We start from the raw sequence: 47391 nt of genomic DNA on the forward strand, positions 1-47391 counted from the left end.
CGGCTGGCTGCGCATATTCCACGGGGTAGCCAGCCATTACCTGCCGAATTATCTGGGGTGGCGCTGGATACTCGACGCCGGACGCATCCGCTCCCCGGAAACATTGTTGAAGGCAACCATGGGAGAGTTCCCACACCTTACGGTGACATAGCCTTTTTTTATTCGCTCGCCCCCGTTCGGGAGGAATAGCACTTGCATGGCGGTAACGCCCCCGGTATCTTGTCGGATAGCCATGGCTTTGTGCCCTGGCATTCTTGGGGAGTCGCGCGTGACCAGTTTCCGCACCAATACCGACCGCCTGCTGGAAGTGCGCCTGCAGGATGAAAAAGTGCTGGCGATTGCCGGCACCATGGTCGCCTATACGGGCAGCATCAAATTTGAAAAATCCTTGCTCGGTGGCGAGGGCATCTTCGGCGCGCTCAAGCGCAAGGTGACGAACGAAGGCATGCAGGTGATGCAGGCCGCCGGCACGGGCACCGTGTTTTTTGCGCAGAATGCGGCCGAGATCACCGTCATGGCGCTGGCCGGCGAAAAGCTGACCATCGAAAGCAGCAGCCTGCTGGCTTACGACACGAGCCTGAAGACGGGCACCAGCTTTGCCGGCCTGCGCGGCGCCAGTTCGGGCCAGGGCCTGTTTTCCACTACCGTCGAAGGCCACGGCAACCTGGCCGTCATTTCGCGCGGCAACCTGATCATGCTGGAAGTGACGCCCGCGCACCCGCTGCGCGTGGACCCGGACGCCTTCGTCGGCTTCAAGGGAGATATCCGCCAGGAATTCGTTTTTGATGTCAACTGGCGCACCATGATCGGCCAGAGCTCGGGCGAATCGTACCAGCACAAATTCACAGGCCAGGGCGTGGTGTTCATCCAGCCCGCCGAACGTTAAGTTAGCGAGGACCCGCGATGCCTGTCTATCAGCAAATCAATGAAAAGATGCTTGAGGTTAAACTCGGCAATGAAGAAGTGTTCGCGCGCAAGGGCGCCATGGTGTCTTACCAGGGCGACGTGGCGTTCAGCCGCTCTTTCCTGGCCGGCCAGGGCGTGCAAAGCCTGGCCATGCGCGCCGTCACGAACGAAGGCTACGCCATGATGTCGGCGCGTGGCACGGGCAGCGTGTTTTATGCGCAGGGCGGCCTGTTCGTCAGTATCGTGCCCGTGCGCGGCGAAACGTTTTATGTGGAAAGCGATTCTCTGCTGGCCTTCGATGCGCGCCTGACGGCCGGCACCATGTTCCTCGGCAACCAGGGCGGCGTGCAGGGCGTGGTGCGCGGCATGGCCTCGGGCCAGGGCTTGTTTACCACCACCTTGCAAGGCACGGGCGAAGTGGCGATTTTGTCGGATGGCAACGCCATCGGTTTGCCCGTCACGCCGGACGTGCCCGTGTTTGTCGACCCGCAAGCGTATATCGGCCACACGGGCCAGCTGAGCTCGACCATCGTCACGGACCTGAACTGGAAAACCTTTGTCGGTCAGGCGTCGGGCGAGTCGTACCAGGTGAAGTTCACGGGCCAGGGCACGGTCTACATACAAGCGAGCGAAAGGTAAGCCATGACGATTTACAACCCTGATACCTTGCCGAAGAACGATAACTTGAACCGTTTTTCGTATGTCATCGACGTCAAGGAACAGATCTTCATTCGCAAGGGCAAGATGATTGCCTTTTATGGCGAGCTGCGCTTCGAAGCCATGGGCAGCAGCGTGCTCGACTTGATCGTGCGCAACGCCTTCAATGCACCGAAATACATCCACCACTTTGTCGTGGCGCAAGGCCAGGGCCAGTTGATTTTGGGCGACAACGGCAACGACCTGGCGTGCTACGACCTGGACAACGCCAACATGACCATCCGCGCGAAAAACCTGCTGGGCTTTACCAAGGATGTGATTTGCCAGGAATCGACCCTGCCCGGCTATCTGACGATGATAGGCACGGGTAAAGTCATCGCCTCGTCGAACGGTCCCGTGCACTTCCTGGAGTTGCCTTGCCGCGTGGATGAGCAGGCCGTGCTGGGCTGGGCCGATTGTCCCAGTCCTTCCTACCACTACGATTATGCCCACGTGCAGGGCTGGGCCTCGGCCGCCGGCGCGCTCACGGGTTTCAGTTTATCTGGCGAGGAAAAGCAGATCGACTTCACGGGCGCCGGCACGGTGCTGGTGCAGTCGTCCGAGCTCGATGTGACGGGCAGTTCCGCCCTGATGCAGCTGCTGGCGCAATTGCCGCTGCTGGGCAAGGAAGACCTGGGTACCTTGAGTCTTTCCGTACAGCAGCAGATGAAGGACAGTCGTTAAGACTAGGAAGTCCAGGAGTACCTGACAGAACCGTAGCGAGCGGAAGGGAGAGGTAGCCGAGAAGCGCAACCGTCCTAAAGTACGGTGAGCATCGCACGCTGCCTATACCGACGCGCAGTAGGTTCGGTCAGGTACTCAAGGTCGCGCCCAGCTGGGCGGCCGCTTCTCTAAAAAGGCGCTCACGCCTTCGTCTGCATCCTCTTCCATCATGTTGTGCGCCATCACGTCGCCCGCATATGCATACGCGTCGTCCAGCGGCAGCTGGCGCTGCCGGTAGAACATGGCCTTGCCGTAGCGGATGGCTGTCGGGCTTTTCGCCATGATTTGCTGGGCCAGGCGCGCCACGGCCTCGTCGAGTGCCGCATCGGCCACCGTTTCATTGATCAGGCCCCAGTCGGCGGCCGTGTCGGCGTCGATGAAGCGCCCCGTTACCAGCATGTCGAAGGCCCGCTTGGGCGACACATTGCGCGACAGGGCCACCGATGGCGTGGCGCAGAACAGGCCCACGTTGATGCCGGACACGGCAAAGCGCGCGGACGCGCCCGCCACGGCCAAGTCGCAGCTGGCCACCAGCTGGCAGCCGGCCGCCGTGGCGATGCCGTGCACGCGGGCAATCACGGGCACGGGCAAGGCCTGGATGGCTTGCATCACGCGCGAGCATTGCGCGAACAGGGTTTGATAATACGCAAGCTCACGCGTGGCTTGCATCTGGCGCAAATCGTGGCCCGCGCAAAAGGCCTTGCCTTCGGCGGCCAGCACCACACAGCGTACCTGCGGTTGCTGCGCGATGCTATCGAAGGCCTCTTGTAGCGCGGCCAGCATGGCGACGGACAGGGCATTGAATTGCAGCGGACGGTTCAGGCGCAGGGTGACGAGGCCACCCTCATCTTCGCGCAGCACCAGTGGTGCGTCGGTATCGTGTAAAACGGTCATGCAGTCTCCAGTGGCCTGATGGCCTTGTTGTTCTAGGAAATCTTATTTGGCGGCGTTCACGCTGCCGATGCCGGCGACCGACTTGTGGACGATCTTCGGCTTGCCGTAATACGTCAGTTCGCCCATGCCGCGCACGACGGCGTTCAGTTCTCCCGAGGAATACACCTTGACGGAACCGATGCCGTCGAAATTGACATCGACGTTTTTCGCCAGCAAGGCTTTCGTATCGACTTCGCCCACGCCTTGCGCCTTCAGGCGCAGCCAGTCGACCTGGCCATCGGCAGCCAGGCGGCCCGCGCCCTTGTAGCTGATGTCGACTCGTGGACCATTGAGCTTGGTCAAGATCTTCTCGCCCGCGCCTTCTGCGATCAGCTTGCGCAAGGTGGGCATGGTGATGATGACCCGCGGGTCGCCCTCCGTTTTCTTGATATTTTTATCCTTCATGGAAATTTTCAACTCGCCATCGACCACTTCCGTGATCACGCCGCTGAGGAATTTCTGGTCGCCGCGCAGCAGCAGGGTCTGCTCCTTGCCCGATTCCACCTCGATGCTGATGGGGCCACGGATATCGATGGCGTTGAAGGTGGCGACCGTGCGGCTTTGCTCGTCGGCATGCGCGAGGGTGGAGAGGCAGGCGAGGGACAGGACTGACAACAGGAACAGAGGGCGCATGGCGGTTTCCTTGGATAGTTGATCAGTGTATTCTATGTTGCAACATCTCTAACGGGGAGAAATTTGCGATGAATTGCACAAATCGCGGCGCCGATGACACGCCCCCGCCATCGGCCAGGCGCGCGCCCGCCAAGGCGCCATTGGTCTATGCTATGGCGTACCGCGTCCTGGAGACCAGATGAAAAATTACCACAAAGAAGATTATCCCGTCGCCGATATCCGGCGCTTCCTCGAACCGGGGCCGGTGGTGCTGGTCAGCTCAACGTGGAAGGGCGAAAGCGACGTCATGACCATGGGCTGGCACATGCTGATGCAATTGTCACCATCGTTGCTGGGCTGCTTCATTTCCGACGCGAATCACAGCTATGAAATGATCAAGCGCAGCATGGAGTGCGTGATCAACCTGCCCACGGCCGACATGGTCGACCAGGTGGTGGCCATTGGCAACTGCAGCGGCGAAGATACGGACAAGTTCGCCGCCTTCGGCCTGACGGCCCAGCCGGCCGAGCAGGTGGGCGCGCCCCTGATCGCCGAGTGCTACGCCAACTTCGAATGCAAGCTGGCCCAGGTAGCGGGCAATCCGAAGGGTGGCTTCTTCATTTTCGAATGCGTGAAAGCCCACGTGGCCACCTCGCCCAAGCTGCCCGAAACCCTGCACTACCGGGGCAATGGCGAGTTCATGGTATCGGGCCGCACCATCAGCCGCAAGAGCCTGATGAAGCCCGAGATGCTGTAGGACACCTGATCAAACCTCGCGCGTCGATATAGGCGGCCTGCGATGCTCACCGTACTTGAGTACGGTTGCGCTTCTTAGCCACCTCTCTCTTCCGCTCGCTACGGTTTTGTCAGGTGTCGTTAGACCGCTTAAATTACCCCCTTAAATCACCCCTTGCGCCAGCATCGCATCGGCCACTTTGACAAAACCGGCGATATTGGCGCCATCCACATAGCTGACGGTGCCATCGGCGCGCGTGCCGTATTGCTTGCATGCGGCGTGGATGCCTTGCATGATCTGCAGCAAACGCGCGTCGACTTCTTCGCGCGGCCAGGAAATTCTGGCCGCGTTCTGGCTCATTTCCAGGCCCGACGTGGCCACGCCGCCAGCATTGCTCGCCTTGCCTGGCGCATACAGCACGCCGGCCGCCTCGAACGCCTTGGCTGCCTCGATGGTGGTGGGCATGTTGGCGCCTTCGGCCACGCATTGCACGCCATTGGCGATCAAGGTGCGCGCATCGTCGATGTTCAATTCATTTTGCGTGGCGCAGGGCAGGGCGATGTCGACCGGCACGTGCCATGGCGACACACCCGCCTCGAAGCGCACGCCCGTGCGTTCGGCGTAGTCGCTGACGCGGCCATACAGATGGTTCTTGATCTCCATCAGGATGGCCAGCTTTTCCGGCGTGAAACCGTCTTCATCGATGATGGTGCCGCTGGAATCGGAGACGGTGATGACTTTCGCGCCCATGGCCATGGCTTTTTCCACTGCGTACTGCGCCACGTTGCCCGAACCGGAAACGGACACGCGCATGCCTTCAAACGAGCGGCCCCGCGTTTTCAGCATTTCCTCTGCAAAATACACGGTGCCATAGCCCGTCGCTTCCGGACGCATCAGCGAGCCGCCAAAGCTGGCGCCCTTGCCCGTGAACACGCAGTCGGCGCGGTTGCTGAGCTTTTTCATCATGCCGGCCATATAACCCACTTCACGCCCGCCCACGCCGATGTCGCCGGCCGGCACGTCCGTGTCCGAGCCCACGTGGCGGAACAGTTCACTGACGAAGGCCTGGCAAAAGCGCATCACTTCGCCCGGGCTCTTGCCCTTCGGATCGAAATCGGCGCCGCCCTTGCCGCCGCCCATCGGCAAGGTCGTCAGGGCATTCTTGAACGTCTGCTCGAAGGCGAGGAATTTCAGCACGGACAGCGTGACGGAAGGATGGAAGCGGATGCCGCCCTTGTACGGCCCGATGGCCATGCTGTGCTGGATGCGGTAGCCGCGATTGACTTGCACCTGGCCATGGTCATCGACCCACGACACGCGGAACATCACCACGCGCTCCGGCTCGATCAAGCGTTCCAGCAAGCCTTGTTCCGCGTATTTCGGTTGCTGTTCCAGGAATGGCCACAAGCTTTCCATGACTTCGGTGACGGCTTGCAGAAACTCGGGTTGACCTGGATTGCGTGCGGCGACATGCTGGACATACTCGTGAGCAGATGCGTATTTCATCAGAATTCCATGGAGGTGATCGGTTATTTGGGCAACTATCATCGCAGATTTTGCACGAAAATAGTGCATAAATTTGGTTCTGAGGGGTTTCTGCTACATGATGGGGATTTTTTAGGGCTGTGCGCACGATGCGATGGGTAAACGACAACGCCAGCCCGAAGGCTGGCGTTGTCGTTGCGGGTTTGGCTGGTCAAGCCAGGATAAGCCTCACCCCGCCATGCTGCGCAGTATCAAACCCGTGATATAGGCGCCATAGGTGCCCAGCGCATAGCCGAGCACGGCCAGCAGCACGCCCACGGGCGCCAGGGACGGGTGGAAGGCGCTGGCGATGACGGGGGCCGAGGCGGCGCCGCCGATGTTCGCTTGCGATCCCACTGCCATGAAGAATAGCGGCGCACGTATCAGCTTGGCGACGAGCAGCATCAGGCCGCCGTGCACGGCAATCCAGATCAGGCCCAGCAGGAACAAAAATGGCTTGTCGAACAGGGCTTTCAAGTCCATGTGCATGCCGATGGTGGCCACCAGCACGTACAGCATGGCCGAGCCGATGGTCGAGGCGCCCGCGCCTTCCAGGCTGCGCGCGCGGGTAAAGCTGAGCAGCAAGCCGAAGGTGGTGGCGAGCACGACGATCCAGAAGAAGTTCGACGTCAGGCTGTAATCCTGCAGGCGCCACTCGGCCGGCAGGGTGGCGATCCAGTTGATGATGGGGCCGGCCAGGAAGTGCGACAGGCCCGTCACGCCCAGACCCACGCCGAGGATGATCATGATGTCGGTCAGGCTGGCAACGCGCGCGTGCTGGGCGCGGTAGCTTTCGATGCTGTCCTTGAGCGCATTGATGGCCGTCAAATCGGCACCCGTCCAGCGGTCGAAGGCGCCCGCGCGGCCTGCCAGGAACAGCAGTACGGCCGTCCAGACGTTGGCCACCAGCACGTCGACGGCGACGAACTGTCCGAACAGCGTGGCATCCACTTCAAATACTTCCTTCATGGCCGCCTGGTTGGCGCCGCCGCCTATCCACGAACCGGCGACAGTCGTCATGCCGCGCCAGGTGTCGCCTGCCACCGTTTCCGGGTGGATCAAACGCAAGGCTTCGAACGAGACGAGGGCGCCCAGCATGACGCCAAGCGTGCCAGTGAGAAACATGATGATGGCCTTGGGGCCGAGGCGGACGATGCCGCCGAAATCGATAGCCACGCACAGCAGCACCAGCGCGCTGGGCAGCAGGTAGTCGCGCGCCACGGCGTACAGGCCGGACGTGTTGCCATTGATGATGCCGAAGGTGTTGAGCAGCGCCGGGATCAGGTAGCACATCAGCAGTGAGGGGATATACGTGTAAAACTTTTTCCAGAAGCCGTTCGTGCGGGAGGCGGTCCAGAAGACGGCCCCCAGGGTCATGGCAAGCAGGCCGAGGACGACGGCATCATTGGTGATCAGGGCAGGTGTGGCAGGTGGCATCGGGGATTCCGGTGAACGTGTCAGGAACGCCCGGGATGCCGATAAGGCTCCCGGGCGCGGGGTGGCCGTATCGTATAGCAATGTTGAGGCTTAAACAAATTGTTTAAGCGCTGCCTTGCAGATTTTTACTTGTCAAATCAAACACTTAGAAACTGCTCGCCACCCCGCGTACCAGACTGGCGGTTACAAGTTTACAAATAGCGCGCCAGCAAGGCCTTGTCGAGGGCGCCGTCGAGTTCGATGCGCACGAAGTGGCCGCTGCCGGGCGCCACCTGGATTTCCTTGCCGTCATCGCTGAGCATGCGTGCTATGGTGAAATCGCGGTTGCCGCCCGGATGCAGGGCCTCGATGCGGTCGCCCACGGCGAAGCGGTTTTTCACTTCCACCCTGGCCCAGCCGTCCGTCACGCCCAGCACGTCGCCCACGTACTGGCTGCGGTCCGCTTCCGAGGCGCCGCGCATGTAGTTCTGATGCGTTTGCGTGTGGTGGCGCTGGTAAAAACCGTCCGTGTAGCCACGGTTGGCCAGGCCTTGCAACTGGCCCAGGAGGCCGATGTCGAAAGGACGGCCCGCCACGGCGTCATCGATGGCCTGACGGTAGACTTGCGCCGTGCGAGCCGCGTAGTACAGCGATTTGGTACGGCCCTCGACCTTCAGCGAGTCGACGCCGATCTTGACCAGGCGCTCGATATGCTCGACGGCGCGCAAGTCCTTCGAGTTCATGATGTAGGTGCCGTGCTCGTCTTCGAGGATCGGCATCAGCTGGCCCGGGCGCTGGGCTTCTTCGATAAAGTAGGGCTGGTCGGCCAGCGGGTGGCGCGGCTGCTGGTGCAGGGCGGAAAACGCATTGTTGTCGGCCTCGGCCAGCGCCTGGTGAAATTCCAGCGGCACCACCTGCATGCCGCCCAGGTCGCCGCTGGCGTCTTCGGACGCATTTTTCACCTTGTAATCCCAGCGGCAGGAATTGGTGCAGGTGCCCTGGTTCGGGTCGCGGTGATTGAAATAGCCGGACAGCAAACAGCGGCCCGAATAGGCGATGCACAGGGCGCCGTGGACGAACACTTCCAGTTCCATCTCCGGGCAGCGCTGGCGGATTTCCTCTATCTCGTCGAGCGACAGTTCGCGCGACAAAATCACGCGTGTCAGACCCATGCGGTGCCAGAATTTTACATCCGCCCAGTTCACGGCATTCGCCTGCACGGACAGGTGCACGGGGACGTCCGGCCACTTGTCGCGCACCATCATGATCAAGCCCGGGTCGGCCATGATCAGGGCGTCGGGACGCATGGCGATCACCGGTTCCATGTCGCGCAAATAGGTTTTCAGCTTGGCATTGTGGGCGAAGATATTGCTGGCGACAAAGAATTGCTTGCCGCGCGCATGGGCGCCATCAATTCCCTCCTGCAAGGCTTGCAAAGTTGAAAAATCGTTATTGCGCACGCGCAAACTGTAGCGCGGCTGGCCCGCGTAGACGGCGTCGGCGCCATAGTCGAAGGCGGCATGCATCTTGGCCAGGGAGCCGGCAGGCAGGAGGAGTTCGGGAGCGTGGCGCATGGGCGAGGGGCAAAGCCGGCCATTCTATGCGGGCTGGCGCGGCGATGCCTTGCCTTGGGTCAAGGGATTGACATCCGGCGCCATCTGGCTCTCCGTCATCGTCGTGTACGCGGCCTTGGTACCGCTCGTGCCGGGCTTGTCGCTGGCCTCGACCACGCCTGCATCATCGCGGGGATAGGAACCCAGCGTTTCATGCGCTGCGGCGGGCGCAAAATCGTCGACCTGTATCAAGCCGTCGACCAGGCGCGCGTATTCCAGCAAGGTATTGTGCTCCTGGCAGTTGACGCTGCCTGCCGCCTTGGCCGTTGCCAGCCACTGTTGCATGGCGGACAGGCTTTGCGGCAAGTGCCGCAGGGCCGCGCCCTCGGGCGTATCTTTCAGGCGCTTTTCGATGGACAGCACTTCCGGCAGCAAGGCCAGTGCCCGCTCGGCGCAGGCCACGGGATCTGCCGCGTCGCTGGCCACATGGCCGTCGGCCAGCAGGCGTTCGCGGTCGGCGCCCGGCGTTTGCAGGGCCAGCGCCACTTCACTGCCGAGTTCGTCGGACGGCGGACGATGGGGCAGGCCGAACGGGAACAGCAAGGTGCGCAGCAGCACCGCGAGCACGCGCGCGGGGAAGTTATCGAGCACGCCCGTCAAGCCTTGCTGCGCCTTGACCAGCGCATCTTGCAGCGACCAGTGCACATAGGGCAGGTCGGCCTCGGGCCGGCCATCGTCCTCGTAACGCTTCAGCACCGACGAAGCCAGATACAGCTGCGCCAGCACGTCGCCCAGGCGCGCGGACAGCCGTTCGCGGCGCTTGAGTTCGCCACCGAGCACGAACATCGACATATCCGTCATGACGGCAAACGCCGTCGACAGCCGCGTCAACGCGCGGTAGTAGGGGGCCAGTGCGGGTGCGCCGGCGTCGGGCACGGCCGCCAGGCGCGCACCGCCCAGTCCGTACCATAGCCCTCTGGCCAGGTTGCCCAGCACAAAGCCCACGTGGCCAAAGAAGGCCGCATCGAAATCGCGCAGTGCTTTGCGGCCATCGCTTTCGCTGACGGCAGCCATTTCCCGGAGTACATATGGATGCGCGCGGATGGCGCCCTGGCCGAAGATGATCAGGCTGCGCGTAAGGATGTTGGCGCCTTCAACGGTAATCGCGATGGGGATCTGCTGGTAGGCGCTGGCGAGGAAATTGTTGGGGCCAATGCAGATGCCCTTGCCGCCCAGGATATCCATGCCGTCATTGACGAGCGCGCGTCCCCGTTCCGTGACGTGGTATTTGACGATGGCGGAAATGACGGCCGGCTTTTCGCCCAGGTCGACGGCGTGCGCAGCCAGGGTGCGGGCCGCGTCCATCAGGTACAGGTTGGCGCCCATGCGGGCCAGCGCTTCCTGCACTCCTTCAAATTTGCCGATAGCCATGTTGAACTGGCGCCGCACGGCCGCATACGCGCCGGTGCCGCGCACGGCCATCTTGCCCATGCCCACGCTGGACGAGGGCAGAGAGATTGCCCGTCCCGCCGCCAGGCATTCCATCAGCATGCGCCAGCCTTTACCCACCTGCGCCTGGCCGCCGATGACCCAGTCGATGGGGATGAAGACATCGTTACCGGACGTGGGGCCGTTCTGGAATGCGGCATTGAGTGGATGGTGGCGGCGGCCAATCACCACGCCGTCGTGGCTGGCGGGGATCAGGGCGCAAGTGATGCCCGGCGAATCGTTGTCGGAGAGCAAATGATCGGGGTCGCTGGTCTGGAATGCCAGCCCCAGCAAGGTCGCCACGGGCGCCAGCGTGATGTAGCGCTTGTTCCAGGTGAGACGGAAACCCACAGTGGCGCGCCCCTCATGCATGCCCATGCACACCACGCCCAGGTCGGGAATGGCAGCCGCATCGGAACCCGCATACGGGCTGGTCAGTGCAAAGCAGGGAATCTCCGTGCCGGAAGCCAAGCGCGGCAGGTAATAATTTTTTTGTTCTTCGGTGCCGTAGTGCAGCAGCAGTTCGGCCGGTCCCAGCGAATTGGGCACCATCACGGTCACCGCCAGCGCCGAGCAGCGGCTCGACAGCTTCATCACCACTTGCGAATGCATGTAGGCGGAGAACTGTTTGCCGCCATATTGTTTCGGGATGATCATGCCGAGGAAACCCTGGCTTTTCATGTAGGCCCAGGCTTGCGGTGGCAAGTCGAGTTGCTGCTGCGTTTCCCAGTCGTTGACCAGTTCGCACAGCCGCTCGACGTCGTGGTCAAGAAAGTGGCGCTCTTCAGCGGTGAGCGAGGCGCGTCCATAGGCCAGCAGCCTGGACCAGTTGGGCTGTCCGGAAAACAGCTGGGCATCCCACCAGGTGGTGCCCGCCTCAAGGGCGTCGCGTTCCGTATCGGACATGCTTGGCAAGATGCGCTTGAACAGGGCCAGCAAGTGTGGGGTAATCAGGGCGCGGCGCACGGGGCCGGGCGCGAACAGTGCAAGCAGGCCCAGCAGGGCCACCATCAGTATGATCGTCAGCATGCGATATCTCCCTGTGTAATAAATACAGGGTAGGCCGATATGGCCGATGTTACTGTGCGGTACTGCGCATACGCACAACGCCAACCGCAGGGGTTGGCGTTGTGGAGTGTGGCGTGAGGCGTATTAGCGTTGTGGAACGACAATCACCGTGTCGCCCGTCTTGCCTTTGGCGCCGTCGTCGCCCTTGGCACCGTCGTTGCCTTGAACACCATCGTTGCCTTGTGCGCCAGTGGCTCCCTTGGCGCCATCATATCCGGCGGCACCGCTGTCGCCGGTCTGGCCAGTGGCGCCGGTGGCACCAGTCGCGCCGGCAGGGGCTTCGGCGCCTTTGGCACCCGTAGCGCCTGCAGGACCAGGCGCGCCTGCAGGGCCGGGAACGACTTGCACGATAGGGGGCGCTTCGCGCTGGCAAGCGGTCAAGGCGAGGGTAGAGGCGAGCGCGAGCAATATCAGGGTGGTTTTCATGATGCATCCTTTGGCAGTGTGCCGTTATGTACGGAACGGCTCGACGGCGTCGGGCGCGAGTTTCGCATGGCGGTGTGGTGGGGAGAGCTAGCCAGGTGGCCGTCCCGCCGTGTCGCACAGGGCGCTGGCGGCGGGATGGGTATATGGTCTGCTTGCAGCATGCGCTCTTGGACAGCCGCAGTCCGTACGTTTGCCCACACAATGGGGCGGCGGGGTGGAGGTTTTGTGCAAAGACAAACAAAAAAGCCAACCCGAAGGTTGGCTGTGAAGTTTTACATCGGGTTGGCGGCTCCCGGATATACCGTCGGGCGCTGCATGGTACGCCTATTTGACGGTGAAACTCTGGCTGTAACCGCCATTCGTACTCGTATAGCCCAATACATCACTGAAAGCTAGAGAGCTAATCTGCCATGCACCCGCTTTGGCACCTGCGGGGATCGTCGCCGTCGTCCTGAAGGTGGCATGCTTCGCGTCGCCGGATGCCAGCACCCATTGGCTCCAGATGCGTGTGCCGCCGATATCGGCGTCGTTGTACCAGGAGGGGGTGGGCAGGTCGTTGAGATTGACCCCGGTCGCATCTGTCACGATGACAGTAGCCGTCACCAGTTGGCTTGCCTGTGAGGCTTCAACGGTGGTGGGGGTGACGGTGATAGCCGAAACGGCGGGACCCGACGTGTCGCTGAGTCCATTACCTTGCACGGTGAAGCTCTTGTCGTAGCCGCCATTCGTACTCGTATAGCCTAATGTGTCGCGGAACGCTGTCCAGCCAACAGTCCAGGAGCCTGCTTTGGCTCCCGCGGGGATCGTCACCGTTGAACTGAAGGTGGCATGCTTCGCATCTCCTGATGCCAGTACCCATTTGCTGTCGATGCGGGTGCCGCCGATATCGGCGATGTTGTACCAATAGGGATTGGGCAGGGCGTTGAGATTGACCCCGGTGGCATCTGTCACGATGACGGTGACCGTCACCGGTTGACTTGCCTGCGAGACGTCAACGTTCGTGGGATTGACGGTAATGTCCGACACAGAGGGCCCCGAGGTGTCGCTGAGTTCATTGCTCTGTACGGTGAAACTCCGGCTGTAACCGCCATTTGTACTCGTATATCCTAATGTGTCGCGGAACGCTGTCCAGCCAACCAACCAGGAGCCGGCTTTGGCGCCTGCGGGGATCGTCACCGTCGAGCTGAAGGTGGCATGCTTTGCATCTCCTGATGCCAGTACCCATTTGCTGTCGATGCGGGTGCCGCCGATATCGGCGATGTTGTACCAATAGGGATTGGGCAGGGCGTTGAGATTGACACCGGTGGCATCTGTCACGATGACGGTGGCCGTCACCAGTTGACTTGCCAGGGAGACGTCAACGGTGGTGGGATTGACCGTGATGGCCGAAACAGTGGGGCCAGAGGTGTCGACGGCGCTGGCGGTGACAGTGACCGTTGCGTCTGCACTGCTTGCTTTGCCATCGTTGACGATGAGCTTGACGACATACAAACCAGCGGCATCGGCGGTAAAGGTGGTCCTGGCCGAGCTGGCAGAGGACAAGGTGGCCGTACTGTTCGCCGGTTTTTCCGTCAGCTTCCAGGCAAACGTCAAAACATCGCCATTGGCATCCGAGCTGGCGCTGCCATTGAGTTCGACCACGCTGCCGGACAAGACATTTTGCGCGTAGCCTGCGTTCGCAACCGGCGCCGCATTGGCATTACCGGCCGTAATGCTGACCGCCGCGGCGTTGCTGCTGACCTTGCCGTCGTTGACGATGACGCTGGCAACATAGGTGCCAGCCACATCCGCCGTAAAAGTGGGTCTGGCGGAGGTCGGCGACGACAAGCTTGCGATGCTGCCTGCCGGTTTGGATTGCAGCGTCCATGCATAGCTGAGCGTACGGCCTGCATCCGCCGAGCTGGCGCTGCCATCGAGCGTGACGACAGTACCCGTGACGACGCTTTGTGCAGGCCCAGCCTGGGCGACAGGGGGGACGGCCGCAATATCGGCGATGACTTGCTTGATGGCGTCTGTATTGCTGATCTTGGCCAGCGCGGTCACGACCTGGGTGAGCTGGGCGGCATTGATTTTCACTCTGAGCGCATCCAGAAGCCGGTCCTGCGCATCGCCGCCGGCCGGGTTGTTTTGTGTCGCGGCTTTCAAGGGTGTGGAAAGGAAATCAGCGAGCGGGCTCGTGTCGACGACACCGTTCAGTACCGTACCCACATCAGCCTGCGCTGCTCTCACTGCCGTGGGCGTGATCTTGCTGTTGGCAATAGCGGCGTCAAAAGCGGCAAAGAAGACTGCGGGTTCGTTCCCCAATACCCGCGCCGTCAGCATCTCGGTCAGTGGCGTGATGTTGGCAGTGGCGGCGCTACCGCTTCCCAGCACCAGCGTATGTAATTTTGAGCTATCTACCGGATCGGTAATCTGGAGCAGGCACGGTAGTTTGCCACCGGCGGCGGCAAGGCTGTAGCTGCCGTCAGCCTGCGTCGTGGCGTTGCCTGTGCCCGTCTGGCATTTGGCAGTAATCATGGCGCCGGCAATGGCCTTTCCCGTTGCGGCAGTGCCGTTGACTGTTAAATCTGCCGGGGCCACAGGAGCCGGTGACGAGCCGCTACCACCGCCACCGCATGCAACGAGCATGCACGAACCAAGCACAATTGCCAAAGTCTTCATCGAATCTATCCATTTTTAATTTTTCAAGTGATGCCAGGTGGCGTCACGCTCAAACGGCCAAGCTCTTGTCGGAGTCAGTCTGTTAAGGGAAATTATATATCTTTAAGCAATATTTCATGCCTTGAAATTTAAGGCGATGTACCTGAAGGGACGTAGGATGTATTTTTTTCAAGCGGCGCGCAGCGCTGCGCGGCTTGCAGCGTGACTGGCGATAGGCTGGGCACGAGCAGCTCAGCAAACAAAAAAGCCAACCCGAAGGTTGGCTTTTTGATATTTACTACTGAATTCTTGGTGGCCCGGGGCGGAATCGAACCACCGACACAAGGATTTTCAATCCTCTGCTCTACCGACTGAGCTACCAGGCCAAGGCGGCGAATTATAGCAGAAAGACTTTCCACCTGACCAGAGCTAGCTGTGTTCAAATGCAACAGATGGCCAAAACATGGTGTTTTGGCATCCTTGTATGACCTGAAGGGATGTGGCGATGCTGCGATGTATTGGAGTGCAAGGCCTGGCGGCTGTGGGCTTGTTCAGTTTGTTTTGCGGGATGGCGCGGGCCGACGGGCTGGCCGATCTGAATGCTGCGCTGGCGCGCTTGCAGGGCCAGATGCCCATCAAGGCGCAGGTCGAGTCGAAAACCTGGCGCCGCGAGGGCGAGGGCAAGGCGGCGGAAGAGGATAGCGGCCAGGCCACGGTGGCCGTCGAGGGCGGGCCGGCGGGCTTGCAAGTGCTCTACGGCAAGGACTTGCTGGCGAAAGTCGAAGCCGAACAGCGCGCCAGGGGGAAGGATCCGAAGGTCAAGACGCCGATCGGCTTTGCGCTGGGGGAAATGAAGGCGACGGAGCTGCGCTCCATGGTGTCGGCGGCGGACGCCCTGTCGCGCGAAATCGAGGAGGCCGTGTTCAGCGGCGAAAAAATGGATAGCTACAAGGGCAAGCCGGCGCGCCTGCTCAGCTTTACCTTGTCGCTCGACAAGGTGCCTGAAAAAGACCGCAAGTATGTGAAGAAGTTCGAAGGCGGCATCGAGGTGTGGATCGCCGCGGATGGCACGCCGCTGGCCAGCCATTTCCACTTTGACGTGAGCGGGCGCGCGTTTGTCGTCGTCAGTTTTACGCAAAAGACGGAGGAGACGCGCCAGTATGGCGTCAGCGGCGACCATTTATTGTTGTTGCGCAAGGAGAGCAAGAATGCCACCTCGGGTGCGGGCGAGAAGGTGGAGAGCAAGATCGTCAAGACCTTGCAGCTACAGTCCTGATTTGTTGCTGAACCACGCAAGCCGCTGATCCAGCGGCGTAGTTATCCTTGCCTACATGGCCGAGCTGCCACCCAGGCCGCTCTTTTGCAGCACGCAGCGCCCCGCCTCGCAGGTGGCGCCGGGGTTCGTGACGATGGAGCAGGTCGACATCATGCCGTCCGCTTGCTGCTGCTTGCGGCTCGCCTCGGCTTGTGCCTGGGCCAGGGCCTTGAGTTTCTTGCCGTCATAGTCCTTGCTGGACCAGGCCAGGTAGCGCTCGGGGCCGCCGCAGGCCTTGGCACCGATGGCGATGGTTTGGCATTGCTGGGTGGAATCGCAGGCAGCGGCGCCCACTTCCGCCTGGATTTGCGCCAGCAAGCCGGCATTGCCGGGTGCGGGCGGCGCATCTTGTGCGGGGGCGCTGCCGCAGGCACTGGTGGCCAGCAGAACGAGGGCGGCGCATGCGGCGCGCAGCAGTGGCGACAGGGTGGAATAGTTTGACGTTTGCATGCCTTTATCATGGGCCACGCCAGCGGAAATGGCAAGCCCGATTCACCCTTGGCCAGCGCCTTGGGACTGCTCATTTTCCATATTCGCTGGTGCCAAGGCAAACTGCCGTGCATGAAAAATGCCCGCGTAAAAGCGGGCATTGGAGGTTTATTTCAGCGTACGCTGGAACAGCTGATAAATCCTGCGGTACTCGTCATACCACGCTTCCGGCTGCACGAAGCCGTGGCGCTCCATGGGATAGCTGGCCATTTCCCAGTTATCCTTTTTGAGCTCAATCAAGCGCTGCGACAGGCGCACGGAATCCTGGTAAAACACGTTGTCGTCGATCATGCCATGGGCAATCAAGAGGTTGCCCGTCAGTTTGTCGGCGTATTCGATTGGCGACGAGATTTTGTACGCTTGCGGATCGATGTCCGGCGTGTTCAGGATATTCGCCGTGTACTCGTGGTTGTAGGTGGTCCAGTCCGTCACGGGACGCAGCGCTGCGCCGGACTTGAAGACGTCCGGCGCGCGCATCAGGGCCATCAGGCTCATGAAGCCGCCATAGCTGCCGCCATAGATGCCCACGTTCTTGATATCGCCCTGGTGCTGCTGCGCCAGCCAGTTGGCGCCGTCGATGAAATCTTCCAGTTCCGGGTGGCCCATCTGGCGGTAGATAGCCGTGCGCCACGCGCTGCCATAGCCGAGCGAGGCGCGGTAGTCGACGTCGAGCACGATATAGCCTTGTTCCACCAGCAGGTTGTGGAACATCTGTTCGCGGAAGTACACGGGGTAGCGCTGCGTGACGTTTTGCAGGTAGCCGGCGCCGTGCGCGAACATGACGATCGGATAGCGCTTGCCCGCTTCCAGCTGCGCGGGGCGATACAGCTTGGCCCAGATCGGTGCCGCGCCATGCGTGGACGGCACTTGCACCAGTGCCGGCATGACCCAGTTGCGCGCCTTGAACGCCTCGCTGCGCGTATCCGTCAGGATATTCGCCTTGCCGCCTGCGACAGAAACCGTGGCCAGCTGGGCCGGCATATAGCTGGTCGAATAGCGCAGCAGCAGCTTGCCGTTGTCGGGCGACAGGCCGAAGTTTTCCACGCCTTTCAGATTCGTCACTTCGCGCGCGCCGCCATCGCTGGCCGTGCTGGCGCACACTTCATAGGTGCCGGGTGCCTGCCGGTTGCACATAAAATAGGCGGTCTTGCCGTCGCGGCTCCACTCGACGGCGCTCACTTCCCATTTGCCTTGCGTCAAGGCGCGAGCCGGAGCCGCGCCTGTTTTTGTGTACAGGTGGGCGTAGCCGCTTTCCTCGGACAAATACCACAGGGTGGCGTTGTCGGGCAGCCAGCCAAATTCCTCGGCGCGGCGGTTGACCCAGGCCGCGTCGCTGACGCGGTGCACGGGCACGAGGGCGCCATTGGCCAGGTCGACATTGGCGATCCAGCCGTCCTTGTTGTCGATGGCGCGGATGCGCACGGCCACCTTGGAACCGTCATCGGTCCAGGCGATGCCGTCGCGCTGGGCGTCGATGCGCACGGGGCGGTTGCCTTTTAGTGGCGGCAGCTTCTGTTCGGCGCGCAAGGTCGCCAGCGGGTCGGTGGCGATGCCGGGCAGGCTGTCGAAAGCGATCTCGCGCACCTGGCCCGTGCGCAGGTCGGCCAGTTTCAGGCTTTGCGCGATCGGCATGTTGCGGCCCACGCGCGTACGCTCGTCGTCCGCTTCCGGGTAGCCCGTTTCCGTCACGTAGCGGGCCAGTTTGCCCAGCTTGCCTTTTTCCGCGGCCTTGTCTTGCGTGACGAACAGCAGCCAGCGGCCATCGGGCGACAGGGCGCTGCCGGAAATCGTGACTTTCTCGCCCAGGTAGATCGGTTCTGGCGCGCGCGTGGCGTCCAGGCGGCGCTCTTCGTGGCGGCGCTCTCGGTTCGCGTCGCGGTCTTCCTTCTGGCGCGCCAGGTTGACGATCAGGCGCAGTTGCAGGTCGCGCAGGGCGTCCGCTTCCGGCTTGGCGTCCGGGTCCTTGGCCGCGCGCAACAGGGCCACGGGGGCGCTCAGGCGGTCAACGCGGCTCCAGCTGAACCAGTCGCTGCCGCTGCGGTACTGCACCGCGCTGCCGTCGGCCGAGTATTGCGGGTCGCTGATGGCCGAGACGCCGCGCGTGATCTGGATCAAGGTGCCGTTTTTCAGGTCGCGCTCGAACAAGTCGCCATTGCGCAGCAGGATGGCGCGCGTGCCGGCCCGGTTAACGACCATCTGCTGGCCATCGAGGTTCGCCAGTTGCGCATCGTCGACCTTCTTGCCGCTATTGAGCCTGGCGTTCGCGCCAGGTAATTGATAGGTGTCGCGCAGGGGCGAGCCGAGGCGTTTTTGCTTGTAATACAGTTGGCCATTCCAGCCCCACCATGCCGCATCGACAGGCGTGCCGATCCAGTCGGGATCGGCCATGGCCTGGTCCAGCGTGATCGGCGTGGGTGCGGCGATGGTGGAGGGGGCCGCATGGGCGGTGGGCAGCAGAGATAGCAGCAGGAGCGGCAACAGGGGAAGAACCAGACGCATCGGAGATCGCTTTATTTGACAAGATTATAAAAGGGGATGCTGAAGGTACAGGCTATGAGGCCGGTATTCTAGCGGAGGAGTTTCGTGGGGGAAATGCCGTAAAGCTAACGCCGTTCGGTCAGCCAGGTGATGAAGTCAGCGAGCGGCATGGGCCGCGCATACAGATAGCCTTGCAAGCCGTCGCAATCGTGGGCGACCAGGAAGGCGGCCTGCTCCTGCGTTTCCACGCCTTCGGCCACCACGCGCAAGCCCAGGTGGCGCGCCATGGCCAGGATGGCTTGCACGATGGCCGTGTCGCGCGCGTCGCGCGGTGTGTCGTCGATGAAGCGCTTGTCGATTTTGAGTTCGTACAGCGGCATCGAGGTCAGGTAGGCGAGGCTGGAATAGCCGGTGCCGAAATCGTCGATGGAAAAGCGGATGCCCAGGGCCGCCAGTTCGCGCATGCGCGCCAGCGAGGCGTCGCGCTGGTCGATCAGCAAGCCTTCCGTCAATTCCAGGATCAGGGCGTCGGCCGGCGTGCCGTGTTCGGCCAGCACCACCTGCACGCGGGTGGCGAAATCGGGTTGGCGGAACTGGGCCGGACTGACGTTCACCGACAGCGCCACGGGCGATCCTGCCTGCGCCAGCAGGCTGGCGGCGCGGCACGCTTCGCGCAGGGCCCAGTGTCCCAGCCTGACGATCAGCCCCGACTCTTCGGCGATGGGGATGAACACGCCTGGCGCAATGTGCGTGCCGTCAGGCTGTGGCCAGCGCATCAGCATTTCGGCGCCCGTCACCCGTCCATCGCGGTCAACCTGGGGCTGCACGTGCATGCACAATTGGCCCATGTCGAGGGCGTGCGCCAGCGCCCGTTCCAGGGTCAGGCGGCGCTCCACGCCCGCCTGCATTGCCGCTTCAAAGAAGGCGATGCCGTTGCGCCCTTCCGCCTTGGCGCGGTACATGGCGATGTCGGCTTCGCGCAGCAGGTCGTGCGCCTGCCGGCCCGCTTTTGGCAGCAGGGTCACGCCGATGCTGGCGCTGCAATGATAGGACTGCGCGTCGATATCGAAGTCGCGCGCGATGGCGGCGCGGATTTTCTCGGCCACCTGGGCTGCCGCATGAGCGGCGCCGTGCAGGTCATCGGCCAGGTGCGCCAGCAGCACGACGAATTCGTCGCCGCCGATGCGCGCCACCGTGTCGGCCTTGCGCATCTGCTGCGCCAGCCGTTCGCCCGCCAGGCGCAGCAGCGCGTCGCCGGTGGAGTGGCCGCGCGCGTCGTTGATGTGCTTGAAGTGGTCGAGGTCGATGAACATCAGCGCACTGATTTTACGGTCGCGCGGCGCGGCGGCCAGCAAGTGGGCGATGCGGTCCATCAGCAGGCGCCGGTTGGGCAAGCCCGTCAGCACGTCGTAGAAGGCCAGGCGGTGGATGTCCGCTTCGGATCGCTTGCGCTCGTCGATTTCCCGCTCGACGGCTACCCAGTGGGTTTGCTTGCCGTCCGCATCCGTGAACGGCACCAGTTCCGCTTCGACCCAGTACGCCTTGCCGGCCTTGTTGTAATTGAGCAGTTCCGCGCGTGCCGGCTGGGCGCGGTCCATCGCGGCGGCGATGCGCGCCAGTTCGTCCGCATCGGTGGCGGGGCCGTGCTGGAACAGCAGGCTGCGACCCAGCACCTCGGCGCGCGCATAGCCGCTGCTGCGTTCGAAGGCGTCGTTGACGAAGATGATGCGCGTGGCGGATACCGCTCCCACGCCGGGCAGGGCATCGGTCACTTCGGCGATCATCACCATGTCGTTCAGGCGGGCCAGCGCCGTGGCCGTCAGACGCAGATCGGCGTTCAGCTGCGACAGGGCCTGGCTGCTGCGTTCCAGGTGGCGCAGCAGGAAGGCGCAGGAGAGCGTCAGCACGGCGGCGATGAACAGGAAGTTCAGGGCCACGATCAGCGCGCGCAGTACGGGGGAGTCGGGCACGCCCTGCAGGTGCAGGGTGACGTCGGGATGCAGGCCGAGGAAAAAGATGGTCAGCGAGGTCAGGGCCAGCGTTGACAAGGCTGGCCGCATGCCCAGCAGCAGGGCCGCCAGCACGGGCATGAGCATCATGTAGATCTGACTGACGGGGCCGATTTTCAGCAACAGGCCCACGCCCACCAGGTAGGCGACGATGAGAAATTGCCACACGCGCCAGCGGTAGGGCATGCTGCGCAGAAGCCAGATAATGCCGATCCAGCCGATGGCCAGCACGTCCAGGATCGCTATCGACCAGATAGCTTCGCGCGCCGCCAGCAGCGCGCTGGGAATGGCCGTCACGAAGCCAAGCAGCAGCACCACCTGCAGCAGGTGCTTGAAGACCAGGCCGCGCCAGTGCGCGAGATCGTTCGACACCGCCACGCTGCCGTCCTTTCTCCAGAATGCCGTGGAAGCTTACTGAGCAGTAGCTTGATTAAATACTACGCGGTATATTTCTTCATGTCATCTTGATCATTAAGCATGATTGCCGGCGTTCAGCGTTCAGCGTTTCAGGCTGGCAGTGGAAGGGGGCAGGCGATAGGGCAAGAGGGAACTCCAGGCGGTGGGAACAAAAAAAAGCCAGCCTGTCGGCTGGCGCTGTGGGGTGAAGCGCCCACTGACGCTTCGAACCGGCGCTTATTTTTTGGGCGCGCTCAGGCATTCTTTCATGAATGCCTTGCGCGCGTCGCCCTTCATATCCTTGGCGTCTGCATTGCACGTTTTCATCTTGTTTTGCTGCGTCATGGCCGGCGCCGGCTTGGCGCTCAGGCATTCCTTCATGAAAGATTTGCGCTCATCGCCTTTCTTGCCCGCGGCATCGGCATTGCAGGTGGTCATTTTCGACTGTTGCGCCGTCTTGGCGGCAGGGGCCGCTTCCGGTGCGGCGGCAAAGGCGGTGCTGGCAAACGCGGCAGCGATGCAGAGGGCGATTAATTGTTTCATGGCAAATCCTTGTAGACGCAGGCGATGGAAGGGGACATGCAATCGGCAGTTCACAGCCGATATGCAGAACGTAACTAACTATATGACATTTATCAACAAAATTTCTAATCGAGTGTGTCTTTTTGTTACTGCCAGGCGCCAGGCGTCCACCGGCTGGTCCGGGCAGTCATTCTGCAGCAGCAGCGGCCCTGTTTTTTGCTATGCTAGCGTTTTTCCACCGGCCGATGCCGCTGCCTTGGCCGGCGCACCCTCAATACGGAGTAGTTATGGTCTCGTTGCAAGAGCAGTTTTTAAAGGCCGGCCTGGTCGACAAGAAGAAGGTCAAACTGGCCAACCAGGACAAGAGCAAGCAAAAAAAGGACGAGCGCAAGAGCGGCACGCAAAGTGTCGATGAGGTGCGCCTGGCCGCGCTCGAGACGCAGCGCAAGAACGCCGAACGTGCGCGCGAACTGAATGCGCAGCGCGACGCGGCCGCCAACCAGAAGGCCATCGTCGCGCAGATCGCGCAAATGGTGCAAAAGAACCGCCAGAGCAAGGGCAACAACGGCGACGTGCCGTATAACTTCACGTTCAGCAACAAGATCGAGCGTATTTATGTGACGGCCGCCGTGCAAGCCCACCTGGTGGCGGGCCGCCTGGTGATCGTCTGCCTGGGCGGCGCCGTGGAACTGGTGCCGCGCATCATCGCCGACAAGATCGCCGAACGCGATCCGGCCATCGTCGTGCGCGTGAAACAGGCCAGCACGGAAGTGGATGAGGACGATCCGTATGCGGCGTTCCAGATTCCTGATGATTTGATGTGGTAAGGAGGCGATTTCCCGGCGCCAGGTGCGTTGGATGATGGTAGCGAGCGGGCCGGAAACGGCCCGTTCAGGACGACGTTTATAACAGCGCCAGATCCGTTTTTCCGTAAGATTGTGGCGCCGCCCGAATGTGGCATACTGGATCGAGCGGGCCGTGAGGCCGCCCAGTTGCGGCCGGCTTCTGTTTCTGCTGCCTCCCGTGACACCCTACGTCCGACGTTAGCCAGAGTGATCAACATGCGTATGCGAAAAAAATCTGACCTTCCGACCAAGCTCTGTCAGCAATGCCAGTTGCCGTTTGCATGGCGTAAAAAATGGGAAAAGGTCTGGGCCGAGGTGAAATACTGTTCAGATCGCTGTCGCCAGGATAGCAAGCGTCAGACATGAATACCGACCCCGTCGCAAGGTCGGCACAAACGCATATTTACTGGTTTCGCAATGACTTGCGGCTCGAGGATAATCCGGCTTTGCGCCAGGCCTGCCAACGCGCCGGCCATCTGCTGTTTGTGTATTGCCATCGCAGCGCGTCGGTCGCGACGCGCTGGAATGTGCCGCGCACCAGTCCGCATCGCCAGCATTTTCTCCGGTCGGGTCTGGCGGACTTGGCGACGCAGCTGGCGTCGTACGGCAGTCAGTTGCTGGAGGTCGAGGGCGACCCCGCCCAGGTGTTGCTGGCACTGGCGCATTCCATCGGCGCGACGACTATCCATTGCGAGGAGATTGCCGCGCCAGAAGAGCAGGGCGACCTTGCCGCACTGCGTGCTGCTGGCCTGACAGTAGAAGCGCTGTGGCAATCGAGCTTGCTCGATCCGGCAGCGCTGCCGTTTCCGTGCGCTGCCTTGCCCGATGTATTCACCAACTTCCGCATCCTCGTCGAGCGAGAGCAGGTGGCGCCGTCGGCCCCGCTCGCGCGGCCGACGATGATTCCGCCCTTGCCGCCGGCCTTCGCAGCCCTGGCTGAAACCTGGACAGTGGTGCCTGACGTGCCCCAGGACGCGCATCTTGCCACCGCACGGTCGTCGTTCCCGTACGCGCTACCGGCTTTTTACGGTGGCCCGAGTGCCGCCGCTGAACATCTGCGCCAGTATTTTTCTGGCGCGCTGGCGCACACCTACAAGCTCTCACGCAATGGCTTGACCGGCGTGGACTATTCCACCAAGTTTTCGCCATGGCTCGCCTGCGGCGCGCTATCCGCGCGCATGGTCTGTGCCGCGCTCAGGCAGTTTGAAGCAGTGCACGGCGCCAACGACAGCACTTACTGGATCTGGTTTGAATTGATGTGGCGCGACTATTTCCGCTTTCTGCACCTGCAGCACGGGGTCGCGCTGTACCGGGCGCAAGGTTTGAGCAGCCTGGGCCAGCCCAGTCACGATGCGCATCGATTCGAAGCATGGTGCCAAGCTCGCACCAGTGAACCGCTTGTCAATGCGGGCATGGCCGAGCTCAGTGCCACCGGTTACCTCTCCAACCGGCTGCGTCAAATTGTTGCCAGTTACCTGGTGCACGATCTGGGCTGCGATTGGCGCGCCGGCGCTGCCTGGTTTGAAGCGCAACTGATCGACTACGACGTCTACAGCAATCAGGGTAACTGGCTGTACGTTGCCGGCCGGGGGACCGACCCGCGCAATGGGCGACGGTTCAACCTGCAAAAGCAAATGCGCGACCATGATCCAGACGGGGCCTATCGGCGCCTCTGGGCGACGCAAGGCACGGCGCAGGTCGAACTGAAGTGAGGGATGTCAAAGGGGTGCAGCGCTTGCGCCGGAAATGAGCCGGCGCCAAGGACTGCGCACCCCAGAAACGACAACGCCCACTAACATGAGTGGGCGTTGCGTGAACGAATTCTTGGTGGCCCGGGGCGGAATCGAACCACCGACACAAGGATTTTCAATCCTCTGCTCTACCGACTGAGCTACCAGGCCAAGGTGGAGAATTATAGCAGACCAAAACGGGAATGCAAGAGCCGGCTGTGACTTTTCTTGGATTTCTTAGGTGCACGTGCTTTTTTAGATCGGGAAGTACCGTGTAGCCAAGGGGAGCACTGCAGGCGAACGCTCTTGCGTGCGTAGTACTATTGTTTGATAATCAATGCTTTATCAAACCAGTCAATCCGCATCGCGATATACACACCGGCGTCAGCCGGTTTTTTTATGCGCGGCGCAGGCGTTGACTTCAGTGGCGGAAGAGGGACGCGGCAATGGCTATGCAACGGATGGCGCTGGAAAATGGGCGCGCGCGGCGTGCGTTGGCGGGTTTGCTGGGGGCGTTGGCGGTGCTGGTGTGCACCGCAGCGCCGGCACAGGCGCACGATGGGAATAGCGTAGCGCTGGCACGCTTGTGGAGCGCTGCGCGCGCCACCCATCCGGCGCTGGCCGACGACCGCGTCGACTGGGACCGCGCGCTGGTGGCGGCCTTGCCTCAGTTGCGGGACGAAGACGATGCAGCCAGTTTGCGGCTGGCCATCGCGACTCTGATGGCGCCGCTGCACGATGATGCCTTGCGCATCGGGGCAGAGGCGCCGGCGTACGTGCGCTGGCCGGCCGATGGCGATGTGCTGGAGTGGCTGCCCGGCGACACGGCGCTGCTGCACCTGCATCCGGGCATGCGCGATGGTAGCCCGCTGCTGCTGCTGCTGCCGGCCAGGGCCCGGCAAGTCATACTTGATTTGCGTGCGCGCAGGGAGCTTCCGCGTCCACCGTTGCCCACCATGCTGCATGCCGTGCTGGCGCAGTTGATCACCGAACCATTGCTGCTGCCGGCCGAGCGCTATCGTTTTTCTACCGGCCCGCGCCCGAATACTCCCGGGCAGTGGGAAGGCATGACGGCGGGTTTCATGCAATTGGAGGCGCAACGGCTGCAGCCGGCGCCCGGTGCGCGGGCCCTGCCCATGGTCTTCATCGTCAATGACACGCAATCGGTGCCGCATGCCGTGCTGGCGCTGCAGCGCACTGGCCGCGCGCGCATCGTGGCCGAGGAGGGCGCCTGGCGCAGCCGCGCCGGTCCGGTGCAAGCCTTGTCGATAGGCGATGACTTGCGCGTCGAATTCGCGTCCGGCCAATTGGCCTGGCCGGACGGCAGCGCCGCCGTGCTGGCTGCTGATCGTACCTTGCGCATGGATCGCGCCACCGGGCCGGCCAGTGCGCCAGTCAAGGCGGCGCTGGCGCTGCTGGCGCAGCCATCGATGCCGGTGATATCGGTGATATCGCCGCCGGCATCCGCTGCGCTGTATCCGGTGCGCCACGACGACGAAGCTTATCGCGACATGCGCTTGCCCGAGCGCGAGTGGCGCATGCTCGCTGCCATCAAGCTGTGGGCCACGCTGGATAATTACTTTCCGGCCAAGCCCTTGATGAGCCGTTCGTGGGATGACGCCTTGCAGCGCTGCCTGCACCAGATGGCCCAGGTGCACGATGCGCGCGAGTATGGCCTGATCCTGCAGCAGATGGCAACCAGCCTGGATGACAGCCATGTCGGCGTGGGCAGTCGGGCGCTGGGCGGGAATAGCCGCACGCACGGCATAGGCGTGGTGCTGGCTGCCATCGATGAGGGCATCGTGGTGGCTAACGTGACAGACCCTGCTTTGCTGCGTTCGGGCCTGCTGAACGTGGGTGACACTATCGTGCAAATCGATGGCGAGTATGTAGGCACGCGTCTGGGGCGCTTGCGCGCCACGACGGCAGCTTCGAACGAAGCGGGACGCTGGCGCAAGGCCATGGCCGAGATGTTGACTTTTCTGCCCGGCGCCAGCGTGACCTTGCAGGTCGATAGCGGCGATGGCAAGCGGCGCGAGGTGGTGTTGCAGCCGACGCCGCTGGACGATGCGCTGGCGCCGCGCCACGCGCGCCCGATGATCGCGCTGGACAAGGGCATTGCCTACGTCGACCTGGACCGCTTGCAGGCGGGCGAGGTGGACGCCATGTTTGACAAGATACAAGGCAGCCGCGCCCTCATACTCGATATGCGCGGGTATCCGCATGGCACCGGCCGCGCCATCGCGGAACGGCTCAATGTCAATGACGCCAGTATCTTCGCCAGGAGTTACCAGCAACTGGTGACGGCGCACGAGACCAGCGACGGCGTGCAACTGGCGTATCCCGATCGCCTGTACCCAGCCCTGGCGCCCGTATACCGGGGCCAGGTCGTCATGCTGATCAACGAACATACGCTAAGCCAGGCCGAGCATCTGGCGCTGGCGGTCGAGGCGGCCACGCCCGTCACCTTTATCGGCACGCCCAGCGCGGGCGCCAATGGCGACTTGCGCGAAGTGGTGCTTCCTGGAAAAGTCCATGTCTGGTATTCGGGGCTGGAAGTGCGGCATGCCGACGGACGCCAGCTGCAAAGAGTGGGCGTGCAGCCGCACATCACGGTCGCGCCCAGCGTGGCCGGCTTGCGCGCGGGGCGCGATGAAGTGCTGGAGCGGGCGCAGGCATTTCTGCGCCAAGATCAAGAATAGTTGAAGTCTTTGGCTTTTCTCCGTTTCCGCTGGCGGGCGCGCATGCTGAAATGGGCACGGCAAACGCTATAATGGGTGCATGAACAGTCCCTCCTCCCCCACCATGCGGCGCTTCATGCATAGCCACAGCGACGTTTGTATCGTCGGTGACGGCGCCATCGCGAAAACTACGGCGCTGGCGTTTGCCCAGGCAGGACAAAGCGTCACACTGCTATCCCCGGTGAGCCCTCCGGCACCCACCGTCAAGCCGGTCGAAGCCAGCTGGGATGTGCGCGTGTATGCGCTCAATCACACGGCGCACCAGCTGCTGTCGTCGCTGAAGGTATGGGGCGCTTTGGCGGCCGACAGGGTGGCGCCCATCGATGCCATGCTGGTCAACGGCGACGGTGCGCAGGCGGGCGGACTCGGTTTCGACGCCTACGGCGCGCATGTCGGCACCCTGGCGTGGATCGTCGAAGACCGCAACCTGGGCCAGGCGCTGGATGCGGCTCTGAAATTCGCACCAAACGTCAATGTGGTGCAGGGGCGTGCCAGCCGACTGGAATGGACCAGTGATACGGCCATCGTGCACCTCGATGGCGGCGACACCATCACCTGCGCGCTGGTGGTTGGCGCGGACGGCGCCCAGTCCTGGGTGCGGGGCCAGTGCGACATCGGCCTCGATTACCGCTCGTACGGCCAGCGGGGCGTGGTCAGCAACTTCGCCTGCGAAAAGCCGCACCATGGCGCGGCCCACCAGTGGTTTACGGGCAGCGAAGGCATCGTCGCGCTGCTGCCGCTGCCGGGCGAGCGCGTTTCACTGGTCTGGTCGGCGCCCGATGCGCTGGCCGACACCTTGATGTCCGAATCGGCCGACGCCCTGGCCGCGCGCCTGGCCGCGTATTGCCACGACAAACTGGGTACACTCACGCCGCTGCAGCCGGAACTGGTGCGCGCGTTTCCCCTGACCCTGATGCGCCCGCACGCCATGGTGGCGCCGCGCGTGGCCCTGGTGGGCGACGCCGCTCACGTGGTCCATCCGATGGCCGGCCACGGCATGAACCTGGGCTTTGCCGACGTGGCGCAACTGGTCAAGACGATCAGCGAACGCGAAGCGCACCGCGGCATCGGCGATGAACGCGTGCTGGCCCGCTATGCCCGCGCGCGCAAGGAAGACGTGCTGCTGATGCAGCTGGCCACCGATGGCCTGGCGCGATTATTTGGCGCTGATCTGGAGCCGCTGCGCGTGGTTCGCAATTTGGGATTAAACTTGCTCGATAAATTACCGGCCCTGAAGCGAAAAATGATTTCGCATGCATTGGGGCATCAGTGAAAATCAGTAAGTCTTAAGATATCGCTGGATAATGGCAGCAGTGAAAATTCAAGGTCGCCGCAGCTGGTCTGCGGCGCTCGTTTTATTAAGAAGATAGTTGCGCCGGGCCAGAGGCCAGTTTCGCCAGGCGTTTCAAGTGGAGAAGTGATAGTGATAAAAATGAGCAGAATCGCATTAGTGCTGGCCTCGGGCCTGATGATGTCGTGCGCCGGCGCGGAAACGCCAACGGAAGCTAGCATCAAAAAGCTGATCGAGCCGCGCCTGGGCGAAGGCGCCAAGGTCGATTCGGTCAAGGAAACCCCTTACGGTGGTCTGTACGAAGTGCGCACGGGTGGCGACATCCTGTACACGGACAAAGCCGCGCAATACCTGTTCGTGGGTCACGTCTTTGACGCCAAGACGTCGCAAGACCTGACCAAGGTGCGCCTGGATGAAGTCAATCGCATCAAGTTCTCCGACCTGCCGCTCGATTCGGCCATGAAAACCGTCAAGGGCAATGGCAAGCGCGTGATCGCCGTGTTCGAAGATCCGAACTGCGGCTATTGCAAGCGCTTCCGCCAGAACGCACTGAAGGAAATCGACAACGTCACCGTCTACACCTTCATGTACAACATCCTGTCGCCGGACTCCATCGTCAAGTCGCGCAATGTCTGGTGCGCACCGGACCGCAACAAGGCCTGGGATGACTGGATGTTGAACGGCAAGGCGCCAGCCACGGTGGCCGCCACTTGCGCCAACCCGCATGAAAAAATCCTGGCCCTGGGCCAGCAATTGCGCGTCTCGGGCACGCCGGCTATCTTCTTTGCCGACGGTAGCCGCATTCCGGGCGCAGTCGATGCGAAAACGCTGGAACAGAAATTCTCGACCATTAAGTAATCCGGGCTGTCGCCAGGAAGGCTGGACGGCGCGCCCTCGCAAGGCGCGCTTTTTTTTCACTTTTTTCCGCTGTCGTATCATCAAGTGTTGTTTGTAGACGCCATAACAATCCAAAAAAGGGGAAGCAGCAGATGATTACCTTGAATATCAACGGACGCGACACGCAGGTCGATGCCGATCCTTCCACGCCCATCCTGTGGGCGCTGCGCGATAACCTGAACATGACGGGCACCAAATTCGGTTGCGGCGCGGCCCTGTGCGGCGCCTGCACGGTGCATCTCGACGGCCAGCCGATCCGCTCCTGCATCACGCCGATTTCCTCGGTGGGCGCACAAAAGATCACTACCATCGAGGCGATGGAAAACGACCAGGTGGGCAAGGCCGTGCAGGCGGCATGGGTGCGCCACGACGTGCCGCAATGCGGCTACTGTCAAAGCGGCCAGGTGATGAGCGCCACAGCGCTGCTGCGCACCAACAAGGCACCCAGCGATGCTGATATTGACGGTGCCATGAGCGGCAATATCTGCCGCTGCGGCACCTATCAACGGATCCGCGCAGCCATCAAGGACGCGGCCAAGACCCTGGCCTGAGGAGAGCGACATGCGTATCGAATGGTTGAATCAGGAAGCATTGCAGCATGGCGCAGTGACCCTGGGCGCGGCGCTGGCATCAGTCCCGGTGGCGCTTGCAGATGGCGTCTCGCGGCGCGGTTTCATGAAAGCCGGCGCGGTGGCGGGCGGCGGCTTGATGCTGGGCTTTTTCCTGCCCGGCGCAGGCAAGCTGGCGCAGGCGGCCGATGCCGCCCCCGCCAAGCCCGTGTACGCGCCGAACGCCTTTTTGCACATCGCCCCCGATAACACGGTGACGGTGCAGGTGAACCGGCTGGAATTCGGCCAGGGCGTGCAAACGAGCTTGCCCATGCTGATCGCCGAGGAACTCGACGCCGACTGGCGCCTGGTGCATGGCGCATTGGCGCCGGCTGGCGAGCAGTACAAGGATGCCGCCTACGGCATGCAGATGACGGGAGGCTCCGGCAGCATCGCCCATTCGTTCACGCAGTATCGCGAAATCGGCGCCAAGGCGCGCGCCATGCTGGTGGGCGCCGCCGCCGCGCAGTGGAAAGTCAGTCCCGACCAGGTACGGGCCGCCAAGGGCGTGCTGTATGGCCCCGGCGGACAGAAGGCGACGTATGGCGAACTTGCCGACGCGGCCATGCGCCAGCCCGTGCCCGCCACCGTCAAGCTGAAGGACCCGCGCGACTTTGCCATTATCGGCAAACCCGTGAAACGCCTGGACGCCGCCGCCAAGTCCACGGGAAAACAGCAATTCGGCATCGACTTCAAGCCGCTTGGCGCGAAAGTGGCCATGGTGGCGCGCCCACCCGTGTTTGGCGCCAGAGTGGCAAAATTCGACGCCAGCAAGGCGAAAGCCATCAAGGGCGTGCTCGAGGTGCTGGAAGTGAAGACCGACCGTGGCGGCAGCGGCGTGGCCGTCATTGCCGACGGCTACTGGCCGGCCAAGCAGGGACGTGACGCGCTGGTGATCGAGTGGGATAGCAGCGCCGTGGAAAAGGTCAGCAGCGACAAGCAACTGGCGGCCTTCAAGGCGCTGGCCAAAACGCCGGGCACCGTCGCCAAACCTGCCGACATGGGCAAGTTGATCTCTGCGCCGAAAAAGATCGAGGCCGTCTATGAATTCCCTTACCTGGCGCACGCGCCGATGGAGCCACTCAATTGTGTCGTCGACCTGCAGGCCGACCAATGCACGATGTGGGTGGGCTCGCAATTCCAGACGGGCGACCAGGCGGCGATTGCGGCTACCTCTGGCCTGAAACCCGGGCAGGTGACCCTGCATACGATGATGGCCGGCGGTGGCTTCGGCCGGCGCGCCGTGCCGTCGTCCGACTACGTGGTTGAAGCCGTCAATGTCGCCAAGGCATACCGGGCTGCCGGCAAGAGTGGGCCGCTGAAACTGATGTGGAGCCGCGAGGATGACATCAGGGGTGGCTACTACCGGCCGTCGCATGTGCACCGCGCGCAGATCGGCCTCGATGCAAAAGGGAAGATCCTCGCCTGGGACCACACCATTGTGGGTCAGTCCATCATGGCCGGCACGCCGTTCGAAGCCTTCATGGTGAAAAATGGCGTCGATGGCACCATGGTCGAAGGCATGGGCGAACCGTACACCTTGCCGATGCAGCTGTCCGTGCATACGGCCAAGGCGAACGTGCCCGTGCTGTGGTGGCGCTCCGTCGGCTCGACGCATACGGCCTTTGTCATGGAAACCCTGATCGACGAAGCGGCGCATGTGGCAAAGATGGACCCCGTCGCCTACCGCAAGCAGCTGATCGACGCCAAGCATACACGCCACATCGCCGCGCTGGACCTGGCCGTGGCCAAGTCCGGCTATGGCAGGAAGAAGCTGCCGAAGGGGCAGGCCTGGGGCGTGGCCATGCATGAATCGTTCAATTCCGTGGTCGCCTACGTGGTGACGGCGTCGGTGGTGGAAGGCGCGCCCAAGCTGCACCAGGTATGGGCCGGTGTGCATTGCAACCTGGCCGTCAATCCGCTGACGATCGAGGCGCAAGTGCAGGGTGCTGCGCTGATGGCGCTGGGCATGACCATTCCTGGCGCGGCCATCACGCTCAAGGATGGCGTGGTGGAGCAGCAGAACTTCGGCGACTATCCCGTGCCGCGCATGCCCGACATGCCGGTGATCGAGGTGCACCTGGTGCCCTCGGGTGACGCGCCGACGGGCATGGGCGAGCCGGGCGTGCCGCCGCTGGCGCCCGCGTTTGCCAATGCGCTGTTCGTCCTGACGGGCAAGCGCCTGCGCAAGCTGCCGTTTGATCTGGCGGCCGCATGACGGTAGCAGTTTTTTGAGTACGGTCGGCATCTTGCTGGCAGCCGGAAGGGGGCGCAGGTTCGACCCTTCCGGCGTGCAGAACAAATTATTGCAGCCTTTGACGCAAGGCCCGCATGCGGGTTTGCCGGTGGTGGTGGCGGCCGCAAAAGCCATGCTGGCGGCCTTGCCGCGCGTGCTGGCCGTGGTGCGCGCCGACGACACGCAGGTAGCGCGCGCACTCGGTGCGCTGGGCTGCGAGGTGCGCGTCTGCCATGATGCCGACACGGGCATGGCCGCTTCGCTCACCTGCGCCATCGATTACGTGCGCGGCGCGCCGGGCTGGCTGATCGCCCTGGGCGACATGCCTAGCGTGGAACCGGCTACAATCGCCGCCTTGTCGCAAGCCATCGACGATGGCGCGCGTATCGCCGTGCCCGTGTTCCAGGGCCGGCGCGGCAATCCTGTCGCGTTCAGCGCCTTTCACTTGCCGCTGCTGCTGGCGCTCGATGGCGACCAGGGCGCGCGCAGCATCGTCAAGAGCCATGCCGTGTGCGACGTGACAGTGGACGACAGCGGCATCTTGCGCGATATTGATACACCTGACGATTTGTAAGGCGGGGCAGTGGCGCTCCCGGGAAGACAGGCCAGACACGAGGAAAACATGAAAAAAGCTCCAATTAAAAAAAGCATCGCCAAGGCGCCCGCCGCCGGCATCATCTACAGCATCGCCGCCTTTGATCTGGCTGGCCACATGTTCAAGGTCACCTTGACGGTCAAGTCGCCGGCCGCCATCGGCCAGGTACTGTCCTTGCCGGCCTGGATTCCGGGCAGCTACATGATCCGTGAATTTTCGCGCAATATCGTCAGCATCCGCGCCGAGTCCGAGGGCAAAGCCGTGGCGCTGACGAAGCTGGACAAGCATTCGTGGCAAGCCGCCCCGTGCAAGGGGACCTTGACGGTCGAATACGACGTGTATGCCTGGGATTTGTCCGTGCGCGCCGCGCACCTGGACCAGAATCACGGCTTCTTCAACGGCACCAGCGTGTTTCTGCGCGTACTGGGTCAGGAATCCGATGCGCACGAGGTGCACATCGTGCAGCCGAAGGATGCCGCTTGCAAGACCTGGCGCGTGGCCACCACCCTGCCGGAACTCAAAGCGAAGCGCTATGGCTTCGGCAGCTACCAGGCCGCCAATTACGATGAGTTGATCGATCACCCGGTGGAGATGGGCGACTTCGCGCTGGCCACCTTCAAGGCGCATGGCGTAGCGCACGACATCGTCGTCACGGGCAAGGTGCCCAACCTGGACCTGGCCCGTTTGTGCCGTGACCTGAAAGCCATCTGCGAAACGCAGATCGCCTTCTTCGAGCCGAAGACAAAAAAAGCACCGATGGACCGCTATGTGTTCATGACCATGGCCGTTGGCGACGGTTACGGCGGTCTCGAACACCGTGCCTCGACGGCGCTGATCTGCGCGCGCGCCGACTTGCCGACGACGGCGTCAAGCAGCACGGAGATCGGCGACGGCTATCTGAAATTCCTCGGGCTGTGCAGCCATGAATACTTCCATACCTGGAACGTCAAGCGCATCAAGCCGGCCGCTTTTGCGCCGTACAACCTGCACGCGGAAAGCTACTCGCCGCTGCTGTGGCTATTCGAAGGCTTCACCAGCTATTACGACGACCTGATGCTGGTGCGCGCCGGCCTGATCGACGAGGCAGCCTATTTCAAGTTGCTGGGCAAGACCGTCAACAGCGTACTGCGCGGCAGCGGTCGCAGCAAGCAAAGCGTGGCCGATTCCAGCTTCGACGCCTGGGGCAAGTACTATCGCCAGGATGAAAACGCGCCGAACGCCATCGTCAGCTACTACACCAAGGGTTCGCTGATCGCGCTGGCCTTCGACCTGACGCTGCGCGCGAAGACGAATGGCGAACAATCGCTGGATGACGTGATGCAGGCGCTGTGGCAGCGCTATGGCCGCGATTTCTACAAGGGCAAAGCGCGCGGTGTGACGCCGGCCGAAGTCGAAGCCCTGTTCGATGAGATTTCCGGCACGCGCATGAAGCCGTTCTTCGAGCGCTACATCCGTGGCACGGACGACGTGCCGCTGGCACGCCTGCTGGCGCCGTTCGGCGTGAAATACAGCGACGCGCGCAAGATGGAAAAGCCCAGCCTCGACGTCACGCTGGGCCGCGACGGCAACGACGCCAAACTGGCGCAGGTGCACCAGGGCGGTGCCGCCCATGTGGCCGGCCTGTCGGCGGGCGACGTGCTAGTGGCTGTCGACGGCTTGCGCGTGACGGGTACCAACCTGGACACCTTGCTGGGCCGTTACGCCGTTGGCGCGAAGGTGGCGATTCACGCCTTCCGCCGCGACGAACTGATGACGTTTACGGCCGTGCTGCAAGGCGACCGCGTTCCCGGTGTCAGCCTGGCATTGCTGCCGGCGCCAAAGAAAGCCACGGGGCCGAAGCGTCCTAGTGCCGCATGATGCTGTTTGTCGTGCAGTAAGACAGAAAACCGGCCTTTACTGGCCGGTTTTTTCGTTCAGAATACATTTCCTCAAATGCAACTAAGCGGCCGATGCGGCCCGGTAGCAGCATATTTACTGCAAATGAACTAATTTTTCTTTAACTAAACTAAAATTGCCGAATTGTCTTTTTTAGATCGTGCCAACGTGCAAACCCTCGATCCTCGAACAATTATGCTGATGACGACCCTGATGTGCGGGGCAATGAGCATCGTCATGTTCTCGGTCTATCGCAGTTTCCGGCGCGAGGTACATGGACTGGGGCATTGGGCGGGCGGTTTGTTGCTGCTCGTGTGTGCGTCGCTGCTGTTCAGCAGCCGCGAAGTGCTGCCACCGGCATTGTCCGTGATCGCGGCCAATGCGGCGCTGGTGGCCGGTATCGGCCTGTCGATGCTGGGCACGGAGAAGTTCTATGGCCTGGCGACGAGTCGCCGCTCCTATCTGCTGATACTTGCCCTGGCCATCGCTGGCAATAGCTGGTGGCTGCTGGTGCACCCCGACTTCTCGGCGCGCGTGGCGGTCTTCTCGCTGCTGGTCTTCTTGTTTTACGCGCGCCAGGTGCTGCTGGTATGGCGCCATGGCGAGCGCCATTTCTCGAGTTTTTTCCTTGGGGCGCTGATGCTGCTGCAAGCTGTCGTGGTGCTGGCGCGCGGCGTGTCGGCGTTGCTGCATGGCGGCGCCAGCGTGAACCTGGCGGTGGCAGGCACACCGGCCGGCATCTATCTGGCGGTCGCCAATTTCATGGCGCTGCTGCTGACGGTGGGCTTCATGACGGTGGCGACGCGACGCCTGCAGCAGATACTGGAGCGCCGTTCGACCCACGATCCGCTGACGCAGGTGCTGAACCGGCGCGGCTTTGGCGATGCCTATGCGCGAGAAATTGGCAATCAGCGCCGCCGCCGTTTACCGCTGACACTGCTCAGTATCGACCTCGATTACTTCAAATCGATCAATGACCGCTATGGCCACGCGGTGGGTGACCAGGTGCTGGCGCATGTGGCCAGCGTCATCGGTGGCGCCTTGCGCGAATCGGATTGCGTGGCGCGTTTCGGCGGCGAGGAGTTCGTCGTGCTGATGCCGGACATGCCGGCGCAAAGTGCGCTGGGCGTGGCCGAACGCATCCGCGCCTTGCTGCGCGAGTCCAGCCATGCGGGACTGCCATCGTGTACGGTCAGCATAGGCGTCGCTTGCCAGGTATCGATAGCGGAAGGGCTGGAAAAGTTGCTGTCGCGCGCCGATGCGGCCCTGTACCTGGCCAAGGAGCGGGGACGCGACCGCATCGAACTCGATGCTTGCGCGTTTACTGAGGACCTGACAATGTCCGCAGCTGGAATCGATACTGCTCGTTGAACAGGAAGGTTTCGGAAAAATCGAAGGTTCTGGCGTGACGGTGCATCAGGTGTGCCGCTGGCGGAAAGAGGGATGGCACGCGTCGCACGGCGGCCAGCGCCGCAGCCGATGCTTCGCTGTCGCGTGAACGGTGCACGCGCACGCTTTTCAGCTCGCCCTCGGGGCCCACGCTCAGGTCGAGCACGACGATGGCCGGCAACATGGGCGGCAGGCGCCCGCTGAATGTATATGCGCTGTTGGCCGCCATGATCTGCTGCGCCACCAGCGACTTGTAGGCGTCGATGTTGGCGGCAAACTGTAGCGTAGCCGGCGTGCCAGGGGGCGTAGGTGCGGGCGTGCGCGCCGCTGGCGGGGACGCAGTCTGGCAAGCCGACAGCAGGACAGTGGCGGCAACGGAGGTGATCGCGTGTCTCATGGCTGCCAGGCTACCATGGTTTAACTGAACAGGCGCTCCAGCTCCACGCCGGGGTCGGGTGCGCGCATGAACGCTTCGCCCACGAGGAAGCTGTGGATGTGTGCATCGCGCATGCGTTTCACGTCGGCCGTGCTGTGGATGCCCGATTCCGTGATGATCAATTTGTCTTGCGGGATGCGTGGCAAGAGGTTGATGGTGGTGTCGAGCGAGGTTTCGAAGGTGCGCAGGTTGCGGTTGTTGATGCCGATCAGCGCGCTCTTGAGCTTGAGTGCCGCGTCGAGTTCTTCGCCGTCGTGGCTTTCGATCAGCACGCCCATGCCCAGTTCGTGGGCGCACGCTTCCATTTCGGCCATCAGACCGTGGTCGAGCGCCGCGACGATCAGGAGGATGCAGTCGGCGCCCATGGCGCGCGCTTCATAGATTTGGTACATGTCGACCATGAAGTCCTTGCGCAGCACGGGGATGGTGCAGGCGGCGCGCGCCTGCTGCAGGTAATCCACGCAGCCCTGGAAGAACTGTTCATCCGTCAGCACGGACAGGCAAGCCGCGCCATGCGCCGCATAGCTGGCGGCGATGTCCGCCGGGCGGAAGTCGGCGCGGATCACGCCCTTCGATGGCGAGGCCTTTTTTACTTCGGCGATGATGCCGGGCTTGCCGGCGGCGATATGCTGGCGCAGGCTCGCTTCAAAGCCGCGCAGGCCGGCGCGCAAGGCGCTGTCGCTTTCCACGTCGCTGCGCAGGCTGGCCAGGCTGCGGTGGGCTTTGGCCTTCGCCACTTCGTCGGCCTTCACGGCCAGGATTTTATCGAGTATGTCGGACATGATGGTCGCTATTCTAAAAAGGAGGGCGGGAGCTTACGCCTGCGCCGGGGTGCCCAGCTGCTGCGTCACCTGCACGAATTGTTCCAGTTTTGCCAGCGCGGCACCCGAGCTGACGGCCCTGCGCGCACGCGCCAGACCGTCTTCGATCGAGCTGGCCACGCCAGCCGCATACAGCGCCGTGCCCGCGTTCAGGGCGACGATGTCCGCTGCCGCACCGGGCTCGCCGCGCAGCGCTTCCATCATCTTGGCCTTTGATTCGATGGAATCGGCCACCTTCAGGTTGCGGCTGGCGATCATCGACATGCCGAAATCTTCGGGGTGTATTTCATATTCGCGGATCTCTCCGTTGATCAATTCGCCCACCATGGTGGCTGCGCCCAGCGACACTTCATCCATATTGTCGCGGCCATACACGACGATGGCATGCTGCGCGCCCAGGCGCTGCAGCACGCGCACCTGGATGCCGACCAAGTCGGCGTGGAACACGCCCATCAGAATGTTCGGCGCGCCGGCCGGATTCGTCAGAGGCCCCAGAATATTGAAAATCGTGCGCACGCCCAGTTCGCGGCGCACGGGCGCCGCATGCTTCATGGCTGCATGGTGGTTCGGTGCGTACATGAAACCGATGCCCGTTTGCGCAATCGACTGGGCGATCTGCTCGGGTTGCAGGTTGATGTTGACGCCCAGGGAATCGAGCACGTCGGCGCTGCCCGACGATGACGAGACGCTGCGTCCGCCGTGCTTGGCCACGCGCGCGCCGGCTGCCGCCGCCACGAACATCGAGGCGGTGGAGATATTAAACGTGTGTGCGCCGTCGCCGCCCGTGCCGACGATATCGAGCAGGTTGGTGGTGTCGGCCATGGGCACCTTGGTGGAAAACTCGCGCATCACTTGCGCGGCGGCGGCGATTTCGCCGATGGTTTCCTTTTTCACGCGCAAGCCCATGGTCAGCGCCGCGATCATGGTGGGCGACATTTCGCCGGACATAATCTGGCGGAACAGGTACAGCATTTCGTCGTGAAAGATTTCGCGGTGTTCGATGCAGCGCAGCAGGGCTTCTTGTGGGGTGATCGGCATGATGCTTCCTTCTTCAATGATGGCGCAGGAGGACACTGATGGCACGCCGTGGCGTGCGCATGGAATCAGCGCTCGAGGAAATTCTTCAGCAGGGCGTGGCCATGCTCCGAGAGAATCGATTCGGGGTGAAACTGCACTCCCTCGATATCGTATTCCCGGTGGCGCACGCCCATGATTTCGCCGTCGTCCGTCCATGCCGTCACTTCCAGGCAGGAAGGCAGCGAGGCGCGTTCGATCGCCAAAGAGTGGTAGCGGATCACTGTGAAGGGGCTGGGGATGTCCTTGAAGACACCCACACCCGTATGCGCGATGACGGAAGTCTTGCCATGCATGACTTGCTTGGCGCGGATGACTTTGCCGCCAAACGCCTCGCCGATGGCCTGATGGCCCAGACAGACGCCCAGTATCGGTTTCTTGCCGGCGAAGTGCTTGAGCACTTCCACCGAAATGCCCGCCTGCGCAGGTGCTTTCGGGCCGGGCGAGATGCAGATGCGGTCCGGGTTCAGCGCTTCGATCTGTTCGATCGTGATTTCATCGTTGCGGTAGACCCGCACGTCTTCACCCAACTCGCCGAAATACTGCACGATGTTGTAGGTGAAGGAGTCATAGTTGTCGATCATCAGCAGCATCTTAAAACTCCCCATCCAGTCCATCTTGCACTTGTTCGGCGGCGCGCAATACGGCACGCGCCTTGTTTTCGGTTTCCTGCCATTCCATTTCGGGGATGGAGTCGGCCACGATGCCGGCCGCAGCCTGCACGTACAGCATGCCGTCCTTGATCACGCCCGTGCGGATGGCAATCGCCACGTCCATTTCGCCGCCAAACGACAGGTAGCCGCAGGCGCCGCCATAGATGCCTCGCTTGGTGATTTCCAGCTCGTCGATCACTTCCATGGCGCGCACTTTCGGCGCGCCCGTCAGGGTGCCGGCCGGGAAGGTGGCGCGCAGCACGTCCAGATTCGACAAGCCGTCTTTCAAAGTGCCTTCCACGTTCGAGACAATGTGCTGCACGTGCGAGTATTTTTCGATGACCATGCGGTCGGTGACTTGCACGCTGCCTGTTTCGGCGATGCGGCCGATGTCGTTGCGGGCCAGGTCGATCAGCATCACGTGCTCGGCGATCTCTTTCGGATCGGCCAGCAGTTCGGCCGACAGCTCGGCGTCGCGCTCTGGCGTGGCGCCGCGCGGACGGGTGCCTGCGATGGGACGCAAGGTGACTTTCTTGCCGCCATCTGTCGTCGTCTCGTTGCGCACCAAAATCTCGGGCGAGGCGCCGATGATCTGCATGTCGCCAAAGTTATAGAAGTACATGTACGGCGACGGGTTCAGCGAACGCAGGGCGCGGTACAGGGTCAGCGGCGAATCGACATACGGCTTGCGGATGCGCTGGCCGATTTGTACCTGCATCAAGTCGCCGGCCATCACGTATTCATGCGCCTTGGCGACCGCTTTCAGATAGTCTTCCTTGGAAAAGTCGCGGATGGTTTCCGTGCGCACGGAGGCGCTGGTGACGGGTGCATCGACCCCGCGGCGCAGCATCATGCGCAAGTCCTTCAGGCGCTGGCGCGCTTTCGAGAACGACTCGGGCTGCGTGGTATCGGCATACACGATCAGGTACAGCTTGCCGGACAGATTGTCGATGACGGCCAGTTCCTCCGTCACCATCAACTGTATGTCGGGCAGGTTCAAGTCGTCTTTCGGCGCGCCCCCCGCCAGTTTTTTCTCGATGTGGCGCACGGTGTCGTAGCCGAAGTAGCCGGCCAGGCCGCCACAGAAACGCGGCATGCCGGGGCGCAGGGCCACCTTGAAGCGAGACTGGTACTGTTCGATGAAGTCGAGCGGATTGCCTTCGTGCTCTTCGATCACGGCACCGTTCTTGACGATCTCGGTGCGGTTGCCATGGCTGCGCAAGACGGTGGTGGCGGGCAAGCCGATGAAGGAATAGCGGCCGAAGCGTTCGCCGCCGACGACGGATTCGAGCAAGAAGGTGTTCTTGCCGCCTTGCTGGGTTTGCGCCAGTTTCAGGTACAGCGTGAGCGGGGTTTCCAGGTCAGCGAAGGCTTCCGCGATCAGGGGAATGCGGTTGTAGCCTTGCTGGGCCAGCGATTTGAATTCGAGTTCGGTCATGTGTCTCTCCATGCCGCCAGGGTACGCGTGTGCGTCGTGCTTATAAAACACAAACCCTGCGGTGGGTTATCAAAAAACCTGCCGGCGCGCGCGCAGCCGACAGCAATCTTACACGGCTCGGCCCTTAGGCCTGCCAGGATTGCCAGCGTCGCCAAAGCCAGGCCTCAATCGAGCCGGTTTGGGTGACATTGTGTTTTTTGATGAGAAACGTGTTCACGATGTGGTGTGGGTCAGTATGCTGGTCTGTTGTGCATGCTTATAAAATGCGCCGCTTCGAGCAGCGTATTTACTATACCATCGGAATCGGTGTCGTGTATAGAGTGTCCGTGGTTGTAACCATACGGTACGGTCAGGACGGGGCAAGCCGCAGCCCGCGCCGCTTGCGCGTCATTCGAAGAGTCGCCGATGGCCACTACTTTGGCAGGCGCCAGGTCGAAGTCCGCACACACTTGCAGCAGCGGCATGGGGTGTGGTTTTTTCTTCGGCAGCGAATCGCCCCCGTAGACGATCTCGAAATACTGCGCCAGGTTTTTCTGCTTCAGCAGGGGCAGGGCGAAGGCGATCGGTTTGTTGGTGACGCAGGCCAGGCGCAGGCCTGCCGCCTTCATTGCCGCCAGCCCTGCTTCCACATCCGGGTAAAGGGTGCTGAACTGGCCATTGATGGCCAGGTAGTGGCGCTGGTAAGCCTCCATCGCCTGCTCGAAACGCTGTTCCACGCCGGCCGCATCGAAGTCGAGCGCCAGCACGGTGCGGATCAGGTTTTCCGAGCCCTTGCCCACCATCAGTTTGATGGCGTCGGCGCTGATGGGCGCCAGATCCAGTTCCGCGCGCATGCCATTGATGGCGACATGAAAATCGGGCACGGTGTCGAGCATCGTGCCATCGAGGTCGATGATGGCGGCGCGCACGCCGGCCAGTACGTGGTCTTTCACCGTGCCCGCTTGCATCAGGCGCCCGTCACTTTTGCCAATTCGGCACGCATGGCGTCGATGACGGCCTTGTAGTCAGGCTTGCCGAAGATGGCCGAGCCGGCGACGAAGGTGTCGGCGCCGGCAGCGGCGGCGGCGGCGATGTTGTCGATCTTGATGCCGCCATCGACTTCCAGCATGATGTCACGGCCCGATTCGTCGATCATGCGGCGCGCTTCGGCGATTTTTTTCAGTGCTTGCGGAATGAAGGACTGGCCGCCGAAGCCCGGGTTGACCGACATGATCAGGATGATGTCGATCTTGTCCATCACGTGTTCCAGGTAGTGCAGCGGCGTGCCGGGGTTGAAAACCAGGCCCGCTTTGCAGCCGTTGTCGCGGATCAGCTGCAAGGAACGGTCAAGGTGATCCGACGCTTCCGGATGGAAGGTGATGATGTTCGCGCCAGCCTTGGCGAAATCCGGGATAATGCGATCGACAGGCTTGACCATCAGGTGCACATCGATGGGGACTTGCACGTGCGGGCGGATCGCTTCGCACACCAGCGGGCCGATGGTCAGGTTCGGCACATAATGGTTATCCATCACGTCGAAGTGGATGATGTCGGCGCCGGCAGTCACGACGTTGCGCACTTCTTCGCCCAGACGGGCAAAGTCGGCGGACAGGATGCTGGGAGCGATACGGAATGTTGTCATGGTGGCTAAGGGCTCAGAGTAGAAAATGCGAAGATGCGCTATTTTACGCTTGGTGCCGTTACCATGCCTCATTGAAGTACGGTGAAACACAGAATACGCATCGCGCGATGGCCAATGCGGCGCGCGCGACACACAATATACGACTGGCAATGTCTGAATAGGAATGACGATGGCGACTTATGAATTTACGGTAACGGTCAAGACGCAATATCTGCCCGAGCAATCGGCACCGGACCAGGGGCGGCACGTGTTCAGCTACACGATCCGCGTCGTCAATACGGGCACGGCTGGCGCGCAACTGATTTCGCGCCACTGGGTCATCACGGATGCGAACAACAAGGTGGAAGAGGTGCGCGGCCTGGGCGCCGTCGGCCACCAGCCGTTGCTGCAGCCGGGCGAACAGTTCGAATACACGAGCGGCACCATGCTGGGCACACCGGAAGGATCGATGCACGGTGAATACTTTTGCGTGGCCGAGGATGGCCATCAATTCGAAGCGCCGATTCCCGAGTTCGTGCTGTCGGTGCCGCGCACCCTGCATTAACGAGAGACGGGGGAGGGGCTCGCGCCCCTTATTTCAGTTTTTCGGTGCGGTCCTGTTCTTCGCTGAGCTGCTTGCGCGCCGGTGGCGCGGGTTTTTTACCCGAATACATGGTCCACCAGACTATAAATGCCAGCAAGAAGAACGCCACCAGCGCCTCTATCATCAAGATCCACATACGCACTCCTATGTTATTTACCCGCAGCCTAGTATTTACCCGCCGTCTGTTGACACGCGGTAGTCTACCCGTTTCAATCGGCGCCGTCGCGCTTGCTTTGTCCGCCTGCACCACGCCGCCCACGCCGTCCGCTGCCTCCAGCGGCAGGGCGCCCGCCATTGCTCCGACCGTCGTCAGGCCAGTGCCTGCCAAGCCGGCCGATGCCAAGGATGCCAAGGACGCTATCGATGCAGCGGCGGCCCCCACCTTTGTGCCCGCCAAATTTGCCGCCTTGCCAGGCTGGGCCCGCGACGACATGCGCGCCGCCTGGCCCGCCTTCATGGCTTCGTGCGGCGTGCTGGTCAAGCGGCCGGACTGGAAAGAGTCGTGCACCATCGCGCGCCAGGTGAATGCCGATAGCGACAAGGCCATCCGCCTGTTCTTCGAGACCTTCTTTGTGCCCAATCAAGTCGTCACCGCCGATGGCGCCAGTACCGGCTTGGTGACCGGCTACTACGAGCCGCTGCTGCATGGCGCGCGCAAGCGCGGCGGTCCCTACCAGACACCGTTGTACAAGGTGCCTGACGATCTCGTTTCGGTGGACTTGTCCGGCGTGTATCCGGAATTGAAAAACATGCGCTTGCGGGGCAAGCTGGTGGGCAAGAAGGTGATCCCGTACGCGACCCGCGCCGACATTGAGCGCGCCACGGCCATCACGGGCAAGGAATTGCTGTGGGTCGATGACGAAGTCGAAGCGTTCTTCCTGCAAGTGCAGGGTTCCGGGCGCGTGCAGCTGACCGATACGCAGGAAACCGTGCGCGTGGCGTACGCGGACCAGAATGGTCACCCGTACAAATCGATCGGCCGCTACCTGGTCGACAAGGGCGAGCTGACGCTGAGCCAGGCGTCCGCGCAGGGCATCAAGGCGTGGATCGCCGGCCACCCCACGCGCAAGGATGAATTATTCAACGCCAATCCGAGCTATGTCTTCTTCAAGGAAGAGCGCCTGCCCGATCCCAAAGTGGGACCGAAGGGCGCATTGGGCGTGCCGTTGACGCCGCAGCGCTCGGTGGCCATCGATTCGCGCTTCCTGCCGCTGGGTGCGCCCGTGTTCCTGTCCACCACGCAAGCCAATAGCGAGATTCCCCTGCAGCGCCTGGTGATGGCGCAGGATACGGGCGGCGCCATTCGCGGTCCCATCCGGGTCGATTACTTCTTTGGTTTCGGTGCGGAAGCGGCCGAGAATGCGGGCCGCATGAAACAGAGCGGCGCCGTGTGGGTATTGCTGCCGAAACAGGCACCGGCGCGCTAGGGAGCGCGAGCGGCGCCGGGCAGTCCGTGGTTTGGCTTAGCGCAAGACCATCACTGGCAGATGGGTATGTGCCAGCACTTTTTGCGTTTCGCTGCCCACGAACAGCTTGTTCAAGCCTTTGCGGCCATGCGAGGCCATCAGGATGATGTCGCAATGGTAGGTTTGCGCCGCATTGACGATTTCCTCGTGCGGGCTGGGCGAGACGACGACCACGCCTTCGAAGGGCACGCCGACAGCGCGCGCCGCTTCACCGATCTTGTCGACGGCGCGTTGTGATGCTTCCTGCATTTGTTGCTCGTACAAGCCGGCGTCGAGCACGATGCCGCCATCGGCCATCGGCGAGAACGGGAACGGTTGCACCACACTGATGGTAACCAGCTTGGCCTTGTTCAATTGAGCGAAGGCGAGGGCCGTCTCGGCTGCTTTGTCGGACAGCGGCGAGCCATCGGTGGGAAATAAGATGGTGTTAAACATGACGTGCTCCTAGAGTGATGTAAGACAGCTTATGGATTTACATCAATGAAAACCTTGATGTAAATCAAACCTCACAGGCTTTGGCATGAATAATGTCGCCAAGGCAATCTTTCAGCAGTGTATGCCCGTTCATCGCTTCAGGTGCGCACGCTACGCAGCGGCGTGCCCCATACCATGGCGACGGTCAGCAGGATGCTGCCTGCCGCGATGCAGGCCAGGCCATTGCGCACGCCAAAGTGTTCCGCTACCCAGCCGGCGGCCAGCGCGCCCAGCGGCGCCGTCGCCACCGTCAGGAAACGCATGGTCGAGGTCATGCGGCCCAGCATGGGGTCGGGAGTGACCTTCTGGCGCAAGCCCAGGTAGGGAATAAAGAACAGCATCACGCCGCAATCAAAAAAGAACATCAGCACGGCATATGCCACGGCGCTGGCGGCTGTGCTGCCGAACAAGGCGGCGGGGATGGTGGGTGTCAGGGCAAAGCACACGGAGGTGGACGCCAGTCCGATCAGGATGGTGCGGCCGGCGCCATAGCGGCGCGTCAGCGGCTTGACGATGAAGGCGCTGAGCAGTACGCCGGCGCCACCGAGCATCTGCGTCATGCCCAGCACGCCGGGACTCATGCCCAGGTCGCGCGTGGCGAACAGCACCGTCAAGGCCATGCTGGCGTAAAACAGGAAGTGCCAGATGCCGGCGCCCCAGGCCAGCGCGCGCAGCAGTGGTTCACGCCAGACAAACAGCAAGCCGTCGGCGATGTCGCGCAGGGCGTGCTTGTCGGACGGCGCAGGACGCGGATCGCGTACGCTCATGGCGCGCAGATTGAAGACGGAAATCAAGTAGCCGCAAGCCGTGCACAGGATAGCGACGGGCGCCGACAGGACTTGCACCAGCACGCCGGCCAGGCCGGGGCCGATCAGGCGCGAAGCCGATTCGGTGGCAGCAAATTTTGATTGCGCATCGATCAAGCCGTCGCGGCCCACCAGGAAAGTCAGAAACACTTGTTCGGCGCCGCCACCGACGACGAAGCCCGTGCCGATGATGAACCCCACTATATATAACCACGGCATCGACAGCACGCCGCACCAGTAGGCGACGGCTACACTGGCCAGCGCCAGGCCCGACATGCTTTCGCTGAACAGCATGATCGGGTGCTTGCTGCGGCGGTCCAGCAGCACGCCGACGGGCAAGCCGAAGAGCGCAAACGGCAGCGCCTGCAAGGCGACCAGTACGCCCATCTGTTCCGGCGTGGCATGCAGCAACAGTACCGCGCACAGTGGCAGGGCCAGCGAGGTGATCTGGGCGCCGAAGCAATTGAGGCCGTTGCTGAACCACAGGCGGCGAAAATTGACGCTGGCGGCGCTGCCGTCACCGCGCAGGTGGCGGGCGCAATACTGGAAGAAGGAAGAGAAAATACGCAGCTCGATAAAGGTGATCGGGCTCACAATAATAGCAGCGCACCTGCCGCACCGCTGCCGTTAGCCGCTACAATCGTCACACCGTTCATCGAGAGGAGACACTATGCAATACGAAGACTTGATCATCGACATCCAGGACAAAGTGGCGGTCATCCGCCTGAACCGCCCGAAGGCGCTCAACGCATTGAATGACAATATGATGAATGAGCTGGGCGACGCCCTGCTCAAATTCGACGCGGACGAGAGTATCGGCTGTATCGTGCTCACAGGTAGCGAAAAAGCGTTTGCCGCCGGTGCCGATATCGCCGCCATGGCCGATTACACCTACCCGGACACCTTCACCCAGGGTTATATCAGCCGCAACTGGGAGCATATCTTGCGCGTGCGCAAACCCGTAGTGGGCGCCGTAGCGGGTTACGCACTCGGTGGAGGCTGCGAACTGGCCATGATGTGCGATTTCCTGATCGCCGCCGACAGCGCCAAATTCGGCCAGCCGGAAATCAAGGTAGGTGTCACACCAGGCGCGGGCGGCACGCAGCGTCTGCCGCGCGCCATCGGCAAGGCCAAGGCCATGGATCTGCTGTTGACGGCACGCACCATCGATGCATTGGAAGCGGAACGCATCGGCCTGGTGTCGCGCGTGGTACCGGCCGATAAATTGCTGGAAGAAACGCTGGCCGCCGCCAAGACCATCGCCGCCATGCCCACCTCGGTAGCCATGATGATCAAGGATTGCGTCAACCGCGCCTTTGAAACCACCCTGACCGATGGTGTTGCCTACGAGCGTCGTTTGTTCCAGGCCGCCTTTGGTACGCCCGCGCAAAAAGAAGGCATGCACGCTTTCCTGGAAAAGCGCTTGCCAAACTTCGACGGTCTTTGATATGATTCGCCTCCCCGATGAGACGCACTAGTTTTGGCGAAACACAGGGAGTCGGATGCAGTAGCAAACGGCAAAAAAAGAAGGTTGACGAAATGCTGCAAACGCTTCATACTCTTCCTTCTTCGCAGCTGACAAACACAACGCTTTGTCGATAGCGCGAAAGCAGTACCGAATACAGTTCTTTAACAATTAACAGTCGATAAGTGTGGGCATTTGATGTAAGTGCAGCAGCGATCTTCGGATCACTGTAAAACTTAAAATATCAAATGTTCACAAGAAATAATGAAATAGGCGCTACGCAAGTAGTGGCCTGTCAGTTTTTTGAGTGAGCGACCCGTCAGAAATGACGGTGCCTGTAAAAGGGCAAAGTAACAGAGATTAAACTGAAGAGTTTGATCCTGGCTCAGATTGAACGCTGGCGGCATGCCTTACACA

General features: G+C 62.0%; 41 protein-coding genes, 2 tRNA genes and 1 pseudogene. 20 read left to right on the forward strand and 24 right to left on the reverse strand.

Annotated elements, in window-relative coordinates; translation table 11 throughout:
* The 4 genes and pseudogenes from ACQ4WN_RS24340 to ACQ4WN_RS24355 form a co-directional block, all read left to right on the forward strand.
* Positions 1–151, forward strand: a pseudogene (locus ACQ4WN_RS24340) (IS1595 family transposase); the annotation flags it as partial.
* A gap of 81 nt (positions 152–232) precedes the next feature.
* Positions 233–886 (forward strand): AIM24 family protein, encoded by a 654-nt coding sequence (locus ACQ4WN_RS24345; protein WP_436553836.1) that lies wholly within the window; start codon positions 233–235, stop codon positions 884–886.
* 47 nt (positions 887–933) lie between these two features.
* A complete protein-coding gene (locus ACQ4WN_RS24350; protein ID WP_436553837.1) occupies positions 934–1545 on the forward strand; it encodes an AIM24 family protein in 612 nt (203 codons plus the stop codon).
* A 3-nt stretch (positions 1546–1548) separates the two neighbouring features.
* The gene (locus tag ACQ4WN_RS24355; protein ID WP_436553838.1) at positions 1549–2286 is read left to right on the forward strand and encodes an AIM24 family protein; all 738 of its coding nucleotides are present in this window, start codon (positions 1549–1551) and stop codon (positions 2284–2286) included.
* Between the two features lie 135 nt (positions 2287–2421).
* Here the strand turns inward: ACQ4WN_RS24355 and ACQ4WN_RS24360 are convergent, their stop codons facing one another.
* On the reverse strand, positions 2422–3219 hold the full coding sequence (locus ACQ4WN_RS24360; RefSeq protein ID WP_436553839.1) for an enoyl-CoA hydratase: 798 nt from the start codon (positions 3217–3219) through the stop codon (positions 2422–2424).
* Between the two features lie 42 nt (positions 3220–3261).
* Positions 3262–3891, reverse strand: coding sequence for a head GIN domain-containing protein (locus tag ACQ4WN_RS24365; RefSeq protein WP_436553840.1), 630 nt, complete (start codon positions 3889–3891; stop codon positions 3262–3264).
* 178 nt (positions 3892–4069) lie between these two features.
* On the opposite strand from ACQ4WN_RS24365, the gene ACQ4WN_RS24370 reads away from it, so the two are divergent.
* Positions 4070–4627 (forward strand): flavin reductase family protein, encoded by a 558-nt coding sequence (locus ACQ4WN_RS24370; RefSeq protein WP_436553841.1) that lies wholly within the window; start codon positions 4070–4072, stop codon positions 4625–4627.
* Between the two features lie 141 nt (positions 4628–4768).
* On the opposite strand, the gene gdhA is transcribed toward ACQ4WN_RS24370, so the two are convergent.
* The 7 genes from gdhA to ACQ4WN_RS24405 all read right to left on the reverse strand — a co-directional run bounded on the left by gdhA (position 4769) and on the right by ACQ4WN_RS24405 (position 15107).
* Positions 4769–6112 (reverse strand): NADP-specific glutamate dehydrogenase, encoded by a 1344-nt coding sequence (gene gdhA, locus ACQ4WN_RS24375; RefSeq protein WP_436553842.1) that lies wholly within the window; start codon positions 6110–6112, stop codon positions 4769–4771.
* A gap of 207 nt (positions 6113–6319) precedes the next feature.
* Positions 6320–7567, reverse strand: a complete 1248-nt coding sequence (locus tag ACQ4WN_RS24380; protein WP_436553843.1) for a DUF819 family protein — start codon at positions 7565–7567, stop codon at positions 6320–6322.
* 191 nt (positions 7568–7758) lie between these two features.
* On the reverse strand, positions 7759–9120 hold the full coding sequence (gene trhP / locus ACQ4WN_RS24385; RefSeq protein WP_436553844.1) for a prephenate-dependent tRNA uridine(34) hydroxylase TrhP: 1362 nt from the start codon (positions 9118–9120) through the stop codon (positions 7759–7761).
* Between the two features lie 24 nt (positions 9121–9144).
* Entirely contained in the window at positions 9145–11616 is a 2472-nt protein-coding gene (locus tag ACQ4WN_RS24390; protein WP_436553845.1) for an acyl-CoA dehydrogenase, read from the reverse strand.
* Positions 11617–11739: 123 nt separating this feature from the next.
* The gene (locus ACQ4WN_RS24395) at positions 11740–12081 is read right to left on the reverse strand and encodes a collagen-like protein (protein ID WP_436504495.1); all 342 of its coding nucleotides are present in this window, start codon (positions 12079–12081) and stop codon (positions 11740–11742) included.
* 324 nt (positions 12082–12405) lie between these two features.
* Positions 12406–14742, reverse strand: a complete 2337-nt coding sequence (locus ACQ4WN_RS24400; RefSeq protein WP_436553846.1) for a PKD domain-containing protein — start codon at positions 14740–14742, stop codon at positions 12406–12408.
* Positions 14743–15031: 289 nt separating this feature from the next.
* Positions 15032–15107 (reverse strand) — tRNA-Phe (locus tag ACQ4WN_RS24405).
* Positions 15108–15226: 119 nt separating this feature from the next.
* Here ACQ4WN_RS24405 and ACQ4WN_RS24410 point away from each other — a divergent pair.
* Positions 15227–15997 (forward strand): hypothetical protein, encoded by a 771-nt coding sequence (locus ACQ4WN_RS24410; protein ID WP_436553847.1) that lies wholly within the window; start codon positions 15227–15229, stop codon positions 15995–15997.
* 51 nt (positions 15998–16048) lie between these two features.
* Here the strand turns inward: ACQ4WN_RS24410 and ACQ4WN_RS24415 are convergent, their stop codons facing one another.
* The 4 genes from ACQ4WN_RS24415 to ACQ4WN_RS24430 form a co-directional block, all read right to left on the reverse strand.
* Positions 16049–16486 (reverse strand): hypothetical protein, encoded by a 438-nt coding sequence (locus ACQ4WN_RS24415; RefSeq protein ID WP_436553848.1) that lies wholly within the window; start codon positions 16484–16486, stop codon positions 16049–16051.
* Positions 16487–16633: 147 nt separating this feature from the next.
* On the reverse strand, positions 16634–19024 hold the full coding sequence (locus ACQ4WN_RS24420) for a S9 family peptidase (protein WP_436553849.1): 2391 nt from the start codon (positions 19022–19024) through the stop codon (positions 16634–16636).
* Positions 19025–19128: 104 nt separating this feature from the next.
* Entirely contained in the window at positions 19129–21390 is a 2262-nt protein-coding gene (locus tag ACQ4WN_RS24425) for a putative bifunctional diguanylate cyclase/phosphodiesterase (protein WP_436553850.1), read from the reverse strand.
* A gap of 255 nt (positions 21391–21645) precedes the next feature.
* Complete coding sequence (locus ACQ4WN_RS24430; RefSeq protein ID WP_152283969.1) at positions 21646–21951, reverse strand: PsiF family protein; 306 nt, start codon at positions 21949–21951, stop codon at positions 21646–21648.
* Positions 21952–22217: 266 nt separating this feature from the next.
* Here ACQ4WN_RS24430 and ACQ4WN_RS24435 point away from each other — a divergent pair, with 266 nt between their 5' ends.
* From ACQ4WN_RS24435 to ACQ4WN_RS24445, 3 genes are all read left to right on the forward strand, one after another.
* Positions 22218–22757, forward strand: a complete 540-nt coding sequence (locus ACQ4WN_RS24435) for a DUF2058 domain-containing protein (RefSeq protein WP_436553851.1) — start codon at positions 22218–22220, stop codon at positions 22755–22757.
* Positions 22758–22997: 240 nt separating this feature from the next.
* Positions 22998–23141: a DUF2256 domain-containing protein gene (locus ACQ4WN_RS24440; protein ID WP_436553871.1), complete on the forward strand. Its 144-nt coding sequence runs from the start codon at positions 22998–23000 to the stop codon at positions 23139–23141.
* Positions 23138–24487 carry a DASH family cryptochrome gene (locus ACQ4WN_RS24445; RefSeq protein ID WP_436553852.1) on the forward strand — a complete coding sequence of 450 codons (1350 nt, stop codon included), beginning with the start codon at positions 23138–23140 and terminating at the stop codon, positions 24485–24487. The genes ACQ4WN_RS24440 and ACQ4WN_RS24445 overlap by 4 nt, the downstream gene beginning before the upstream one ends.
* 113 nt (positions 24488–24600) lie before the next feature.
* Here the strand turns inward: ACQ4WN_RS24445 and ACQ4WN_RS24450 are convergent.
* Positions 24601–24676 (reverse strand) — tRNA-Phe (locus tag ACQ4WN_RS24450).
* Positions 24677–24951: 275 nt separating this feature from the next.
* On the opposite strand from ACQ4WN_RS24450, the gene ACQ4WN_RS24455 reads away from it, so the two are divergent.
* From ACQ4WN_RS24455 to ACQ4WN_RS24490, 8 genes are all read left to right on the forward strand, one after another.
* A complete protein-coding gene (locus ACQ4WN_RS24455) occupies positions 24952–27207 on the forward strand; it encodes a S41 family peptidase (protein ID WP_436553853.1) in 2256 nt (751 codons plus the stop codon).
* Between the two features lie 79 nt (positions 27208–27286).
* The gene (locus ACQ4WN_RS24460) at positions 27287–28519 is read left to right on the forward strand and encodes an FAD-dependent monooxygenase (RefSeq protein ID WP_436553854.1); all 1233 of its coding nucleotides are present in this window, start codon (positions 27287–27289) and stop codon (positions 28517–28519) included.
* A gap of 159 nt (positions 28520–28678) precedes the next feature.
* A complete protein-coding gene (locus tag ACQ4WN_RS24465) occupies positions 28679–29395 on the forward strand; it encodes a DsbC family protein (protein WP_436553855.1) in 717 nt (238 codons plus the stop codon).
* A 131-nt stretch (positions 29396–29526) separates the two neighbouring features.
* Positions 29527–29985 (forward strand): (2Fe-2S)-binding protein, encoded by a 459-nt coding sequence (locus ACQ4WN_RS24470; protein ID WP_034753534.1) that lies wholly within the window; start codon positions 29527–29529, stop codon positions 29983–29985.
* Between the two features lie 10 nt (positions 29986–29995).
* On the forward strand, positions 29996–32260 hold the full coding sequence (locus ACQ4WN_RS24475) for a xanthine dehydrogenase family protein molybdopterin-binding subunit (protein ID WP_436553856.1): 2265 nt from the start codon (positions 29996–29998) through the stop codon (positions 32258–32260).
* Between the two features lie 13 nt (positions 32261–32273).
* Positions 32274–32852: a nucleotidyltransferase family protein gene (locus ACQ4WN_RS24480; protein ID WP_436553857.1), complete on the forward strand. Its 579-nt coding sequence runs from the start codon at positions 32274–32276 to the stop codon at positions 32850–32852.
* A gap of 48 nt (positions 32853–32900) precedes the next feature.
* Positions 32901–34730, forward strand: coding sequence for a M61 family metallopeptidase (locus ACQ4WN_RS24485; RefSeq protein WP_436553858.1), 1830 nt, complete (start codon positions 32901–32903; stop codon positions 34728–34730).
* 213 nt (positions 34731–34943) lie between these two features.
* The gene (locus ACQ4WN_RS24490) at positions 34944–36119 is read left to right on the forward strand and encodes a GGDEF domain-containing protein (RefSeq protein WP_436553859.1); all 1176 of its coding nucleotides are present in this window, start codon (positions 34944–34946) and stop codon (positions 36117–36119) included.
* Here ACQ4WN_RS24490 and ACQ4WN_RS24495 read toward each other — a convergent pair.
* From ACQ4WN_RS24495 to rpe, 7 genes are all read right to left on the reverse strand, one after another.
* Complete coding sequence (locus ACQ4WN_RS24495; RefSeq protein WP_436553860.1) at positions 36070–36534, reverse strand: hypothetical protein; 465 nt, start codon at positions 36532–36534, stop codon at positions 36070–36072. The genes ACQ4WN_RS24490 and ACQ4WN_RS24495 overlap by 50 nt on opposite strands.
* 20 nt (positions 36535–36554) lie before the next feature.
* Entirely contained in the window at positions 36555–37355 is an 801-nt protein-coding gene (gene trpC, locus ACQ4WN_RS24500; RefSeq protein WP_436553861.1) for an indole-3-glycerol phosphate synthase TrpC, read from the reverse strand.
* 33 nt (positions 37356–37388) lie between these two features.
* Complete coding sequence (gene trpD, locus ACQ4WN_RS24505) at positions 37389–38432, reverse strand: anthranilate phosphoribosyltransferase (protein WP_436553862.1); 1044 nt, start codon at positions 38430–38432, stop codon at positions 37389–37391.
* 65 nt (positions 38433–38497) lie between these two features.
* Positions 38498–39061: an aminodeoxychorismate/anthranilate synthase component II gene (locus ACQ4WN_RS24510; protein WP_436553863.1), complete on the reverse strand. Its 564-nt coding sequence runs from the start codon at positions 39059–39061 to the stop codon at positions 38498–38500.
* Between the two features lies 1 nt (position 39062).
* Positions 39063–40559 (reverse strand): anthranilate synthase component I, encoded by a 1497-nt coding sequence (gene trpE, locus ACQ4WN_RS24515; protein WP_436553864.1) that lies wholly within the window; start codon positions 40557–40559, stop codon positions 39063–39065.
* A 230-nt stretch (positions 40560–40789) separates the two neighbouring features.
* The gene (locus tag ACQ4WN_RS24520) at positions 40790–41506 is read right to left on the reverse strand and encodes a phosphoglycolate phosphatase (RefSeq protein ID WP_101483756.1); all 717 of its coding nucleotides are present in this window, start codon (positions 41504–41506) and stop codon (positions 40790–40792) included.
* Positions 41506–42180 carry a ribulose-phosphate 3-epimerase gene (rpe, locus tag ACQ4WN_RS24525; protein ID WP_436553865.1) on the reverse strand — a complete coding sequence of 225 codons (675 nt, stop codon included), beginning with the start codon at positions 42178–42180 and terminating at the stop codon, positions 41506–41508. The genes ACQ4WN_RS24520 and rpe overlap by 1 nt, the downstream gene beginning before the upstream one ends.
* A 169-nt stretch (positions 42181–42349) precedes the next feature.
* On the opposite strand from rpe, the gene apaG reads away from it, so the two are divergent.
* Positions 42350–42724, forward strand: coding sequence for a Co2+/Mg2+ efflux facilitator ApaG/CorD (apaG, locus tag ACQ4WN_RS24530; protein ID WP_436553866.1), 375 nt, complete (start codon positions 42350–42352; stop codon positions 42722–42724).
* Between the two features lie 28 nt (positions 42725–42752).
* Here apaG and ACQ4WN_RS24535 read toward each other — a convergent pair whose 3' ends face one another.
* Positions 42753–42899: a hypothetical protein gene (locus tag ACQ4WN_RS24535; protein WP_166674646.1), complete on the reverse strand. Its 147-nt coding sequence runs from the start codon at positions 42897–42899 to the stop codon at positions 42753–42755.
* Positions 42900–42909: 10 nt separating this feature from the next.
* Here ACQ4WN_RS24535 and mltA point away from each other — a divergent pair, with 10 nt between their 5' ends.
* The gene (gene mltA, locus ACQ4WN_RS24540; RefSeq protein WP_495542761.1) at positions 42910–44190 is read left to right on the forward strand and encodes a murein transglycosylase A; all 1281 of its coding nucleotides are present in this window, start codon (positions 42910–42912) and stop codon (positions 44188–44190) included.
* Positions 44191–44226: 36 nt separating this feature from the next.
* On the opposite strand, the gene ACQ4WN_RS24545 is transcribed toward mltA, so the two are convergent.
* Positions 44227–44664: a universal stress protein gene (locus ACQ4WN_RS24545; protein WP_436553868.1), complete on the reverse strand. Its 438-nt coding sequence runs from the start codon at positions 44662–44664 to the stop codon at positions 44227–44229.
* 137 nt (positions 44665–44801) lie between these two features.
* Positions 44802–46103: an MFS transporter gene (locus tag ACQ4WN_RS24550; RefSeq protein WP_436553869.1), complete on the reverse strand. Its 1302-nt coding sequence runs from the start codon at positions 46101–46103 to the stop codon at positions 44802–44804.
* 76 nt (positions 46104–46179) lie between these two features.
* Here ACQ4WN_RS24550 and ACQ4WN_RS24555 point away from each other — a divergent pair, with 76 nt between their 5' ends.
* Positions 46180–46956 (forward strand): enoyl-CoA hydratase, encoded by a 777-nt coding sequence (locus ACQ4WN_RS24555; RefSeq protein WP_436553870.1) that lies wholly within the window; start codon positions 46180–46182, stop codon positions 46954–46956.
* Positions 46957–47391: the final 435 nt, after the last annotated feature.

It is taken from the genome of Janthinobacterium pasteuri (genome assembly GCF_051380775.1).
Lineage (GTDB): Bacteria > Pseudomonadota > Gammaproteobacteria > Burkholderiales > Burkholderiaceae_D > Janthinobacterium.

Excerpts from the sequence above, each read along its gene's own strand:
- ACQ4WN_RS24345 (WP_436553836.1), top strand. The coding sequence starts at position 233 with ATGGCTTTGTGCCCTGGCATTCTTGGGGAGTCGCGCGTGACCAGTTTC.
- ACQ4WN_RS24350 (WP_436553837.1), top strand. The coding sequence starts at position 934 with ATGCTTGAGGTTAAACTCGGCAATGAAGAAGTGTTCGCGCGCAAGGGC.
- ACQ4WN_RS24355 (WP_436553838.1), top strand. The coding sequence starts at position 1,549 with ATGACGATTTACAACCCTGATACCTTGCCGAAGAACGATAACTTGAAC.
- ACQ4WN_RS24360 (WP_436553839.1), bottom strand. The coding sequence starts at position 3,219 with ATGACCGTTTTACACGATACCGACGCACCACTGGTGCTGCGCGAAGAT.
- ACQ4WN_RS24365 (WP_436553840.1), bottom strand. The coding sequence starts at position 3,891 with ATGCGCCCTCTGTTCCTGTTGTCAGTCCTGTCCCTCGCCTGCCTCTCC.
- ACQ4WN_RS24370 (WP_436553841.1), top strand. The coding sequence starts at position 4,070 with ATGAAAAATTACCACAAAGAAGATTATCCCGTCGCCGATATCCGGCGC.
- gdhA (WP_436553842.1), bottom strand. The coding sequence starts at position 6,112 with ATGAAATACGCATCTGCTCACGAGTATGTCCAGCATGTCGCCGCACGC.
- ACQ4WN_RS24380 (WP_436553843.1), bottom strand. The coding sequence starts at position 7,567 with ATGCCACCTGCCACACCTGCCCTGATCACCAATGATGCCGTCGTCCTC.
- trhP (WP_436553844.1), bottom strand. The coding sequence starts at position 9,120 with ATGCGCCACGCTCCCGAACTCCTCCTGCCTGCCGGCTCCCTGGCCAAG.
- ACQ4WN_RS24390 (WP_436553845.1), bottom strand. The coding sequence starts at position 11,616 with ATGCTGACGATCATACTGATGGTGGCCCTGCTGGGCCTGCTTGCACTG.
- ACQ4WN_RS24395 (WP_436504495.1), bottom strand. The coding sequence starts at position 12,081 with ATGAAAACCACCCTGATATTGCTCGCGCTCGCCTCTACCCTCGCCTTG.
- ACQ4WN_RS24400 (WP_436553846.1), bottom strand. The coding sequence starts at position 14,742 with ATGAAGACTTTGGCAATTGTGCTTGGTTCGTGCATGCTCGTTGCATGC.
- ACQ4WN_RS24410 (WP_436553847.1), top strand. The coding sequence starts at position 15,227 with ATGCTGCGATGTATTGGAGTGCAAGGCCTGGCGGCTGTGGGCTTGTTC.
- ACQ4WN_RS24415 (WP_436553848.1), bottom strand. The coding sequence starts at position 16,486 with ATGCAAACGTCAAACTATTCCACCCTGTCGCCACTGCTGCGCGCCGCA.
- ACQ4WN_RS24420 (WP_436553849.1), bottom strand. The coding sequence starts at position 19,024 with ATGCGTCTGGTTCTTCCCCTGTTGCCGCTCCTGCTGCTATCTCTGCTG.
- ACQ4WN_RS24430 (WP_152283969.1), bottom strand. The coding sequence starts at position 21,951 with ATGAAACAATTAATCGCCCTCTGCATCGCTGCCGCGTTTGCCAGCACC.
- ACQ4WN_RS24435 (WP_436553851.1), top strand. The coding sequence starts at position 22,218 with ATGGTCTCGTTGCAAGAGCAGTTTTTAAAGGCCGGCCTGGTCGACAAG.
- ACQ4WN_RS24440 (WP_436553871.1), top strand. The coding sequence starts at position 22,998 with ATGCGAAAAAAATCTGACCTTCCGACCAAGCTCTGTCAGCAATGCCAG.
- ACQ4WN_RS24445 (WP_436553852.1), top strand. The coding sequence starts at position 23,138 with ATGAATACCGACCCCGTCGCAAGGTCGGCACAAACGCATATTTACTGG.
- ACQ4WN_RS24455 (WP_436553853.1), top strand. The coding sequence starts at position 24,952 with ATGGCTATGCAACGGATGGCGCTGGAAAATGGGCGCGCGCGGCGTGCG.
- ACQ4WN_RS24460 (WP_436553854.1), top strand. The coding sequence starts at position 27,287 with ATGAACAGTCCCTCCTCCCCCACCATGCGGCGCTTCATGCATAGCCAC.
- ACQ4WN_RS24465 (WP_436553855.1), top strand. The coding sequence starts at position 28,679 with ATGAGCAGAATCGCATTAGTGCTGGCCTCGGGCCTGATGATGTCGTGC.
- ACQ4WN_RS24470 (WP_034753534.1), top strand. The coding sequence starts at position 29,527 with ATGATTACCTTGAATATCAACGGACGCGACACGCAGGTCGATGCCGAT.
- ACQ4WN_RS24475 (WP_436553856.1), top strand. The coding sequence starts at position 29,996 with ATGCGTATCGAATGGTTGAATCAGGAAGCATTGCAGCATGGCGCAGTG.
- ACQ4WN_RS24485 (WP_436553858.1), top strand. The coding sequence starts at position 32,901 with ATGAAAAAAGCTCCAATTAAAAAAAGCATCGCCAAGGCGCCCGCCGCC.
- ACQ4WN_RS24490 (WP_436553859.1), top strand. The coding sequence starts at position 34,944 with ATGCTGATGACGACCCTGATGTGCGGGGCAATGAGCATCGTCATGTTC.
- ACQ4WN_RS24495 (WP_436553860.1), bottom strand. The coding sequence starts at position 36,534 with ATGAGACACGCGATCACCTCCGTTGCCGCCACTGTCCTGCTGTCGGCT.
- trpC (WP_436553861.1), bottom strand. The coding sequence starts at position 37,355 with ATGTCCGACATACTCGATAAAATCCTGGCCGTGAAGGCCGACGAAGTG.
- trpD (WP_436553862.1), bottom strand. The coding sequence starts at position 38,432 with ATGCCGATCACCCCACAAGAAGCCCTGCTGCGCTGCATCGAACACCGC.
- ACQ4WN_RS24510 (WP_436553863.1), bottom strand. The coding sequence starts at position 39,061 with ATGCTGCTGATGATCGACAACTATGACTCCTTCACCTACAACATCGTG.
- trpE (WP_436553864.1), bottom strand. The coding sequence starts at position 40,559 with ATGACCGAACTCGAATTCAAATCGCTGGCCCAGCAAGGCTACAACCGC.
- ACQ4WN_RS24520 (WP_101483756.1), bottom strand. The coding sequence starts at position 41,506 with ATGCAAGCGGGCACGGTGAAAGACCACGTACTGGCCGGCGTGCGCGCC.
- rpe (WP_436553865.1), bottom strand. The coding sequence starts at position 42,180 with ATGACAACATTCCGTATCGCTCCCAGCATCCTGTCCGCCGACTTTGCC.
- apaG (WP_436553866.1), top strand. The coding sequence starts at position 42,350 with ATGGCGACTTATGAATTTACGGTAACGGTCAAGACGCAATATCTGCCC.
- ACQ4WN_RS24535 (WP_166674646.1), bottom strand. The coding sequence starts at position 42,899 with ATGTGGATCTTGATGATAGAGGCGCTGGTGGCGTTCTTCTTGCTGGCA.
- mltA (WP_495542761.1), top strand. The coding sequence starts at position 42,910 with ATGTTATTTACCCGCAGCCTAGTATTTACCCGCCGTCTGTTGACACGC.
- ACQ4WN_RS24545 (WP_436553868.1), bottom strand. The coding sequence starts at position 44,664 with ATGTTTAACACCATCTTATTTCCCACCGATGGCTCGCCGCTGTCCGAC.
- ACQ4WN_RS24555 (WP_436553870.1), top strand. The coding sequence starts at position 46,180 with ATGCAATACGAAGACTTGATCATCGACATCCAGGACAAAGTGGCGGTC.